The 57671-nt window shown below is 63.3% G+C and carries 52 protein-coding genes and 1 pseudogene (2 of these 53 cut by a window edge); 21 read left to right on the plus strand and 32 right to left on the minus strand.

Annotation, left to right across the window (positions count from 1 at the left end; genetic code table 11):
- Together KDG50_06375 and KDG50_06380 are read right to left on the minus strand one after the other, a co-directional pair.
- Nucleotides 1-3878: the 5' portion of a DEAD/DEAH box helicase gene (locus tag KDG50_06375; protein MCB1865038.1), read on the minus strand. The gene continues 1402 nt to the left of window position 1, outside the view; the window shows 3878 of its 5280 coding nt (coding positions 1-3878); its start codon is at nt 3876-3878; its stop codon lies beyond the left edge, outside the window.
- Nucleotides 3879-3880: 2 nt separating this feature from the next.
- Nucleotides 3881-4099 carry a helix-turn-helix domain-containing protein gene (locus tag KDG50_06380; GenBank protein MCB1865039.1) on the minus strand — a complete coding sequence of 73 codons (219 nt, stop codon included), beginning with the start codon at nt 4097-4099 and terminating at the stop codon, nt 3881-3883.
- Nucleotides 4100-4336: 237 nt separating this feature from the next.
- Here KDG50_06380 and KDG50_06385 point away from each other — a divergent pair, with 237 nt between their 5' ends.
- The gene (locus tag KDG50_06385; GenBank protein ID MCB1865040.1) at nt 4337-4609 is read left to right on the plus strand and encodes a hypothetical protein; all 273 of its coding nucleotides are present in this window, start codon (nt 4337-4339) and stop codon (nt 4607-4609) included.
- A 14-nt stretch (nt 4610-4623) separates the two neighbouring features.
- Here KDG50_06385 and KDG50_06390 read toward each other — a convergent pair.
- The 6 genes and pseudogenes from KDG50_06390 to KDG50_06415 form a co-directional block, all read right to left on the minus strand.
- A pseudogene (locus KDG50_06390) lies at nt 4624-4959 on the minus strand (conjugal transfer protein TraG N-terminal domain-containing protein).
- 359 nt (nt 4960-5318) lie between these two features.
- Complete coding sequence (locus KDG50_06395) at nt 5319-5717, minus strand: hypothetical protein (protein ID MCB1865041.1); 399 nt, start codon at nt 5715-5717, stop codon at nt 5319-5321.
- Nucleotides 5718-5733: 16 nt separating this feature from the next.
- On the minus strand, nt 5734-7557 hold the full coding sequence (locus KDG50_06400) for a tyrosine-type recombinase/integrase (protein MCB1865042.1): 1824 nt from the start codon (nt 7555-7557) through the stop codon (nt 5734-5736).
- A 56-nt stretch (nt 7558-7613) separates the two neighbouring features.
- The gene (locus tag KDG50_06405) at nt 7614-9065 is read right to left on the minus strand and encodes a hypothetical protein (GenBank protein MCB1865043.1); all 1452 of its coding nucleotides are present in this window, start codon (nt 9063-9065) and stop codon (nt 7614-7616) included.
- A 149-nt stretch (nt 9066-9214) separates the two neighbouring features.
- Nucleotides 9215-10147 (minus strand): tyrosine-type recombinase/integrase, encoded by a 933-nt coding sequence (locus KDG50_06410; GenBank protein MCB1865044.1) that lies wholly within the window; start codon nt 10145-10147, stop codon nt 9215-9217.
- Nucleotides 10148-10691: 544 nt separating this feature from the next.
- On the minus strand, nt 10692-11645 hold the full coding sequence (locus KDG50_06415; GenBank protein ID MCB1865045.1) for a hypothetical protein: 954 nt from the start codon (nt 11643-11645) through the stop codon (nt 10692-10694).
- A gap of 237 nt (nt 11646-11882) precedes the next feature.
- Between KDG50_06415 and KDG50_06420 the strand changes: the two genes are divergently transcribed.
- The gene (locus KDG50_06420) at nt 11883-13268 is read left to right on the plus strand and encodes a phenylacetate--CoA ligase family protein (GenBank protein MCB1865046.1); all 1386 of its coding nucleotides are present in this window, start codon (nt 11883-11885) and stop codon (nt 13266-13268) included.
- Nucleotides 13269-13517: 249 nt separating this feature from the next.
- On the opposite strand, the gene KDG50_06425 is transcribed toward KDG50_06420, so the two are convergent.
- Nucleotides 13518-14276, minus strand: a complete 759-nt coding sequence (locus tag KDG50_06425; GenBank protein MCB1865047.1) for a hypothetical protein — start codon at nt 14274-14276, stop codon at nt 13518-13520.
- A 15-nt stretch (nt 14277-14291) separates the two neighbouring features.
- Nucleotides 14292-15527, minus strand: coding sequence for a hypothetical protein (locus KDG50_06430; protein ID MCB1865048.1), 1236 nt, complete (start codon nt 15525-15527; stop codon nt 14292-14294).
- 102 nt (nt 15528-15629) lie between these two features.
- On the opposite strand from KDG50_06430, the gene KDG50_06435 reads away from it, so the two are divergent.
- The 3 genes from KDG50_06435 (at nt 15630) to KDG50_06445 (ending at nt 17767) form a co-directional block, all read left to right on the plus strand.
- Entirely contained in the window at nt 15630-15902 is a 273-nt protein-coding gene (locus KDG50_06435; GenBank protein MCB1865049.1) for a hypothetical protein, read from the plus strand.
- 47 nt (nt 15903-15949) lie between these two features.
- Nucleotides 15950-16789 (plus strand): glycosyltransferase family 2 protein, encoded by an 840-nt coding sequence (locus KDG50_06440; GenBank protein MCB1865050.1) that lies wholly within the window; start codon nt 15950-15952, stop codon nt 16787-16789.
- Between the two features lie 99 nt (nt 16790-16888).
- Nucleotides 16889-17767: a sulfotransferase gene (locus KDG50_06445; protein MCB1865051.1), complete on the plus strand. Its 879-nt coding sequence runs from the start codon at nt 16889-16891 to the stop codon at nt 17765-17767.
- 88 nt (nt 17768-17855) lie between these two features.
- Here the strand turns inward: KDG50_06445 and KDG50_06450 are convergent, their stop codons facing one another.
- The 4 genes from KDG50_06450 to KDG50_06465 all read right to left on the minus strand — a co-directional run bounded on the left by KDG50_06450 (nt 17856) and on the right by KDG50_06465 (nt 20799).
- A complete protein-coding gene (locus KDG50_06450; protein ID MCB1865052.1) occupies nt 17856-18818 on the minus strand; it encodes an outer membrane lipoprotein-sorting protein in 963 nt (320 codons plus the stop codon).
- 1 nt (nt 18819) lies between these two features.
- Nucleotides 18820-19245, minus strand: coding sequence for a hypothetical protein (locus KDG50_06455; GenBank protein MCB1865053.1), 426 nt, complete (start codon nt 19243-19245; stop codon nt 18820-18822).
- Between the two features lie 187 nt (nt 19246-19432).
- A complete protein-coding gene (locus KDG50_06460; protein ID MCB1865054.1) occupies nt 19433-19879 on the minus strand; it encodes an NfeD family protein in 447 nt (148 codons plus the stop codon).
- Nucleotides 19876-20799 carry an SPFH/Band 7/PHB domain protein gene (locus KDG50_06465; protein MCB1865055.1) on the minus strand — a complete coding sequence of 308 codons (924 nt, stop codon included), beginning with the start codon at nt 20797-20799 and terminating at the stop codon, nt 19876-19878. Before KDG50_06465 ends, KDG50_06460 begins: the two co-directional genes overlap by 4 nt.
- On the opposite strand from KDG50_06465, the gene KDG50_06470 reads away from it, so the two are divergent.
- The 4 genes from KDG50_06470 to KDG50_06485 all read left to right on the plus strand — a co-directional run bounded on the left by KDG50_06470 (nt 20798) and on the right by KDG50_06485 (nt 27559).
- Nucleotides 20798-21610 (plus strand): tRNA 2-thiocytidine biosynthesis protein TtcA, encoded by an 813-nt coding sequence (locus tag KDG50_06470; GenBank protein ID MCB1865056.1) that lies wholly within the window; start codon nt 20798-20800, stop codon nt 21608-21610. The genes KDG50_06465 and KDG50_06470 overlap by 2 nt on opposite strands.
- A gap of 793 nt (nt 21611-22403) precedes the next feature.
- Nucleotides 22404-23453, plus strand: coding sequence for an efflux RND transporter periplasmic adaptor subunit (locus KDG50_06475; protein ID MCB1865057.1), 1050 nt, complete (start codon nt 22404-22406; stop codon nt 23451-23453).
- Entirely contained in the window at nt 23446-26685 is a 3240-nt protein-coding gene (locus tag KDG50_06480) for an efflux RND transporter permease subunit (GenBank protein ID MCB1865058.1), read from the plus strand. Before KDG50_06475 ends, KDG50_06480 begins: the two co-directional genes overlap by 8 nt.
- Before the next feature lie 82 nt (nt 26686-26767).
- The gene (locus tag KDG50_06485; GenBank protein MCB1865059.1) at nt 26768-27559 is read left to right on the plus strand and encodes a sterol desaturase family protein; all 792 of its coding nucleotides are present in this window, start codon (nt 26768-26770) and stop codon (nt 27557-27559) included.
- An 84-nt stretch (nt 27560-27643) separates the two neighbouring features.
- Here the strand turns inward: KDG50_06485 and KDG50_06490 are convergent, their stop codons facing one another.
- Both KDG50_06490 and KDG50_06495 read right to left on the minus strand, forming a co-directional pair.
- Entirely contained in the window at nt 27644-28489 is an 846-nt protein-coding gene (locus tag KDG50_06490; protein MCB1865060.1) for a hypothetical protein, read from the minus strand.
- Nucleotides 28490-28540: 51 nt separating this feature from the next.
- Nucleotides 28541-28804, minus strand: coding sequence for a YcgL domain-containing protein (locus KDG50_06495; GenBank protein MCB1865061.1), 264 nt, complete (start codon nt 28802-28804; stop codon nt 28541-28543).
- Between the two features lie 472 nt (nt 28805-29276).
- Between KDG50_06495 and KDG50_06500 the strand changes: the two genes are divergently transcribed.
- A complete protein-coding gene (locus KDG50_06500; GenBank protein ID MCB1865062.1) occupies nt 29277-29867 on the plus strand; it encodes a TetR/AcrR family transcriptional regulator in 591 nt (196 codons plus the stop codon).
- 30 nt (nt 29868-29897) lie between these two features.
- Nucleotides 29898-30428, plus strand: a complete 531-nt coding sequence (locus KDG50_06505) for a hypothetical protein (protein ID MCB1865063.1) — start codon at nt 29898-29900, stop codon at nt 30426-30428.
- 391 nt (nt 30429-30819) lie between these two features.
- Here the strand turns inward: KDG50_06505 and KDG50_06510 are convergent, their stop codons facing one another.
- The 7 genes from KDG50_06510 to KDG50_06540 form a co-directional block, all read right to left on the minus strand.
- On the minus strand, nt 30820-31302 hold the full coding sequence (locus tag KDG50_06510; GenBank protein ID MCB1865064.1) for a Crp/Fnr family transcriptional regulator: 483 nt from the start codon (nt 31300-31302) through the stop codon (nt 30820-30822).
- A gap of 102 nt (nt 31303-31404) precedes the next feature.
- On the minus strand, nt 31405-31827 hold the full coding sequence (locus KDG50_06515; protein ID MCB1865065.1) for a hypothetical protein: 423 nt from the start codon (nt 31825-31827) through the stop codon (nt 31405-31407).
- The gene (locus KDG50_06520; protein MCB1865066.1) at nt 31824-32207 is read right to left on the minus strand and encodes a c-type cytochrome; all 384 of its coding nucleotides are present in this window, start codon (nt 32205-32207) and stop codon (nt 31824-31826) included. The genes KDG50_06515 and KDG50_06520 overlap by 4 nt, the downstream gene beginning before the upstream one ends.
- Before the next feature lie 4 nt (nt 32208-32211).
- Complete coding sequence (locus tag KDG50_06525; protein MCB1865067.1) at nt 32212-32808, minus strand: DUF3365 domain-containing protein; 597 nt, start codon at nt 32806-32808, stop codon at nt 32212-32214.
- Nucleotides 32809-32931: 123 nt separating this feature from the next.
- Nucleotides 32932-34350 (minus strand): cytochrome c3 family protein, encoded by a 1419-nt coding sequence (locus KDG50_06530; protein MCB1865068.1) that lies wholly within the window; start codon nt 34348-34350, stop codon nt 32932-32934.
- 9 nt (nt 34351-34359) lie between these two features.
- Nucleotides 34360-36336: an NAD(P)/FAD-dependent oxidoreductase gene (locus KDG50_06535; GenBank protein MCB1865069.1), complete on the minus strand. Its 1977-nt coding sequence runs from the start codon at nt 36334-36336 to the stop codon at nt 34360-34362.
- A 205-nt stretch (nt 36337-36541) separates the two neighbouring features.
- The gene (locus KDG50_06540) at nt 36542-37120 is read right to left on the minus strand and encodes an ANTAR domain-containing protein (GenBank protein MCB1865070.1); all 579 of its coding nucleotides are present in this window, start codon (nt 37118-37120) and stop codon (nt 36542-36544) included.
- A 356-nt stretch (nt 37121-37476) separates the two neighbouring features.
- Here KDG50_06540 and KDG50_06545 point away from each other — a divergent pair, with 356 nt between their 5' ends.
- The 3 genes from KDG50_06545 to mobA all read left to right on the plus strand — a co-directional run bounded on the left by KDG50_06545 (nt 37477) and on the right by mobA (nt 41348).
- On the plus strand, nt 37477-38949 hold the full coding sequence (locus tag KDG50_06545) for a NarK family nitrate/nitrite MFS transporter (protein MCB1865071.1): 1473 nt from the start codon (nt 37477-37479) through the stop codon (nt 38947-38949).
- A 138-nt stretch (nt 38950-39087) separates the two neighbouring features.
- Complete coding sequence (locus KDG50_06550) at nt 39088-40779, plus strand: bifunctional protein-serine/threonine kinase/phosphatase (GenBank protein MCB1865072.1); 1692 nt, start codon at nt 39088-39090, stop codon at nt 40777-40779.
- Nucleotides 40776-41348 (plus strand): molybdenum cofactor guanylyltransferase, encoded by a 573-nt coding sequence (gene mobA / locus KDG50_06555; GenBank protein MCB1865073.1) that lies wholly within the window; start codon nt 40776-40778, stop codon nt 41346-41348. Before KDG50_06550 ends, mobA begins: the two co-directional genes overlap by 4 nt.
- Here the strand turns inward: mobA and KDG50_06560 are convergent.
- The 5 genes from KDG50_06560 to dnaA form a co-directional block, all read right to left on the minus strand.
- Nucleotides 41320-42015, minus strand: a complete 696-nt coding sequence (locus tag KDG50_06560) for a hypothetical protein (protein MCB1865074.1) — start codon at nt 42013-42015, stop codon at nt 41320-41322. The two genes, mobA and KDG50_06560, sit on opposite strands and share 29 nt — an antisense overlap.
- Before the next feature lie 275 nt (nt 42016-42290).
- Complete coding sequence (gene gyrB, locus KDG50_06565) at nt 42291-44699, minus strand: DNA topoisomerase (ATP-hydrolyzing) subunit B (protein MCB1865075.1); 2409 nt, start codon at nt 44697-44699, stop codon at nt 42291-42293.
- A 76-nt stretch (nt 44700-44775) separates the two neighbouring features.
- Nucleotides 44776-45876: a DNA replication and repair protein RecF gene (gene recF / locus KDG50_06570; GenBank protein MCB1865076.1), complete on the minus strand. Its 1101-nt coding sequence runs from the start codon at nt 45874-45876 to the stop codon at nt 44776-44778.
- A complete protein-coding gene (dnaN, locus tag KDG50_06575; GenBank protein ID MCB1865077.1) occupies nt 45873-46973 on the minus strand; it encodes a DNA polymerase III subunit beta in 1101 nt (366 codons plus the stop codon). The genes recF and dnaN overlap by 4 nt, the downstream gene beginning before the upstream one ends.
- Nucleotides 46974-47182: 209 nt before the next feature.
- A complete protein-coding gene (gene dnaA, locus KDG50_06580; GenBank protein ID MCB1865078.1) occupies nt 47183-48544 on the minus strand; it encodes a chromosomal replication initiator protein DnaA in 1362 nt (453 codons plus the stop codon).
- Nucleotides 48545-48724: 180 nt separating this feature from the next.
- On the opposite strand from dnaA, the gene rpmH reads away from it, so the two are divergent.
- The 6 genes from rpmH (at nt 48725) to KDG50_06610 (ending at nt 53020) form a co-directional block, all read left to right on the plus strand.
- Nucleotides 48725-48859 (plus strand): 50S ribosomal protein L34, encoded by a 135-nt coding sequence (gene rpmH / locus KDG50_06585; protein ID MCB1865079.1) that lies wholly within the window; start codon nt 48725-48727, stop codon nt 48857-48859.
- Entirely contained in the window at nt 48856-49242 is a 387-nt protein-coding gene (gene rnpA, locus KDG50_06590) for a ribonuclease P protein component (protein ID MCB1865080.1), read from the plus strand. Before rpmH ends, rnpA begins: the two co-directional genes overlap by 4 nt.
- Nucleotides 49214-49459: a membrane protein insertion efficiency factor YidD gene (gene yidD, locus KDG50_06595; protein MCB1865081.1), complete on the plus strand. Its 246-nt coding sequence runs from the start codon at nt 49214-49216 to the stop codon at nt 49457-49459. Before rnpA ends, yidD begins: the two co-directional genes overlap by 29 nt.
- 20 nt (nt 49460-49479) lie before the next feature.
- On the plus strand, nt 49480-51144 hold the full coding sequence (yidC, locus tag KDG50_06600) for a membrane protein insertase YidC (protein ID MCB1865082.1): 1665 nt from the start codon (nt 49480-49482) through the stop codon (nt 51142-51144).
- Nucleotides 51145-51186: 42 nt separating this feature from the next.
- Nucleotides 51187-52530, plus strand: coding sequence for a tRNA uridine-5-carboxymethylaminomethyl(34) synthesis GTPase MnmE (mnmE, locus tag KDG50_06605; GenBank protein ID MCB1865083.1), 1344 nt, complete (start codon nt 51187-51189; stop codon nt 52528-52530).
- Nucleotides 52531-52747: 217 nt separating this feature from the next.
- Nucleotides 52748-53020: an RNA-binding protein gene (locus KDG50_06610; GenBank protein ID MCB1865084.1), complete on the plus strand. Its 273-nt coding sequence runs from the start codon at nt 52748-52750 to the stop codon at nt 53018-53020.
- 78 nt (nt 53021-53098) lie between these two features.
- On the opposite strand, the gene KDG50_06615 is transcribed toward KDG50_06610, so the two are convergent.
- From KDG50_06615 to KDG50_06630, 4 genes are read right to left on the minus strand one after another with little or no spacing between them, the layout of a single operon-like run.
- Nucleotides 53099-55081 carry a DUF3488 domain-containing transglutaminase family protein gene (locus tag KDG50_06615; GenBank protein MCB1865085.1) on the minus strand — a complete coding sequence of 661 codons (1983 nt, stop codon included), beginning with the start codon at nt 55079-55081 and terminating at the stop codon, nt 53099-53101.
- On the minus strand, nt 55071-56018 hold the full coding sequence (locus KDG50_06620; protein ID MCB1865086.1) for a DUF58 domain-containing protein: 948 nt from the start codon (nt 56016-56018) through the stop codon (nt 55071-55073). The genes KDG50_06615 and KDG50_06620 overlap by 11 nt, the downstream gene beginning before the upstream one ends.
- Nucleotide 56019: 1 nt before the next feature.
- The gene (locus tag KDG50_06625) at nt 56020-56967 is read right to left on the minus strand and encodes an AAA family ATPase (protein MCB1865087.1); all 948 of its coding nucleotides are present in this window, start codon (nt 56965-56967) and stop codon (nt 56020-56022) included.
- 2 nt (nt 56968-56969) lie between these two features.
- Nucleotides 56970-57440 (minus strand): paraquat-inducible protein A, encoded by a 471-nt coding sequence (locus KDG50_06630; GenBank protein MCB1865088.1) that lies wholly within the window; start codon nt 57438-57440, stop codon nt 56970-56972.
- A 129-nt stretch (nt 57441-57569) separates the two neighbouring features.
- On the opposite strand from KDG50_06630, the gene KDG50_06635 reads away from it, so the two are divergent.
- Nucleotides 57570-57671, plus strand: partial view of an HU family DNA-binding protein gene (locus tag KDG50_06635; GenBank protein ID MCB1865089.1) — the beginning only. 282 nt of this gene lie beyond the right edge of the window; only the first 102 of its 384 coding nucleotides appear in the window; its start codon is at nt 57570-57572; its stop codon lies off the right edge, out of view.

A 57671-nucleotide genomic window follows, 5' to 3' on the forward strand; every position in this document is an offset into this window, starting at 1 on the left:
CGAGAGACGAACTCGTCACGACCCCGCCGCTGACGGCGACCGGGCACATATGCGGAGAGCGGCAAACGGGGGAAGTTGTAACCAGGCAGGAAGCCTTCAGTCGCGAAATAGCGATACGAGTAGAAATCTCCCTCGTAGATCCCCTCGGCTTCTGTCAGCAGCCGAATCTGGCTCTCGGCTTGTGCTCGTAGCCGACGCGAATGATTTCGCTCGAGTTCGGGCCGGGAGTGATCTCCGATAATCGTGTGGTGCAGCTCGCGCTGCCGAACGGCCGCCCTGTACAAGCTCCGCCAGCGATCACAGGCGGATTCGAAGCTGCGCTCCACCTGCTCAAGGATTTCATCGAGCCAGTTCTCATGAAACCATGAGGCGGTATCGAGCTCCTCCTTGATGCTTCGTACCAAGGCGCTGGCCTTTTGACGGGCCGCTGCTCGATGAACAGGGTTACGTAGTTCCTGGAGTAATCCGTCCTTGACGGACAGCGGCAATCGTCCGTCGGTTGGCGTGAGATCGAGCACTGTAGTCAACGTGCGACCGAGGTCAGGTTTCGCCACCTCCATCCAAACGGCATAGATATGGGACCGTACGAGGTCCCTATTTCGGAGGTCGATGCGGGGTGGCGCCACGGTACCGGCCACCATTCTTGTCGGCTCCCGATAGAAGTATTGATCGTGCGGGCTGCGCCCAGCGCAGTACGTGAAGACAAGCGCCGGTTGGCCGCCACGCCCAGCACGGCCGCTGCGCTGGGCATAGTTCGCTGGGGTCGGTGGAACGTTGCGCAGATTCACCAAGTTGAGCTGGGCGATGTCGACACCCAACTCCATCGTGGGCGAACAGAACAACAGTGGCAGGTCACCCGCTCTGAAACGTTCTTCCCGCTCTTCCCGGTCCTCCGAGGTGACCTGGGCAGTATGTTCGCGGGCTTCGAGTACGCATTTCAGGTCGACGAAGCCCTTGTAGCAATCCACAAAGTAGCGGTTGACCTCCGGGGGGATTTCCCCGGCATCCAAAAGACGCGTGCGATCTACTGGCCGAACCTCGCCGTGACCCGGTAGCCACCGTAGCGCGTCCGCATTGAGCTGATAGCCCGGGTCGTCGTTATCCCGGCCGCTACGAACCTGCTCGATAATTCCGTAGCGTTTCAAAGCCAGCAGCAAGAACCGAATAATCTCGTCGATCTCCGCGCGTCCGAGCGCGTGATCAGGAGGGACCACTTGGCTGAGAGTACGTTTGACGTAGCGCCCGTAGGCACCGTAAGAGGAAACAAAGAAGCCGCTCCTATCCTGCCGACTTCGAGGCCTCGGATAGGCAACAACGGCACGTGTCAGTTCACGCTCATCCTCCAGATACCAAACGGTACCTTCAAGCAATCTCGGCTTGGTTTGCTCTACGAGCTCGTGCTGCTTTTGCGGATCCAGCACATCGACTTTGACGGCAAGCGAGCGCCGCATCACGTCCAGCAAGGTACGAAGCAACTCCTCGCGGATTTCCGCAGGGGCCAGCTGCAACGCCGCCGGAGCTTCTACGAACCGTTGCGCGGCCCGCCCTTCGCGCATGGAGAAGCCCGCTTCCCATAGTTCAGCCTCGGTGAGCAGGCTCTCTTCCCCCAAGAGTCCCTCGTACTCGAAGCGAAGGAGTCCACAGTCTTCCAGATTCGGAGCAGTGACTCGCCAGCCTCTTTCCAGATCTCGATACAGGAAATATTCAATTACGCGCCGCAGGGCGTCGTGCGTTGCCTGCCTGGCTGGGCCGCGGACATCCGGATCTGCCGCGTACTCTGCAAATTCGAGCTCCATCGCCTCGAAGACAGATCGTGAAAGAACGCCGTGGCGAAGGCCGACTGTATGCGTCTTCTCCGTTGCACGGTGGAGTGCCGAGCGCAACAGCGCGACCTGGACGAAGTCGTTGAAGTGCCCCGCCTGCAGAGATGCGTCCTGTCGGTTGTCTGTGAAGCTAAGTAGCTTGCGAGCTTCTGGGCGCAGGTCCCGGTCACCCTGCAGCTCGATGAGGGACCGAACGGCCAGAATCGTGGTCGCCGTGCTTCTGTTGTCCACACCGAGCGTAGCCAGCTTGTTGCGCTCAGATCTCTGGCTCTTGGTATAAGCGACACCGCATGACGGTTCGAGACAGAAAAGGAAGTTGCGATGGATCAGCGCCGCGTCGATGCCATTGCCTTCGGCGGTGAGCCTGCCCGACGCGTCGACGAATACAGCTTCAGGGACGTCCTTGCGCGCATCGGGTCGGATGCGTTCGATTCCCTGTGCCGTCGTCTCCTTGAGATAGTCCGGCACACGCGCCGGGCGGGCCTGCTCATCGCCACGTGGCCAGGGAGATTCCTGGGAGACATACAGATAGGCGTCCGTACTACCGTCGTCATCCTCCTCACGCCGATCCTCTCTGGGAAACAAGAGCTGGCCATGCTCGTCTTCCACAATTCGCACGCGGTAGTAGGCCGTTCCGCAATGGCGACAGAACACCAACGGGTATAGCGGCTTCTCGGGCTCGCCGGGCTTTGCGGCTTTCTTGGCAATCTCCAAATGCCGTTGGGCTTCAGGCTCAATTGAAGCCCAGACCGTATCGCCGCGCGTGAAGAACTGATGAAGCCGAAAGGCAAAGATCGGGAAGCGGCTTGACTCACTACGGCGAAGCGACGAGCCATGAAGCAGCCATTTCCGCAGAACGTCGGCGCAGTCTTCCGGCGCCACACCGGTGAGGGCCGCGAGTTCGTCCGAGGCGCTCTCCTGCCCATCAATGTGCTCGCCCTTTAGCCTTCGGGGAAGTTGCCTCAGGAGGCGGCATGTACCGACCTCCTCCCGTACGCCAAACGTTGATTCGATCCATGACGCGAGCGCGTGTATGCGGAAGGATTCGTAGTCTGTAGGCGGCTCCTCCTTTGCCTCCATTGTGTTCCTGATCGTCTCGACCACAGACTCGGAAAGCTCGATCTCCGGCGTGGCTCGTTCGAGCGTCTCGCCGATAATCTGCTCTGGATCAAACGGCACGCCAAACAGCGACTGCGCGACCTTTGCAACCTCGCGCTGCTGCTCATCACTTGTGCCACCACTGGCCATCGTGGCAGAAGTGCCAATGCACGTAATATCGTGCCCACCGAATGCCTCGCGACAGCGCCGAATGAGTAGTGCTACATCAGCACCCTGGCGCCCACGATAGGTATGTAGCTCATCAAAGACGAGAAACTGAAGCCCCTGTGCTGCACGCACGAGTTCCCGGTCTTCTGCCCGCGTAAGGAGAAGCTCGAGCATCATGTAGTTCGTGAGCAGGATGTCCGGAGGATTGCTACGAATCGCCTCGCGCGCGTCGCCCTTCTCCTGGCCCGTATATCGCGCAAAACGAACCGGCGATTGACCCTCTGCATAACCTTTGTCGAGGAATTTCTTGAGTTCCTCGTCCTGGCTATTCGCCAATGCGTTCATCGGATAGACGATGATCGCCTTTATACCGCCGCCGGACCTTTTGCGTAGGATATGGTCAACGATGGGGACGATGTAGGTCAGGCTCTTACCTGAACCCGTACCGCTGGTCAAAACGTATGACTGGCCCTGGTTGGCCTTGAGGATTGCCTCGCGTTGGTGTTCATGGAGCAGCAGCTGCTTTCCGACGTGATCCGTATCCGATTTGTCGATTCGGAAGATTCGGGAACATTCCTTATGCAGAACTCCCTGCTCGACCAGCTCATCTATCGTGCCACCGGGATGGAACGTCGGGTTGAGTTGAAGAAGCGGCTCAGGCCAAAAGCCCTCTTTGTTCAGAACGTTGTCAACGAAGTCACTGACGCGCGTATCGCGAATCTTGATAAAGCTTCGCGTGTAGCTCTGGTAGTCCGATACCAAGCGGTCCCTAAGGTCAAAGACGTCCACCTTCAGCCCCCCCGCTCATCGGCAGATTCACCGCTCGTTCTCGAATTGCCACTTCCGCCGCCGCGGACCCATTGATCGACTTCGTCCTTTCTGAATTTCCACAGCCGCCCAACCTTGTGGGCAGGCATGTTCTTGCGGTCGATCCACTTGTACACGGTGTCCCGCTTGATCCCGAGGTACAGGGCAATCTCGTCGACCGAGAGCCATCGGTCTTCAACCATCTACTTGTTTCCCCTGACGCAAACCCGGCAGGCCTTTGCCGCTGGACCAGGCTCGAAACCCATAAAGGAGCGAATTGTCCAATTGGTACGGCTACACTAGGCCTCATGCTAGTAGAAGTGGGCGGGTTGAACCAGCCAAAATTGAGGAAATCGTCGGGTTGGCGCGAAGAAATGACGGAAGTTCAGTAGGTTGGACGCAGGTATTCCTGAAACGGGGCCCGGCGTAGACTGTCACTGATGACAAGCGCCCGTGCCGGCCCGGACCGGTTCACCAGTCAGGAAGCGAATGCGGTGAAGAGAGTATTGAAAGCAAGCGGCAGGCTCACGATCGCGACGATCGGCGCGGGCGTCGGAGCGCTGTTGGCTGCGGTCCGCTTTCTGGCCGGCGCCGCCGAGACGACGCCGGCGGACGACGAGCTCAGCAGCTCCGTCCGGGGCGGCCTCCTCAACTACAGGACTGGCAAGTTCGACGACGGAACCGATCCGGCCGGTATCTACAAGCCTGATTAGGCTCCCCCGACTCTCTATTTCCGGATTCCTTTCGACAGGGCAGCCTTACCGATGGCCCCGCCCTGACGGCCGGCGTCCTGAGCGGGATTCCGCATCGCGCTGGTCGCGACCTCGAGGGACCGCCCCACCTTCAGGCCCGCCCAGCCCATCATGCCCGTCCAAAGCAGGGGCAACCCCAGGTAGAGGCTGGTCGTGATCATGTTGAGCAGCATGCGTTTAGCGTCGTGCTCGCCGGGGTTGGCGAAGATCTGCAGGAACACGTTCACGTCCGGGTACATGGACAGGATCAGGTTCTGGTCCACCCACATGGCCAGGTACCAGAGCACGCTCCAGAACTTGACTGTGAAGATTTCTTAATCCGCCGTAGCTCCACAAGCCTTCATTACTCTTTTCTTGCTGTCTTTTCCACAACGTCATAGAGGGTCAGCACCTCCGTACGCCGCGGGAAACTCAGAATTTTCAGAGATTCCCAGAAGCCTCGAAGCGATGGCCACCCACCAAGTGACGCGATCGGTGAAAACACCAGCAAAAATCCTCAATGGTAAGTTCGCGAGTCCTTTGGGTGGACACTGACCCGCAGTGCTGAAAACATCGCGCCACACGGAAAAAAACAAGGTATTGCCGTAAATCTTGACTCATCGTGTGCCCGCCATATCCTTGCAGCTACCGGTAAGGTCCAGCATTGTTGTCGTGCTCCGGCAATTCCGAGCTAGTTATACTTTCCGGTTGCAACCCCGCCACCAGTCATGACAGCCCTCAAACGCCGAATCTCCAGTTCCAAGGTTCGGTTGATCGACGCCAAGGACGCTGCGTCATTATTCGAATCGCGCAACTCCTTCCGGAGTCTCACTATTGTAGCGCGCGCCACCCTAAGCTGTTCGTTCTTCTGATCCCTTAGGGCTCGACTGGTCCGGCCTTGGGCCGCCCGGATTTTCTCCGCCACCTCCGGATATCGATTGTGGATCGTCGCAGTTGAAACCTCGGCCTCACGCGCCACATTGGCGAACGTCAGCTTGGCATCGCCCTTCACGATTCGGCCCCGGCCGCGCTGGATCCGGTATAGAGCCATCTCCAGCCGGTGCTGAGTTCGATTTCGTTCAATCGTCATGAGCAGGGCCGAGAACCTACTCAATGACGCTCAACACGCCCAGATCCGTTAACACCTGCTCGCAACGCCGCAAATCTCGCTCGACTCGTCGTCGCGCCGCATCCCCTATGTCGTTGATCTGACGCAGTTCGAGCTGCTGCTGATATACCCCACGCCAATAGGGTATTTTTTTGTCATCTATCACGGCATTTGAGCATCCACCACAGAGCGTACGCTCTACTGCGCCTCGGCCTCCGCAGCCACCATCGTCCGCCGTGCACCATGCAGCCCCCGTCGCTCTAAGGTAAACACTTTCGGAGATCGTCTTCGCCATTTCTCGGCGAGTGTGGTAGACACGCAACTTGTCGTCCTTTGATCGAAACGCACGAATGTTACCCGCGGCCCCACCCGAGAGCAGGGTCTCCTCGTCGAGCCAATGCGCGATGACTTCTATTGAGTGATCCGCTATTGCCAAGTCAATTTCGGCAAACAACTCTGGATCCTGTTTGCTATTGCGCGCATAGATCCAAGTCATATCCATAGACCAGTGCTGCATGTGGTCGCGCAAGTATCGGAGATCACCCAGCTTTGACCGCGCAACGTATACGGCAAACGTGCGACGAAACTGATGCGGCGCGAAGTCCCAATTGATCCCGCGTCTGGCGGCGAACCGTCTGATCGCGTATTGCATGGTGTACTCATGCACTGCGGCGACAGTGTTTCCAGCTCCAGTATTGTTTGCCAAAAAAAGGCGGTCCACGTCCGCGCGAATGTTAAGTGCATCGAGACAGCAAGGATCTTCCAATTCTTCTAACTTACTTGACAACCTTTCTTGAAGCGGCTGAGCTACCCGCTGCGCTACATCCAGTGCCGTTGTAACTATTTCAGGAATCATCCATTCAGTTTCGCCGATTCCCGTTTTATCGGATCGTGAGCGCATCCAGTAATATACACCGTCGTCGCGGATTTCACGACGCCACGCGTTGTTTCGCAGGTTGCGCAGTTCATGCGCGCGAATCCCTGATAGCGATAGAATCACTATTATCGCCGCATCTCGCAACTCCCCGCGGGCTTGGCCAAGATCGCGCACGGATCCCTCGAATCCGGCCTCTGATAGGAACCGGCACACTGCCCCCCGAATACTAGTGGAATTGAACCCGCGTTCGCGCCAATCCGCTCGCAGGTCCTCAACTTGTTGCATCAATTCCAACAGGTAGCTCGCAATCTCTAGCCGTTCGCGCGCCGCCTGAAACAACTTCCTCCAAGCATAGTCGGGAATTACGGCAGTGCCGGCTTCGAGTCCACCCTTCCACGACATACCGGCAAGATAACAAGCTGTTGCGTCTGGCCAAGGGTGCGGGAACGCAAAGGGAGTACCCGCGGCATGCTTCTGAAGCTTTTCCACAGCGCCAAACAATAGTGCCAAATACCGGGGTTTCCGTGGCTGTCCCCTGTTTTTTCCCCCGGAAACTGGAAGCGATTTGCAATGGTTCACATAACTCAGACAGTGAATTGGCGTAGTGTCGGCCAAGTTCGTGATCCCTAGCGACGACAGATACTCCAGAAATTGCGCCATGGACCGGTGCATCCCAAAAAGGGATTGGCCCTGAGGCTTATCGCTACGCAGGTACCGCCAGAATAGCTCCTTGAAGGAATCCTTAAGCGCCTCCGGCGTGCCGACAAACGAGATCCTACGTTGAGGTTCGCTGAATTTATCGAAGCTCCCGGCCTTGGGCCATTCCCAGACGTCGTCGCCGTATCGACTGATTACCCGGTATTCGCCTTCTTCCCCCAAGTGCCAGGTAACCGGCAGCAGCCTAACCGTATCGGTCGATAGCGCCCCAAACTCTACCTGTCGCATCTCATGTTGGTCCGCCACCGGCACTCGGTCGGAAGCTAAGTGGGGCCGCAAAGCACTCACGGCACGGCTTCCAGTTGCTCGCGGCTTCGCCAAAACGGGTGCGGATTGACTTTGGCTCGTTCCTTGGCTGCCTGGACGGCTACCGGGCTAAACTGCGGCTCGATATCCCGGTCGATCAGTCTTATGACGGCGGCGTAGTAGCGGGACCACCGCCTCGCGCCAAGTCTTGCGCGCTCCCGCACTAGAAGCCAATAAAAACTGTAGAGTCGATACAGATCATCTACTGTGATCACGAAAGACTTACATCGGACGCAACTCATGAAGTCGTCGCAATATTGTGTGCTGCTCAGGCCTAGGTTGTGGCGACACCGCGCGACGGGTGTCTGGGCTGTGCTGGTCGAAAGCACATGTTCACCCGCGAGATCCGCGGCCAACACCTGTCCGAGGAGCCTGAAGTTCTGCTCGGCCACTGGCGGTGCCTCCAAGTAGTGGTCGTTGCTGATCCTGGCGGAGTGATTTCCCAGGCGCGCTGTAACGATTGGATCTCCATCGGACAAAACCCAAACTCTATTGATGTAGGTTTTTCGCAGCCGCATAAAATTCAACGCTAAGAAGCGTCCAGAGTCGTCCAGCAAACTATGTCGAGCGACAAACGCAGGGATAATTTTTGCAATCGTCGTATATGAGATTACTTTTTTTTCTCCGAGCATACCGCGCTTTCTTGACTCGCATACGAACAATTGATTCGCAAGTCGAGCGTCCGCGCGCAGATGTGCGTTGCGGGCGATGATCATTTCGATAATAGTCACTACATCCGGCAAAATCGTCTTGGATGTTTCGACAGACTCGCAATACCGCAGAGCCTGAACCTGCGGACCGCCACCCCTGCGTTTTACACTAACCAGCAGTCGGCGACTGGTTTTCAGTGGATGCGCCCGAATGCAGTCGGTAGAAAGCTCGATCAGGGAGGTTGGATTTAGGCCGCTCCGCAGGCTGATCGCAAGCATACACACAACAAGGTCATCAGCGTTCAGCGCTCCTTCGCGTTTTTGAATCTCGACCAAATCCTCCTTTAAGCATTGAGTCAGCCGTCTGCGCTCAGCGTCTGAGAGCGGCGTTGCACCCTTTTCGGCGCGTCTCGCGCCCGGAAACGGATTGTCGGGAAAGAGACCCTCTCGGCGGATCCACCCGTTGGCGGCCATACGCTCGAGAACGGTTTTAGTGGATGAATAGCGCTTTCTCAACGCAGAAGGTTTATAAGCCGTATTGCGGAGAGCGGCCACGTAAGAGTCGATCAGGTCGCAGTTTATGTCGACTAGTGTCAAAGGGTGCCCGAGCAAGGATGACCACATCTGACAGAACGGCAGAAACGACTTCAGGCCAACCGCCCAATAACTCGCTACGGTAGTGGCTTGTAAAGTGGTTTCGTTAAGCATCGCGTGGATGATTTGCTGACACGCCCTCGTAACATCATCAATGTGGCCGTCATACCAGGCGGCAAATGACAATTGGCGAATACGGCACGTTCGATTTTCGATAGTTATGACCGTATCCCGTGGGTTGTCCTGCCACCGAATAGGACGCGTAGCAGATGATGCGAAGTCGGTTCCTCGAGCGGATTCCCCCAGAGCTACGTCAAATCGTTTTCGTTTCGACATCAGAGCCGGTCTATCTCTTCCTGAAACGCCGCTAGAACTCGATCCTCAATCATGTCGACATAGTGCAGATAAATTTCGGTGGTCGTTACACTAGCATGCCCCAACCTATCGCGGAGGTACATCAACGCGTTCCCGACATCCATGTGTTGCTTCATACTGATCAATGTGTAGGTCGCGTAGGAGTGGCGCAACATGTGCTGGTATACAAAACCTAGATGCCTCTTTATTTGCGCGTTGATTGACTGCGAGTTGACACTGTAGGGGTGGCCGAATCTAGTAATGAACAGCGGTTTACATTCCATGGTTCCGCTCTGATCGAGTCTTGCCTGACGTTCGTGCAGTTTGTATTGCCAGAGACGATCCATCAGCGACCAAGGCACGTCGATTCGGCGCGCTCTGTCTCCTTTGACCGACATTTCTCGCGGATTTAATTCGACGGGGATTAATGTCCTGCGGTCGTGCGCTGGATTGATCACAGAAGAGGCGGGGAAACTAAGCGCCTCCTCTTTTCGGAGACCGGTCTGTATCTCCAGCCGCAAGATAAGATTCAGGGTAGGGTGATGCATCGTGCCTTCCATTAGGCTTCGAATCTGGTCCATCGATAGGAGCCTGAGCAACGGACGCGTCTCACGCATTAGGACGCTCGGTGTTCCTCGGGTCGGAGCGGACTTGCGGAAATGGGCATAGAAATCTTTGCGTCGAGGGACTATAACCTCGTCAATATCGTAAGGTACTCGCGATACCCACCCCACCTGGAATGCGTATCGATAGAACTGCAGGATCAATCGGAGGCGGTAATTTACGGTAGTGGGTGACAGGCCTTGGCGAATTGACCAGTCCCGATAGGTAGCGACGATGGAATGATTGTTGTCGTAGAGGCAGTCGCGATAGTCCAGGTTACGAGCTTCCAGAAAGCCAAAATAGTCGTACATCGCTTGACCATAGGGCCGCCACGACTTCTCGGATTGGACTCGGCCGCGACTCAGGCAATGGTAGATCAAAAAATCGCAGGCCGACTCTACCGAACGCATGTCCCGGTCGAGCAGGATTGGAAACCCCGGATACGACAATCCGCCGACTCGGAAATCGTCGGTGGCCCAAACCAGTCTCACCCTGAAACCCACGACCGAACAGCACGGTGTTGTTGGCTGACTTGAGCCAACGGGACTAGATCAAGATTCCGACTCGACCGCTGCGCACCTAGCGTCCGCCGATCCGCCGCGCACCAAGCACGAGTTTGTCGATGGATTAGCGTGTCTGCCGGTGCGACCCGCTGACCGGGATACCCCCGGCATCGGTGGCCCCAAACAAACCGCCTACGAGGGCTCGCCGTAATTGACTGCATTTCGCCTACGTAACCTCTCTGGCCCACCCAGGAACATCCCGAGCAGCACCGGCACTCGGATTACCATAGGCTAGGAGGCCATCATCTATTTGTCTACCTATCTAATTGATTTAATTAAGTAGATATAGGTATCAAACAACAGAAGCAAAACAACCCTCGACACGTACGAAGATGGCGCGGTCCGCGGCGTCCTTGGGCATGCTTTCCTCGGTCGACGACTCGACCTGTTCGATCGTGCCGTTGTCGTTCACGCGCAGGTTGATCGCTCGCTGCGTGTAGCCGCCCTTGTAGGTCCAGGTCTGCACGCGCGTGGGGATGATGGTCGTCACGAACGCACGGGCGTTGAGGTAGTAACGGCCGGGGCGGATCGGCTCGGCCCAAACGCCGATGCAGCCCTTCGGCACGATCGGTGTCGCAACGCGCGTGTCAGTACCGCTGCCGACGTCGTCCGGCGCCGGGCAGTCCGCCGTGGTCTGCACGTTCGAGCGCACGACCGCGACATGGCCGGTCGGCACATCGAGCGCGTCCTGGAACTGCACGTCGAACAGATAGCGGTTCAGGCGGTAGCGGCCCGGTCGCAGCACCGTGAGCTGCGGGCCTTTCTGACCACGACCCTCACTGAGAAAATGCTCGGCATCGAGCATCTTTTCGACCTGATCCTCGGGCCAGGGATCGGCCAGGAACTGCGACTCGCGCAGTGGCTGTCCGTCGCGCGCGAGCAGCAGCGCGTACTGCCCTTCCTTGACCTCGACGACCGAGGCGAATTCCACGTCATAGAGCACGCGCACCAGCGGGATGAAATGGAAGCCGGGCGGTAGCAGGCGCGCCTGCGGGCCCTTCTCGCCACGCAGGGCGATGATGCGTCCGGGCGGGAGATCGCTGCCAAAATAAACGAGATTCAGATGGCCAGCCTCGTTCGCGCCGACGTACACGAACGAACGCGACGCCAAAAGCGCGATGCCAACCACGATCAGCGCATAGCGCAGCCGATAGGCGAGCCGCCATAGCCGGCCCGTGGCCGAGCGATGGCTGAAGGCGTAGACGCCCGCGATCGCGGACAGCAGGCCGAGGATCAGAAACAGCATGAGACCTCCTTCATTCCCATTGGCCGCCAGCATCGAAACAGGTCGCCGAACCAGCGACGGGCGCTGAACGTCGCAGCCCGATCAGACGGCGCTGCGCCATGGTAGCGCGTCGGCCGCCGTGATGACGCGCAAGGGTTCGACCTTCGAAGTGATGCAGGCAGCGGCGAGACCATGGACAGGGCCGCCCGGCCCTGCCGGACTGCGTCGGGCAGTGGTTCTGGAATACCCTTGCCGGCCATGGCCGCGAAGAAACCACTGCGCGCACTCTCCCCGTTCCTGGCCTGGCCGCCGGCCATCGCGCGCCAGCCCGCAGGGCTGCGCAAGCTCGTCGACGGTCTGGTGGACTCGCAGTGGTGGTCGCGCGACGAGATCGAAACCGGCTGGGCGGCGCAGCTGCAACTGCTGCTCGGCTGGGCGACCGCGAATGTCGAGTTCTACAAGTCCGACCCGCGATGGCTCGATGGCCTGAAGCGGTTACAAGGTCCGAAGGCGGATTTCTGGTCGACGTGGCGCTCGCTGCCGTTGCTGACCAAGCCGGACCTGCACCAGCACCGCGATCGCCTGCGCACGGCACGGCTGCCGCCGCATCACGCCCCGGCGCAGCCCGTCAGGACGTCCGGCTCCACCGGCATCCCCGTCGAGACGCTGAGCACCGCCGTCACCGGCCGCAACTGGGGCGCGCTAACGATTCGCGATCATCTCGCCTGGAAGCGCGATTTCTCCAAACGCATGGGCGCGATTCGCTTCCTGCCGCCCGAGGGCCGTGACCCGAACGGCGTGGCGATGCGCGACTGGGGCTGGCCGGTCAAGGCGCTGTACACCTCGTCACCGGGCAGCGCGATTCACATGGCGCATCCGCCCGAAGTGCTGGCCCGCTGGCTGCACCGCGTGGACCCCGTCTACCTGCTGACCTACCCGAGCATCGCGGCGGCACTGCTGGACGCGATGGGTGCGACGGGTCGACCGCGGTCGCTGCGCGAAATCCGCTTCATGTCCGAACCGCTGGATGCCGAACTCGAACAACGGCTGCAAGGGGCGTGGAACATCCGTTGCGCGGACATGTATTCGGCCAACGAAACCGGGCATATCGCGCAGGACTGCCCGGAGCACGGCCGCCTGCACGTGCAGGCCGAAACGGTCTGCGTGGAGATCATTCGCGACGACGGCGAACCGTGCGCCGCGGGCGAAACCGGCCGCGTCGTTCTCAGCTCGCTGCACAACCTCGCGATGCCGCTGCTGCGCTACGACCTCGGTGACTACGCAACCGTCGGCGAACCCTGCGCGTGCGGGCGTGGCGCGCCGGTGATCGCCAGGGTCATGGGCCGCGTGCGCAACTACGCGCGCACGCCGGACGGGCACCGCTTCTGGCCCGGCTCGCTGGGCAAGCTCTCGGCGATCGAGGCGATCGTTCAGTTTCAGTATGTACAGACGGCTTTGGACAGCATCGAGCTGCGCGTGGTCACCTCGCGACCACTCAGTGCAGAAGAAAGCACCAGCGCAGCCGAACTTGTACAGGCCGCACTCGGATATCCGTATCAGGTACAGATCAAGACCGTCGAGCAGATCGAACGCGGCCCGACCGGCAAGTACGAGGAGTTTCTGTCGCTGATCAATGACAACTGACCGCGAGCTTGCTCGCCGTGGCTCGAACCGCGGATCACCCTGCTGCAGAACGCAGCCGGCCCTTCGCGAGCAATCGCCGCGCCGGCAGGCGACCCAATGAACAGACAGTCCAATCGAATGTCCGCGGGTGCTCACGCGGGCGTTGTCGGCCGTTGACACACCATCCCGCTCACAACGCGGCCGAACACTTTCCTCGCTGAACAATCGCAGGCCACCCGGGCCGCCGCGCAGGCTGACAGGGGCCTGCGCCTACGGCGGGCGTTCCGCCGTCTCCAGCAACACCGCGCCGTCGATGAACGCACGCACGCCCGGGGTGGGGGTGCGCGCATTTCGCAGTTCAATCAGCAGCGGACCGGGATAGTCGAAGCTGCCCTCGAACTCGAACACGAGCGCGCGCAGCTCGCGTGCCTTGAGTGTCTGCGGGTCGGCGCCGGCATCCGCCCACGGCCCCGGATCGTGGATTGCGAGCCGGCCGTCGCGGTAGCCGACCGCCACGACCCAGTGCCCGCCGATCCGCCGGTAGTAGCCCGGCGAGGGGCTGCGATACCAGCCGACGTTCAGCCACACGGCGCGGCGTGGACCGAGCCCCGCGACGATCCAGTCCAGACCTAGGACCGCCCTCGATCGATGGCGCGTGGCGACCGGCCGGAAACCGGCGTACTCCAGACGTGCGATGGGGGTGCCGACTTCGCGCAGATGACGCTCCACGCCCGCCACCAGCCCGGCCGGCGGCGTGCCGGCGTGCGGACTCGTGCCCATGAGGTCGGCCAGCCGGCGGGCCAGCGCGATCTGGCGCGCGCGGTCGGTATCGCCGGCCAGCCAGGCGAGGGAATCGGAAACCGCGACCGGCGCGCACAGGTTTTCCGCTCGGGCGGCGTCGCCGAGCGCCGGGTCATGCTGGGAGAGATCGGGCACTCCGTCCAATCGTATCTCGACCGCCGGCGGCGGGCGACCGCACCCTGCGGCCAGCGCAAGGCCTGCGGACAGCGCGGCCGGCGCGAACCTCACGCGCTTGCCGCCGTTTCAGTGTTCGGCGAGTCGGAACACCAGGTCATCGGCGACGAACTGCCAGTAGTGACGTGCCGTGAGGGTCAGACGGTCGATACCGCGCAGTTCGGCCTCGAACTGCACCGGGCCGAGGTAGGAAAGCCTGAGCGCGTGCCGGGCGACCAGCGCGCCATCGCGCCATGCCTCGACATCCAGCCATTCGCCGTGCGCCTGCGGCCAGGCAACGGCGAAGAATCCGCGCACGAAATCGAATTTTTCGCCGGGGCGGGCGCTGACCGTGACCGGATGTCCAGAGCTGTTGTAGCCGACCACATGGCCGCTCATCAGGCCGTTCACGTAGCCCGGACCGCGGTAGTACTGGTTGTCGACCGCGATGAGGTAGTCCCAGTCGAGCCCCAGATGCCGGTTCGGCAGCTTGTCGATGATCGAACGGGTGAGCCACTCGAAGTCCTCGGTGACGACCCGTGGCAGCGCGGCCGGCGGATCGGTTGCAAAGCGCATGGGTGCCAGTTCGACCGGCGCCTCGCCGACGCTGAATTCGCGCTCATCGGCCGCGCCGGTCGTGCCCTGCACGGCGCGCAAGCGCCAGCGGCCCGGCACGGCCGGCAGGCGCAGCGTGCCGTCCGGCCGCACGGCCAGGGCCTGGGTCTGGTCGTCAGGCCCGCTGGCCTCGACGCGGATCTGTGCCAGGTCGCCCGCCGCGGGGTCGACCTGCCAGCGGATCTCCAGGTCGGCCGCCAGCCCCACCCACTGCGGCGGCGGAGCGGCGATCAGGCCGGTCGGCGCGCCGGGCATTTCGCGGAAGTGGATGCGCTGCTCGGCATTGCCGGAGGTGGCCGACCAACCGGGCGGCACCGCCACGCGCCACAGGTAGTCGCGGTCGGCATCGTGGATGGCACGCTGCGGGTCGTCTCGATGCATCTCGAAGTTCGCGTAGCCATTGATGTTCGACTGTGTGGCAAGCGTCGGGTCCGTGCCACCCTGGGGCAGCAGATCCACGTCGATCATGGCCATGGGCAGGTCGCCGGTGTCGTAGACGCCGTCGCGATTGCGGTCGCGGAACGTGAACAGCGAGATGTTCAGCGCCTCGCGGACCGGCTGCTCCCAGTCGCGTGGCGCATAGCGGTTGGCGCTGGCGGGCGTGCCGGCCGTTGGTCCGGAGGGCGCCGGGGCGTGCTCGCCGAACACCCACCAGAGCAGCGCGGCCGAGGCGGCGAGCAGGACGAAGGCGGCGAGGTTCTGTCGATTCATCGTGAAATCCAGCGCAGGCAATTCGGGGCGGCCGCAAGCGGCGCGGCGCGGTCGGGGCAGCACGGTATCATGCCGGCTGTTGATCGACCCCACAGCGCACACATGCTTGGCTTTCGCCCGCTATTGATCCTTGCAGCCGCGCTCCCGCTCTGCGGCTGCGCGCCGTCGGCTGGACTCGGCGAGGCACGCTGCGACGCGGTGGCCGCGCACATCGTCGGTCTGCGCGAAGCGGCTGGCCAGACCAGTGCGTTCGCGCCGCAACCGCGCACGCTCAGCGTGGTGTGTCAGCAGTCCATGGGCGAAACACAGGCCGCATGCATCCTGGGTGCCACGCACTACGCGGACATCCAGGCCTGCAGCAGCGCAGGCGGCTGAATGTCGGGCGGTTTGCGCGTGATCGCCCCCGCACGAACGAGGCGTCCATGAAACTCGTGATGACCCTGCTGGTTCGCGACGAAGCCGACATCATTCGGGAGAACATCCTCTATCACCTGAATCGGGGCGTCGATTTCATCGTCGCGACCGACAACCTCTCCGTGGACGGCACCCTCGACGTGCTGATGGACTTCCAGTCCAGGGGCCTTCTGTACGTCATTCGCGAAACCGACGACAACTACGCCCAGGCGCGCTGGGTCACGCGCATGGCCCGCCTCGCATGCACCGAGTTTGCCGCCGACTGGGTGATCAACAGCGATGCCGACGAATTCTGGTGGCCGCCGGCCGGCAATCTCAAGGACATGCTTGCGAGCGTACCGCCGGAGATTGGCTCGATCGCGGCCTGGCGCGGGGATTTCCTGCCGCGGCCGGAGTCCGAAGGCAGCGTTTTCGAACGCATGATCTACCGGGAAACACGGTCAACCAATTCGCTTGGCCAGCCCCTGCCGCCGAAGGTCATGCACCGCGCAATGGCCGATGTCGAAGTGGGCCAGGGCAATCATTTTCTTGTGGCGCCGCGCGGTGTGAACACGGCCGGCGTACAGGGCCTCGGGATTCTGCACTTCCCGATGCGTTCGTATGGGCAGTTTTCGAACAAGATCGAAAAAGGCGGGGCCGCCTACGCACGCAACACCGAACTGCCGGCAAGCATGGGGGCAACCTGGCGGAAGCTCTATGCAGATCAGCAGGATGGACGGTTGACGGCCTACTACGAGTCGAAGCTACTCGCGCACGAGGACATCGAGCGCGGTATCGGCGAAGGACGTTTCGTGATCGATACCCGGCTCAGGGACTTCCTGCGGCAACAAGCAGCCGCATCACCCTGACCAGCACCGACCCATGGCTGCAGAACCCACCCCCATGACCCGTTGCATGCGCGGCTTTCGACCGAGCCGGGCCCTTTTGGCGAGTCCGCACCATTGACCGTGGAAGGCCAACAACCGGACGACCTGCCCGTGCCGTTCATTGTCGGCGCCGGGCGCTCGGGCACGACGCTGCTGCGGCTGATGCTCGACGCGCATCCCGAGCTTGCGATCCCGCCCGAGACGCACTGTCTGCACAAGCTGATCGCGCTCAGGCCTGCCGATCCGCAGGCCTTCGTCGACATCGTCGCGGGCCTGCACACCTGGCCCGACCTGCATTTCGATGCGGCGGAACTCGGCGAACGACTCGCCGGCGTGCGCCCGTTCACTCTGCGCGGCGCGGTGGAAACGTTCTTTCTGACCTATGCACAGCGCATGGGCAAGCGCCGCTGGGGCGACAAATCGCCGTCGCATGTGCTCAGCATGACCGCGATCCAGCAGCTGCTGCCGCAGGTGCGCTTCATCCAGCTCGTCCGCGACGGACGCGACGTCGCGTTGTCATATCGCGACAAGTCGTTCGGCCCCGGCGCCGACATCGCGGCCGCGGCGCGATTCTGGCGCGAGCGAATCGAAGTTGCGCGCCAGCACGCCGCCCGCCTTGTGCCCGGCACCTATCTGGAGATCCGCTACGAGGATCTGGTCACCGATACGCGCCGGATGCTGGAACGCATTGCGGGTTTTCTGGTGCTCCCGTTCGACGAGGCGATGCTCGACTACCACCGCAACGCGGCACGCAGGCTCGAAGAACTCGAAGAAATCAGAGGCGGCGACGGCCGGGTACTGGTGCCCCGGGACCAACGCCGTTCGATCCATGCGGTCACGCATCGACCGCCCGACCCCAGCCAGATCGGCAAATGGCGCGCGGTCTACGACGCCGAGGTGCTGGCGCGCTTCAACGCCGTGGCCGGGGACCTGCTTCGTGAGTTCGGTTATGACGACTGACCGGCGCGTCGGTCGCTGCCGGCGCCGGCACGAGGCACAGGGTCAGGCCTGAACCGCCCGCCGCGCTGCGGCGGCGGGCCGCAGGCGCTTACTGACTCAGACGCCGCAGCGTGGATTCCGTCCAGAACGAGTTGGACTTGTTGGTATCGAACTCGATGATGTTCTGCGGAACGATCGCCCAGCTTTCGCGATTGTTCACGAGGTCCGCGCCGTACCAGGTCTTCCAGAACAGGGCGCGCGGATCGTTCTTGCCGGAATGGCTCACCACGCCCCAGTCGCGATCGATGACCTTGATCATCTCGCCGTTCTTGAAATAGACCGTGCGGTAGTCCGCAAAGCTCTCCGTATCGACAAAGCTGATGCGGTAGTCATACCACCAGTTCTCGAACTTCGTCGTACTTTTCAGACCGTAGACTTCCTTACCGACGTGCCGACAGCTGCGCTGCGGGGTTTCGCCAACATAGATATGGCGCTGGCTTTCGATCTCGGTGATCACGCCGAGACAGGAGCGGAACTTCTTTTTGCCAATCAGCTCATGGGTTTCATCCTTCGGTTCACGCAGCGACACGTCGCCGAAGGTGAACACGCTGCCGCCCCAGGCATCGTCGTGCGCGGGCTCGGCAAAGCGGCGGATCTTGCGCAGTGCCGGCAGCCAGATCATGTAGTCCTGCGATTTGTGGTCGTCGGCATAGTCCGTCACCAGCATGCCGGTTCCGCGCAGACGCCCGGACAGAAACACCGCCAGGTCGCGTGCGACCACGGAATCGTCATCGTCGTAGTTGTTGTTCAGATACCGCTCGACGGCCGTGCGCGTGTAGTCACCGGTTTCGTCGCGGGTGATCAGGATGGCCGAGGTGCCGGTCGTCTTCGGAATGGAGAAGTTCCGGAACGCGTAAAAATGATTGGTGTAATACACCTGTCGGGCGATTTCATCGGCCGTCGGCACGCCGTTGGGATAGGCAAGACGCTTGTCGTTGCCGGCCATCGATGCGGCGCTGACACCAAGGGCGAACGCGATGACGCCTCGCGAGATCATGCGATGGGTATTCATGTCAGTAGTTCGAGGGAAGGTTGCGGATGATCGTCGATCGGCGCGAACGTCCGCGCTCGCCGAACGCCTTGAATACGCTGTCGCGCACCTTGCCGAGATCGCCGTTGGCCAAGTAGTCGCGGAAGATCTGTTCCTTCTGCCCCGGTTCCAGGCGCTTGTACAGGATGAAGGTGCCGGGCAGCTGCACGCGCAGATACTCGGAAAACTGGTCTTCGCTGATCGACTCCGTGCTGGTGCCGGCGCTGCTGACCTCCGGCTCCGGCGCCCAGGCCGCCGAGTTCGAGGGGACGACGAACGAGCCGGAATTGAATTCGCGAATCTCGGCTTTCAGAACCTCGACATAGGCCGGGTCGATGTCCGCTCGCGCACTGCACAGGGCAAGGCCCGCGGCCACGGCCGCGAGCATGCTGAACACGCCTCTCCTCATCACTGCACCCTTGGTTGGAATTTATCGTTGGTATTGCGGGCGGGCGCCCGGCCTCACGGTCCGGTGCGACCTGCGAGACCCGATAGGCAATAGCACGGGGCAGCCGCCGGGTCAATGTCCGCGACGGCGAAAGGACGGAATTGGTGACCCGTGGCAGGATCGCGGCCTGCCGCCGCGCAGCCGGTGACTATTCGGTACCGACAACCACCAGCACGGCGCCGTCCACGCCTGCGACCTGCACGCGCGTGCCGGCGGCGAGGTCCGGGCCCGCGATGCGCCAGACGGTGTCGTCAAGCTTCAGGGTGCCGCGCCCGTTGGCAATGGGTTCGGCGAGCACGGCTGTGCGGCCGATGTACTGCTCGCCGCGACGGTTCAGAGCCGGTCGATCGGTCTGGATCGGACGCCGGCGCAGGTATGCGCGCCAGGCCACGACCGAGGCCAGGGTAAGCACCGCAAACAGCACGAGTTGCGCCTGCCAGGGGAATGCGGGCACCAGCCAGACGACGAGCCCGACCACCCCGGCGGCGATGCCGAGCCACAGGAAGAACGTGCCCGGAGCGAGGAGTTCGACGACCAGCAGGGCGGCGCCGACGATCCACCAGCCCCAGAAGTCGAGCGGCCAGAGGGTCATCATTTGGCGTCGGTGGAGCGACGCTCCAGCGCGCTTTTCGCCAGCTCGCCGATGCCGGCCAGCGAGCCGATCAGGCTGGATGCCTCGATCGGGATCAGCACGACCTTCTGGTTCGGCGCGGTGCCGATCTCCTTGAGCGCCTGGGTGTAGCCCTGCGCGACGAAGTAGTTCACGGCGTTGACGTCGCCCTTGGCGATCGCCTGCGAGACCATCAGCGTGGCCTTCGCCTCGGCCTCGGCCAGTCGTTCGCGCGCCTCGGCGTCACGGAACGCGGCCTCCTTGCGGCCCTCGGCTTCGAGGATCGCCGACTGCTTCTGACCCTCGGCCTCGAGGATCTCCGACTGGCGCAGGCCCTCGGCCTCGAGGATGCGCGCACGCTTGTCGCGCTCGGCCTTCATCTGCCGCGCCATGGCATCGACCAGATCGCGCGGCGGCGTGATGTCCTTGATCTCGATGCGGGTGACCTTCACGCCCCAGGGCGAGGTCGCGTCGTCGACGACCGACAGCAGCTGCGCGTTGATCTTGTCACGCTGCGAGAGCAGCTCGTCGAGGTCCATCGAACCCATTACGGTACGGATGTTCGTCATGGTCAGGTTCAGGATCGCGTGCTCCAGGTTCGTGACCTCGTAGGCCGCACGCGCGGCATCCAGCACCTGGTAGAACACCACGCCGTCGACCGAGACCATGGCGTTGTCGCGGGTGATGACGTCCTGGGTCGGCACGTCGAGCACCTGCTCCATCATGTTGAGCTTGCGGCCGATGCGATCGACGACCGGCACGATCAGCTGCAGGCCCGGACGCAGCGAACGGGTGTAGCGTCCGAAGCGCTCGACGGTCCATTCCTCGCCCTGCGGGATCGATTTCACGCCCATCAGGACGATGACAATCAGCAGCACGACGATCACAATCACGAATATGTCCATGGCCGAAGACCCTTCCGATCAGGTGAAAACGCGGGAAGCGCAGAGTATACGACGCGACCCGCAGGCCGTCAGTGAACGGCCGGCGGCCGCGCGCCCGCCGAAATCCCTGCTGCGCGCGGCGGGCCGGGCGATTGCCGACTTTCGCATGATCAACGCCGGCGACCGCATCCTGCTGGGCGTGTCCGGCGGCAAGGATTCGCTCTCGCTCCTGCAGGTGCTGCTGCATCTGCAACGGCATGCGCCGGTGCGGTTCGATCTGGGCGTGATCACCGTCGACCCGATGGTCGAGGGTTTCGACCCGTCACCATTGCGGGCCTATTACGGCGGGCTGGGGCTCGAATATTTCTACGAGCGTCAGCCCATCGTTGAGGCGGCGCAAGCGGGGCTGAAAGGGGATTCGTTCTGCGCGTATTGCGCGCGCATGAAGCGCGGCATCATCTACCGCGTGGCGCGCGAAAACGGCTACGGCGTGGTCGCGCTCGCGCAGCATCTGGATGATCTGGCCGAGAGCTTCCTGATGTCCGCGTTCCATGGCGGACAACTCCGCACCATGAAGGCGAACTACACGATCAACGCCGGCGACCTGCGCGTGATCCGGCCACTGGTGTATGCGCGTGAACGACAGACCGCGGCGTTTGCGGTCGAAGCCGGCCTGCCGGTCGTGCCGGATTCGTGCCCGGCGTGTTTTCGCGCGCCGACCCAGCGCGAGTATTTCAAGGCGCTGCTTGCACGCGAGGAGGCCGAGAACCCGCATCTGTTCGCGAACCTGCTGCATGCCATGGAGCCGCTGATTGCACGGGACTCGGGGTGAACTCGCCGAGGGTGCGCTACTCGCATCGGAGCCAGCCGCCAGCTAATCGGCAGGCGCGGGATTTCGATCGAGATTCCGCGCACCGTGTTCAATGATCGCGTGCCGGAAATGGTGCGTGGTACGCACCCTACATGTGTGCGGTGTGCGGGTGCGCATGGCGCACCGGTGCCAGCGGCCGGTCAACCACAGAGGCGCAGAGGTCGCAGAGATTTTCAGGGAGCAAGGGTGCCCACGGCGCACCGTGTTCCATGATCACACGCCGGAAATGGTGCGTTTTTCGCACCCTACATGTGCGGTGTGAGGGTGCGCACGGCGCACCGGTGCCAGCGGCCGGTTAACCACAGAGACACAGAGATTTTCAGGGAGCAAGTGTGCCCGCGGCGCACCGTGTTCTAAAGATCACGCGCCGGAACTGGTGCGTGGTACGCACCCTACATGTGTGCGGTGTGCGTAGGGTGCGCACCGCGCACCGGAAGGCGCTTGAAATGCAGTAGGCGGTGCGTGTTGCGCACCTGCGGAGCTGCAACGAAGTTCCTCTGCGTGCTCCGCGTCTCCGCGGTTCAGAGTCAGCCGCAGAGGGGGCGTGTTGCGCAACCGATCGGGGGTCACGGAATCCGGCGACGTGCCGTCAGGCCGAATAGGCCGAACAGGCCGAGGCCCAGCCGTGGCGCGCGGCCGTGGAGCAGGTCCCGGGCAACGTTGACAATTATCATTCGCCGTCTGGCGATAAACGCCTAGAATGGGTGCATTGAATCTCAGGATGAATGCGATGAAAGCAATCCCACTGGCTTTGATGCTGGCCGGGGCGGCGGTCGCCGCCCTTGCCAATGACCGTGATTCCGCGCCGTCACCGGCCGCCGCCGGGCTCGAAACCGCGGTCGCGACCGTCGAGGTCGTTGCGCGCGAGCGCCGGCTCGACGGCGTGGTCGAGGCCGTGCACGAAGCGACAATATCGGCGCAGACCGCGGGACAGGTCGCCGAGGTGCTGTATGACGTGCAGGACGTCGTCGAAAAGGACGCCATCGTCGTGCGGCTGCGCGACACCGAGCAGCGCGCGGCGCTGAACAAGGCAGAGGCCGACCTCGCCGAAGCGCAGGCGGTGTTGCGCGAGCAACAAGCCAACTACAAGCGGGTCGCCGAACTCAAGCAGCGCGACGTGGTGTCGCAGGCCGAATTCGACAAGGTCGCCGCTGGGCTGAAGACCGCCGAGGCACGCGCGAAGGCCGCCGAGGCCGGCGTCAAGCGCGCCCGCGAGCAGGTCGAGTACACGGTGGTGCGCGCGCCGTACACCGGCATCGTCACCAAGCGACATGTGAACGTCGGCGAAAGCGTGAACCCGGGCACGCCGATCATGGCCGGCTTTTCGCTGGAGAAGCTGCGCGTGCGCGCCGAGGTGCCGCAACGGCTGATCGAACCGGTGCGGGCGCTGAAGCAGGCGCGGGTGCTGACCGATGGCGGACGCAGCCTGGCGGTGTCGAAACTGACGATCTTTCCGTACGCGACCGAAGGCTCGAACAGCTTCGTCGTGCGGCTCGATCTCGACGAGGCCGACGGCGAGCTGTTCCCGGGCATGTTCGTGAAGGTCGCGTTCGTGGTCGGCATCGAGGAGCGGCTGGTCGTGCCCAGGAGCGCGCTGACCTATCGCGGCGAGGTCACCGGCGTGTATGTACAGGGCAACGACGGCGCGCTGGCGCTGCGCCAGGTGCGCCCGGGCCGGCAGATCACCGAGGAGCGCATCGAGGTGCTCGGCGGCCTGCTGTCGGGCGAGCGCGTCGCGACCGACCCGATCCGCGCCGGCGTGCAGCTTCGCGAACAACTGAAGGCGGCGAAACGCGATGGCTGAAACGCCCATGGGACTGTCCGGGCGCATCGCCCGGCAGTTCCTGACCACCCAGATCACGCCCCTGCTGGCCCTGGTCGGGCTGTTGCTTGGGGCGTTTGCCATTGCGATCACCCCGCGCGAGGAAGAGCCGCAGATCAACGTCACCTTCGCGAACATCTTCGTGCCGTTCCCCGGCGCCAGCGCGAAGGAGGTCGAGGAACTGCTGGCCACGCCCGGCGAACAGGTGCTCTCGGAGATCAAGGGCATCGAGCACGTGTTTTCGACCTCGCGCGCCGGGCTGGTCGTGTTCACGGTGCAGTTCAAGGTCGGCGAGGACCGCACCTCGGCGCTGGTCCGGCTCTACAACAAGATCGTCTCGAACCAGGACTGGCTGCCGCAGGGGCTCGGCGTCGGCGAACCGTTGATCAAGCCCAAGGGCATCGACGACGTGCCCATGATCACGGCCACGCTGTGGACGCGCGATGCGACGCGCGGCAACCGCGACCTGCTGGCGGTCGCCCATGCGCTGGAGGCCGAACTCAAGCGCGTGCCCGGCACGCGCGATATCTACACCATCGGCGGGCCGCCGCGGGTCATCCAGGTCGCGCTCGATCCGGCGCGCCTGGCCGGCTACGGCATCGCCGTCAATGACCTGCGCAATGCGCTGGCCGGCGCGAACTTCTCGGTCGACACCACCTCGGTCACGGTCGCCGACCACGAAATCCTGATCAAGGCCGGCGAGCTGATCTCCTCGGTCGACGAGGTCGCCGCTCTAGTGGTCGGCGTGTTCGAGGGACGGCCGGTGTTTCTCGAAGACGTCGCGACCGTGCACGAGGGGACCGACGATCCGAACGCCTACGTGCGATTCGGCACGGGTCCGGCGTCCGAACTGTTCGGCATTCCGGCCGATGTCGGCACGCAGCCGGCCGTGACGCTGGTCGTCGCGAAGAAGGAGGGCGAGAACGCCGTCAAGGTCGCCAAACGCATCATCGACCGAATCGAACAGCTCGAGGGCCTGTTCATCCCCGAGGGCATCGAGGTCACGATCACGCGCGACTACGGCGCCACCGCCGACTACAAGGCCAGCAAGCTCATCCAGAAGCTGAGCTTCGCGACGCTGTCGGTCGTGCTGCTGGTGCTGTTCGCGATGGGCTGGCGCGAGGCGATCGTGGTTGGGTTTGCGATCATCGTCACGCTGGCCGCGACGCTGTTCGCCTCCTGGGCGTGGGGCTTCACGCTGAACCGCGTGTCGCTGTTCGCGCTGATCTTCTCGATCGGCATCCTCGTCGACGACGCGATCGTCGTCGTCGAGAACGTGCATCGGCACCTGGCGCTGGGTGCGCGCAATCTCGTGGAGATGATTCCGCGCGCGGTCGACGAGGTTGGCGGACCGACCATTCTCGCCACGTTCACGGTCATCGCGGCCCTGCTGCCGATGGCGTTCGTCACCGGGCTCATGGGCCCGTACATGAGCCCGATCCCGATCAACGCCTCGATGGGCATGCTGCTTTCCCTGGCCGTGGCGTTCGTCATCACGCCATGGCTTGCGAACCGGCTGATCAAGGCCGGCGGGCATGGCGGGCATGCGCATGAAGAGGAGGCCGCGCCGGCCTGGCTCGTGCGGCTGTTCGAGAAACGTGTCGGACCCTTCCTCGATCCGGATCACGGTCAGAAGCGCCGCCGCAAGCTGTTCATGGTCATTGTCGTGCTGATCATCGCGGCGAGTTCGCTCGCCCTGGTCAAGCTGGTGATCCTCAAGATGCTGCCATTCGACAACAAGTCCGAGGTGCAGATCGTTTTCGACATGCCCGAGGGCGCCAGTCTGGAGACCACCGCGCGACTACAGGACGCGGTCAGTGCGGAACTGCGACAGATCCGCGAGGTCGCGCACTTCCAGATCTATACCGGCACGGCCTCGCCGATCGGCTTCAACGGTCTGGTGCGCCAGTACTATTTGCGCCGCGGTGCGAACGTCGGCGACATCCAGGTCACGCTGGTCGACAAGCATGATCGCGACCGCACCTCGCACGAGATCGCGCGCGAGATCCGCGAACGCGTCACCCCGCTCGCCGTCGACGGCGCCAGCATCAAGGTCGTGGAGGTTCCGCCCGGGCCACCGGTGATGGCGCCGCTGGTCGCCGAGATCTACGGCCTGGACTACGACGGCCAGATGCAGGTCGCCGGAATCGTTCGCGGCGTGTTCGAACAGACACCGGACATCGTCGACGTCGATGACAGCATCGAGGCACCGCAGCCGCGCGGCGTGGTCATCGTCGACCGCGAACGCGCCGCACGTCTGGGTGTGACGCAGACCCAGATCGCGCGCGCGGTGCAGACCGTGCTCGGCGGCGAGGACATCGGCTTCCTGCACGGCGAGAACATCAAGTACGCGGTGCCGATCCGGCTCGCGTTCTCGATCGAGGACAAGGCCAGCATGGATACCTTCCTCGCGCTGAAGGTGCGCGCGAACGACGGTTCGCTGGTGCCCCTGTCGGAGGTCGTGACCGTGCGTCGGTCCATCCGCGAGCAGTCCATCCACCACAAGGACGGCCTGCCCGTGGTGTATGTGACAGGCGACATGTCCGGCGAGACCGACAGTCCGCTGTATGGGATGTTCGAGATCTTCTCGAAGCTGCGCCAGACACCGGTGCAGACCGGCGCGCCGCTCGAGCAGTCGTTCTTCGGTCAGCCGGCGAATCCGTATCGCTATGGCATGAAGTGGGACGGCGAGTGGCAGGTCACCTATGAGACCTTCCGCGACATGGGCATCGCCTATGCGGTCGGCATGCTGCTGATCTATCTCCTCGTCGTCGCGCAGTTCCGGTCCTATCTCGTGCCCGTGATCATCATGGTGCCGATTCCGCTGACGGTCATCGGTGTCATGCCTGCGCACGCGCTGCTCGGTGCGCAGTTCACGGCGACCTCGATGATCGGCATGATCGGGCTCGCCGGCATCATCGTGCGCAACTCGATCCTGCTGGTGGATTTCATCAACGAACAGGTGCGCGCCGGCGTCGCGTTCGAGAAGGCCGTGCTGCGTTCAGGCATCGTGCGCACAAAACCGATCGTGCTGACCGGCGCCGCGGCGATGCTCGGCGCGTTTTTCATTCTCGACGACCCGATCTTCCAGGGCCTTGCGATTTCGCTGATCTCGGGCATCTTCGTTTCGACGATCCTGACGCTGGTCGTGATCCCGGTCATGTACTACGCGTTCATGCGCAACCAGGTCGAACGCATCCGCAACGCGGCCTGAGGCGGGCGGACCCGTGGCGGAGTTCATCGCCGAGCACGAAAAGGCCATCCGGCTCGCGGCGTTCGCCGGCATCCTGCTCGCGATGATGGCCTGGGAATGGTTTGCGCCCCGACGCGCGCTCACGCTCTCGCGCTGGCGGCGCTGGCCGTCTAACCTCGGCATCGTGGTGCTGAACACGCTGGTCCTTCGGCTGCTGTTTCCGGCCGCGGCGGTTGGTGTGGCGGCGTTCGCGGCAAGTCAGTCGTGGGGCGTGCTGAATCACTTCGGCGTTTCCGGATGGATGGCCGTCCTCGTGAGCGTCGTGGCGCTGGATTTCGTGGTCTGGCTGCAACATGTGATGGTGCATGCGATTCCGGCGCTGTGGCGGCTGCACCGGGTCCATCATGCGGACCTCGACTACGACGTGACCACGGGCGGACGATTTCATCCGTTCGAGATCATCGTTTCGATGCTGATCAAGTTCGCCGCGATCCTGGTCATCGGGCCACCCGTGGTCGCCGTCGTGATCTTCGAGGTCGTTCTGAACGCGACCTCGATGTTCAATCACGGCAACGTGCGCCTACCGGCTGGTGTGGATCGCTGGCTGCGCTGGCTGGTCGTCACACCCGACATGCACCGCGTGCACCATTCGGTCGACGACGACGAGACGAATTCGAACTTCGGTTTCAACCTGCCGTGGTGGGACCGGCTGTTCGGCACCTATCGGGCGCAGCCGCGCGGCGGCCATGACGGCATGCAGATCGGACTCAATGGCCTGCGCGATCCGCGTTCGGTCGATCGTCTGGACGGCATGCTGCTGCTGCCGTTCACCGCACCGGTCTCTGACTACGTGATCAACCGCCGCAGCTTCGGCAATCCGCCCGGAGATCGCTGACCGGTTGTTTGAGTGAACTCGTCAACAGCCCGCCATCGCCTTCGTTCCCCCGCCGTGCACGCAGTTCGATAACTGGGTCGGGCGTCAGTCGTCCGGCCGCGGCGGCAGGACAAGGGGTTTCGGCGGGCGGCGATCGAGATGCGCCTGGACTTCCCGGAACAGGTTCTTTGCGGCGCCCGGGGTGCGTTCACGGCCGAGGTAGCGGCACACGAAACGCATGCATTCGTAGGGGCACAGCAGCTGCACGGCCATGCGCCCGAGGCAGGAGAGGTCCACGACCACCCCTCGGTGTTCGCGAAAGCGCATGCGCGAGGCCCGCGGGGCATCGATCCAGATCGTCTCCCAGTGGCCTTCTCGCTGTCGGACCAGCACGTTGCGCCACTTGATGTCGTGGTGAAAGAACCCGCCTGCGTGTGCGGTTCGAAGCTGTTTCGCCAAACCGTCGGACAACTCACGAGCGATGGCCCGGCGCTCGACGCGTGGCAGCGGGTACCAATGCTCAAGCGCGAATTCGCTCAGGTCGATGGTATCTGCGATTCCTCGCGTGACGACGAAGGTCGCGATCAACATCCCGAAGATGCGACGTTCGCCGAACGCGATGACCTCCAGCGACGGCACGCCAAGTCCTTGCAGACGGTCATAGGCCCAGGCCTCGACCGCGGCCTTGCCGGCGCGCATCCAGAACTCGAGCCAGAACTTGCGCGGGTAGACATAGCGCTTGAAGTAGACGACCTCACCATCGGCCAGCGTGGTTCGGAAACAGCGGGTCGCCGGGGATTGCGATACCAGCTGGTCGCCCTCGACGGTCGCCCAGTCCGTGCCCGGACCAATCCCGGCGTCCGCGAGGCGTGCCGACCACTCGGGCGCGATCCACAGCCGCTCGCCGTGGAAGGCTGCGGGCCGGCGCTGGAATCGCGGCGGTGTGCTCATGTCTTGGAGGCCAGCCGCGGCAGGGCGGGCCCCAGGTCGCACGCGCGCGGTTCAGGCAGGCGACGTCGGATCATCGTGCACGTCGTCGCGCGGCGGAAGCTGGATGTGAAAGCCGTGGTCTGCGAGATTCTCCCGCACACGTTCGATGTCCTCGCGCGCCAGCTTCCGGCCCGGCGACAGCTCCAGCTCCATGGCGAGTTCGAGCGAGCCGACATACCCCCGTAACTCCGCCGGCATCGCGCCGAACCCCTCGGGCTCGGCAAGGTAGACGTACAGCCCGGGCTTCGGGCGGCTGCGGTAGATCCAGCATTTCATGGTCAGGGTCGGTACGCAGCTAGGAAAGAGTGAATACGTTCAAGGCTTGTGTGCATCAGATGCCCACGCAGATACAACTGCCACGCCGGCATTCAGCCCACGCCCCAATGGCTCGATTTTTGGTGTCCACATTTGCAGGTAAAAGAACTGGGGGTCTTCGGCTTGAAATAGCCACACTCACAATTGGGCTCAACGCAGTGTGTTCCGCCGAATGAGTCCGTTGTCGTTTCGCCTGATCGCTGGTCGTCAGATGGCGGCGTCTTATCCCTGTTGTTCATTTCGGGTTGCGTCTCCAGGTCGCTGATCAAATTAGGATCGCCCTATGGTAGCCAATTCTTCCTGCGGCCCTTTTGCCCACGCGTGGCGGTAGATGCGTGCCGGTCATTCGCGGTCTTGTGGGCGAATAGGTGCCTCGCACGGTGATTGTAGATTGCCTCTTGACGAATCGAACGTTCGTACTATTATTAGCAACATGAACAAGGGCGAACAAACGCGCAGTGCGATCGTGGCCACGGCCGTGGATCTGGCCAGCGTCCAGGGTCTGGACGGGCTTTCGATCGGCCAGTTGGCAGCCCGGACCGGGATGTCCAAAAGCGGCCTGTTCGCGCATTTCGGCTCGAAACAGGCCCTGCAGCTCGCGGTGCTTGAAGATGTCGCGGAGCAGTTCGTCGCTGAAGTCCTGCGACCGGCGCTAAAGGTGCCGGCCGGACTTGGACGGCTGCAGGCGTTGTTCGACCGCTGGCTCGACTGGGCCACGGCTGAGGCCTTCCCGGGCGGCTGCCCGCTGGTTGGCGCGACGATGGAGCTGGATGATCGCCCGGGTCCGCTACGCGATTATCTGGCCGCGGCCCAAGGTACTTGGCTCGGATCGATTGCACGCGTGGTCCAGGGCTGCGTGGACCGGGGTGAGTTCGCTGCCGATGTCGACCCCGACCAGTTCGCCTTCGAGCTGAACGGCATTTACTTGGCCCATCATTTTTCCAAACGTCTGTTGCGGGAATCTGGCGTCGCCACCCGCGCGCGCGCCGCGTTCGACCACCTCGTGGCGCGTTCACGCGCCTGAACCCGACCCACCCCTGAAAGGAGCACCGCCATGTTGTACTCGGCCTTTTTGATGCATCGTAATAGCACGATCGTTCGTTTACAGAAGGACCACATCACACGCCGAAACCGGACCCGGGCTTCGGCCTGGACCTTGAAACCGAGCGGCAGTCACTTCGGCCTCGACACGCCGGTCGACTGGGCCGGCACACTAGCGGTTGCGATCGGATTTTCGCTCGCACTGGTCTTGTTCGGCGCCGGACTGGCACCGGACTGGCTGGATCATCGGACGCTGGCGGCCATTGCCGGGACCACCGCCCTGCTCTACCTGGGACTTGCGCTGAACGCGACCCGCTTGCGCGATGCCGCGATCGGGCTGGCCACAACGGCACTGAGCTTTACGCTCGCGGTGATATCGCTGGATGCCGCGACCGGCTGGTTGGCCGCGGCCTGGGCCGTGCACGGGTTCGGCGCTACCGCCATGCGGGTCAGCAGCGTTGCCCCCGGCATGCCCGGTCGCCACCTCGCGCCGGCCTGGGCCGCGCTTTCAATCACGCTGGCCGCGACCCTGGTACTGGGTTGAACGCGGCGCGACTGCGGAGCGCAAACACCCGGCGGAGCAACCGTGCGTGGTGTGAGTAGGGTGCGCACCGCGCACCTTGTCAATTGATCACGCGCCGGAAATGGTGCGTGGTACGCACCCTACATGTGCAGTGCGAGTGCGCACGGCGCACCGTTGAGCGGGTTGCCGCCCCCATGGTGCGCATTGCGCACCGTGAGCCGGGGATCGAGTTCGGCGCAGGTGCGCACGTCGCACCGGAAGGCTTGAAATGCCGCATGCGGTGCGTGGTACGCACCCTACATCTGCGGTGTGAGTAGGGTGCGGTCCGCGCACCGTATGGGGTGATCGCGCGCCGGAAAAGGTGCGCCTTCAAATCGCCGCAGTTCCGGAAAGCGCGCGGTGGACCCTGTTCTCAGTGACGACCGCCGGTGCGCGCGATGTAATTGGCGAGGTGGTGCGACTCGATGTTCATGCGCATGAGGTTCTCGTGCGCAATCCGGAACAGGCTGCGCATGACCTTGTAGACGACCATCGGATGGGACATGACCAGCCCCTCGAAAGAGGCGGGCTGCATGGTGTAGACCATCGCCGCACCCAGCGCACGCAGCGTCGCGCGCCGCGGGGCCTGATCCACGAACGCGCGCGTGCCGGCCACCTCGCCGGGTTTCATCCGGTACACCACGCTCTCGCGGCCATCGTCATCGCTGACGACCGCGAGCCGACCGGCGGCCAGCAGAAACAGGCTGCTGTCGCGCTCGCCCTGCCTGACCAGCACCTCGCCATCCGTGAGCGCGCGGACCTGCATCGCGCCGGCCAGCGCCTCACATTCGTCGCGGTTGAGCTCGCGCCCGAGGTCGGAGCGCGCCAGTAGATCGCAGTCGGGTTCAGTGCTCATCGTTGGACATTCGTGCGGGCGCGACGCGCCGCTTCAACATCCGAAATTGTACACACTGGCGGCGCCCGGGCATCCCACCTCCGGGCGTCGCCGGCACCGCCCTCAGGCGGCCTTCTGCGCGGCGGCGGCCGCGTCCTTCATGGTCGTGGCGAGCACACCGTAGGCCGTGGCCCAGGCCTGCTCGACCTCGGCCGTGAACGCCGGACCGAGTCCCTGCGCAAGGGTCCACAGCAGCGCCGCACCCACGGTGTCGTAGTGTTCGTCGGTGACGCCGTAGTCCACATGCCGACGGCCGAGATCCTGCACCGCCGGGACAATCGCATCAAGATTGTCGAGCCCGAGCACGGCGGTATTGATCATCTTCATGAGCTTCGCGCCCTGCATGCGCATATCGCCCTTGAACATGGGCTTCAGCGACGGGTCGAGTTCAAAAAGCTTGCCGTAGAACAGAGCGGCGGCCTTGTCCGCGATCGGCAGCACGGGCGACCAGGTGCTCTGGACGAGTTTGATCTGTTGGGGAGTCATGGTTGTTTCTCCAGTTCGTACAAGTAAAGACGCGCCAGTGCCGCCATGTAGTCTACGGCGGCAATGACTTCGGGGTCGCTCAGATCGGGGTTCCCGCCACGGGGCGGCATGTAGGCATCGTCACTGCCGAAGAACCCTTCGATCGCATGCGCGTGCAACATGCCGAGCGGTTTTTCCAATCGCGCACGCCATTGCCCGGGCCTGCGTGGATTCGGCGCGCCCGCCACGCCGAAGGCGTGGCAGGTCGCGCAGTGGTCCAGCCAGATTCCACGACCGTATTGAAGGTGCGGATCCTCGAACCGGGCAAAATCTTCTTCCGCGTGGAGCGGAACGCACGCAAGCATTGCCAAGCCCACGCAGAGCGTTCCCGCGGCACGCACGTTGTCAGCCTTCCACAGGAATGCGGATGACCACGCCGCCCATCACGTCGCCGATCTTGAAGTCGTCCCTCGGCGTATCCGGGTGGGCGTTGTGGCAGGCGGAGCACACGGGCGCGACCGCGGTGTCGGCGTACACGGCGGTGAAGTACTTCACGCCACCGAGTTCCTCGGTCGTGTAGTAGTTCTTGCCCTTGTTTTCGGCCACGAACTTCAGTCCGACCTTTTCGGCGTCGGTCTTTGGGGAGTTCTGCTTGTTGATCGGCCACAGCGACTGCAGCGAGTAGCTGAACTTCACGTCCGGCATATCCTTGGCCTTTTCCATCGCGTGCTCTGAGCCGAAGCGGAACATCTGTGCCGGCAGCGGCAGCGACTTGTCGTCCTCGAAATGCTCGGTGGCCTTGATGACCTTCTCCTGCTTGACCAGCCGGTTGACGACCTTGCGCGTGTAGACGGTGCGGTCGGAGTCCATCACCAGATGCAGCGCGTCGGCCATGGCCTTCACCGACACCATCGCTTCTCCCGCGGCGGTGGCGACAAAGCCGGTCGCCAGTGTTCCGGTTGCGGCAAGCGTCACGAGACGCATCGTGCGTTTCACATTCATTTCAGTTACCTCGCGTTTCACGTAAAGATGCAGAACTGCCGGATGACCCGGCAGGTGTCGACGACGGCACAGCGACCGTGTCGCAACGGGTCGATTCGATGGCCTTGCAATTCGCCCGCCATCTCAGAACCCGAACATTTCCCCATCGTCTCCACCAGCGGCAGCCTTGGCGTCTGCGCGTTCCTTCTCGGCACGCGCCAGTCGCATCGTTTCGTGTACCCCCTGCGGACGTCCCTGAAAGTTATTGGTGATCAGTTTCCCGTCGGCCAGGGAACCGAGAGAAAATTCAAGTCCATGACAGTTCAGGCAGGCCGAACGCAACATCTTCGAGTTCGGCGAGAGGTTCGCACTCTGGTTGTGTTGCACCCCGACACGTGACATCCACTCGTTCACTGCGACATCCACCCGCGGCATGTGACAGGCGGCACAGGACACACCACTGCCGGACGGCCCGTCACCGGCGAGTTCGGCCTGCCACGATTCGAAGTGCTTCGATTTGCGGTAGGCGAGACTGTGCTCGTCGGCGTGACAGCCAAGACACGCCTCGACCTGCGCGTGACGCGTATCGAAGTCATGTGCGCCATGACAGGCGACACAATCGAGCTTGAGATCGGCCGCATCCGCCTGCATTGGCAGCCGCGCTGCGGTCGGCTTCATCGGATCGAGTCCGTGGGCAAGTCGCATGCCATGCTTGCCGGCACCGTGGCCGCCGATCTCAACCGCGTGACAGGCCTTGCAGCCGTTGCGATCCGGGCGTTCGTGCCAGACGGCCGCTTGATCCTGCGAAGGTGCGTAGACATGACATGCACTGCAGTTGACGCCGGCGTTCGCGTGAGATGAGGCAAGCCACTGTGCGCGCAGCGTTGCATCGCCGACGGATTCCGCCGGCGCATCCATCTCGGATTCGGTCAGCAGCCGCACCGGATATGCCTTGTGCGGATAGTCCGACAGCTCTGGCACCAGCGCCGCGAACTCGAGTGCGGGTCGCACCTGTTCATCGAGCATCGCGGGTTCGTCCAGGTGTTTGGTCAGAAAACGCGTGTAGAGATCGCGGTTGTCGTGAAAATTGTGGCAGCCCGAATCCTTGCAGGTCTCGAACCCGAGCCCTGCGTGGGACGGCCGGTCCTCGGCGATGTCCTCATGACAGGTCGCACAGACGTCGACTGGCCGCGTAAGACCGTCGCGCGCCGTGATCTCGGGTCGGTGTTCGACGTGACAGGTCGTGCAGTGCAGGGCGTCGATGCGCTCGAGCCGATCGGCATTGCGTGGGTCCTCGAACTTCGTGCGCGGATGGGAATCCTGTGGTTTCTTGCGATCCGCGCCATGGCAGTCGATGCAGGCCTGCTGCAAGACCTCGCCACCACCGAAACGCTCGGTATGGCAGAGATGACAGGCGTCCGCGAACTGGTGATGACCGTCGCTCAACGGGCCAGGCATGTAGGCGGTCTGCGCGGTCGGCTCGAGCATCGCATACGCCAGCCAGGCGGCCAGTGCCAGCGAGGCCAGGCCCCAGCCGCTCCACCACAGTGTCTTGCGCGACATCGCCATGGCTCAGAAGTAGTAGGCCTTGACGATATGCGCGGCGAGCAGCACGGGTACCGGCCACAGCACGAGCAGGTGCAGCCACACGGCCGAACGCCTCAAGGTGGTGGCCTGCCCGCGCGGCAGCCGATGCTCGGTCGCGATCACCAGCGCCGCGACCGCGCCGGCGAAAAGTGCCAGTGCGAATGCGGTGGCAAGCCAGCGATTGAGGTTTTCGCCGAAGCGGAAACCGGTGTGGGCGGCAAACACCGCAAGCACGCAAAGCCCGAGCACCGCATGCCAGACACGCCAGCCGGCGAACGCACCGAGAGACAGGCGCCGCACGCGTTTGCGAACAACGATTGCGCTCAGACCAACACCGAGCGCGAGCAGGGTGTAGCCGCTCAGCTGACGCCATAGCCCGTCGCGCCAGATCTCGTCCCAGGGCACCGCATGCTGCGCGGATTGCGCAAAAGGCAGTGCCGGTAGAAAGACCGCGAGTGCCAGAAGGATCAATGCCGTGAGCGCAAGCGCCCCCTGCGCCGCATGTCGTTCCGCGGGCGCGAGCTGTCCCTGACCGACGAGTTCAGCGAGCAGCGGCCGGCACGAGCCACAGACATTCGATGCGCCGGTCGCCTTGCGCAGGCCATCGACCGTTGTGTAACCCGCACGCATCGCGGCCGACAGTTCGCCACGACAGATGTTTCTGCAGTTGCACACCACCGACGCCGCGGGCCAGCGCGCCACGGCCGCGCTCTGCGCGCTCGCGTAGAGATCGCCGGTGCGGCGAAACCGCCAGAGCTGCCATGGCCATACGCGCCGGTTGCGCAAAACGGCCGCATGGATGCGCGCGCCCTGCTCCCATGGGCCATAGGCGATCACGCCGACGAGCCGGTCGCGGTGAATCACCAGGCGGCGATAGCTCTGGTCGTTCTTCCAGACGACGTCGCGCGCCAGACCGATTGCGGCGTCGGCCGCGACACGGCCGGCACTCAGCACGCTCTCGCCGACGACCTTGAGCTGCGTGCCGGGAACCGAGCCACGGTAACGGGCCTCGCCGCGCAACACGGTTTCCGCAGCGACGGCCGCCTGATCCAGGCCAGGCGCGACCAGCCCGTAGATCTTGCCATCGTGCTCGGCACACTCGCCGATCGCCCAGATGTGCGGATCGGACGTGCACATGCGGTCGTCCACCCGTACGCCCCTGCCGACCGACAGCCCGGCGTTGTGCGCGAGGTCGACATTCGGGCGTATGCCGGTGGAAAACACCACCGTATCGGTCTCGACCACGCGGCCGTCACGCAACCGTACCCACTCGACCCGCCCGCGGCCGCCGATTTCCTCGACCGCCTCGGACAGGCGCAGGTCCATGCCGAGGCTGCGCAGATAGGCGGCCAGCCGGGCACCGGAATCCTCGTCGAGCTGCGCCATCATCGGCCACGGTGAATGCTCGACGAGGCAAACCTCGGTGTGCAGCCGCTGCATGGCGCGGGCGGTCTCGATGCCGAGCAGGCCGGCGCCAACCACCACCACGCGACGCGCGCGCGTGCGCCGGGCGGCGAGCCGCTCGGCATCGGCGAGATCGCGAAACGTAAACACACCCGAGAGCTCGCGACCAGGAATCGCCGGCACGTAAGGCCGCGAACCGGTAGCAAGTACGAGCATGTTGTAGGTCCAGTGCGCACCGCCGGCATCGGTGACCGAATGCAGCCGACGATCGATCTCGGTGACCCAGCGTCCCGGCAGCAGCGTGACGTTGTCCGGCAACGTGCCGTCGGTCAGATCGCCGAGCGTGACCGCACCCGCGAGATAGCCCGACAGGCGCACGCGGTCGTACGGCAACACACTTTCTCCGGAAAACAGGCTGATCGCGAGGCTCGGCGCGCGCTTCGCAAGCCGGCGCGCGAACGCGATGCCGACCGGACCCGCGCCGATCACGGCAACGTCGGCGTGCCGTGTGGCGGGCGCGGCGGCGGTACGAGCAACGTGTTCTGCAAGGGCAGCCATGATTTCTCCAGGCACAAAAAAGGCGCTTGCGCGCCGGCTCTTCCGTTCAAGAGCCACGCACAAACGCCGTTGTTGGTTTGCAGCCCGGCAGCGGGCTGGCTTGTTCGGGCGCGCGCTGCATCGCGCACGCCCTCTCATTCAATTCAGCTTCGCCTCAGCGGCGGGCGCACGCTTCGGCTGGATCGTCTGCGCGCGCAGTCTCGGTTCAGCCCAGCAGCTCCGCGCTGTCGAGCAGTCCGCGGGCGATCGCCCCCATGCGCTGGTTTCGCTGCATCGCGAGCCTGCGCAACAGATGGTAGGCATCGTTTTCGGAAAGCCCGCGTCGGTTCATCAACATGCCCTTCGCGCGCTCAACCAGCTTGCGTTCGTCAAGCTGCGCCCGCGTCTCAGCGAGGTCGGTTCGCACCTGCGCGCATTCGGAAAACCGCGCATGCGCAATGCGAACGACCGCATCCAGCTGCAGGGCCGAAGTCTCATCGACCAGAAATGCGCCGACGCCGGAGTGCGCGAGCTGATCAACGGTGTCGCGGTCTACGTCATCCGCGATCAGCACCGTCGGCACATTGCGCGCGATCTGTACCTTGCCGAGCAGGGAAAAGAACTCCGCGTCCGGACGCCGGCGCCCGATCACCAGTACATCGGGCATCTCGTGCGACACCGTCGCCGCGAGGCCGTCGAAACCCGACAGCTGCGCGAGCACGCGATGTCCGTACTCGCGCAGGTCCGCGACCAGCGCATCGGCACGGGCTTCGTTGCGTTCGGCGACAACCACGCTCAGTGACATTGCGCAAAGGGCCAGCGCCCGGGTCGGTGACTCACGAACTGGACCAGAGCAAAGGGCGTGCCAGTCCATCACGGTGGCCCGACGTGGCCGTGAAAGAAGCGAGATATCAGGCGGTCGGGGCAAGCAAAACCCCGCTCCCGCACCTGAACAGTGCGCGCGGAAACGGTTCACGCGCCAGGAATGTGCGCGCTCCAGCACCGCAACGCGTGACGGGCGACGGGACTCCCGCCTGGCCGAACAATCGGACGGAATTGGTACGGAGGTTGCAGATGGGGATACGGCGCGGCACTGATGCCGCCCACATACGCCCGGGCAATGGCGCCCGTGCACTGGCAACGCAGACCGGAACCATCGCTATGTCCACGACCCGACTGAACCTGCTGTCGTTCACCGGCCCGGTGCGCACCCTGCACCTGACCTGGCTGGCGTTTTTCATTTCCTTCTTCGTGTGGTTCAACCACGCGCCGCTGCTCGCTTCGCTGCGCGAGACGTTCGGGCTGAACGACCAGCAGATCAAGACGCTGCTCATTCTGAATGTCGCGTTGACGATTCCCGCGCGCATCGTGGTCGGCATGCTGGTCGACCGGCTCGGGCCGAAGCTGATGTATTCGTTCCTGCTCGTGATCTCCGGCGGGCTCTGTCTGTTGTTCGCCAGTGCGGACGACTACACGCAGTTGGCGATGACACGCTTCGCACTCGGTTTCGTCGGCGCGGGCTTCGTCATCGGCATCCGCATGATCGGCGAATGGTTTCCGGCCCGACAGGTGGGACTGGCCGAAGGCATCTACGGCGGCTGGGGCAACTTTGGTTCGGCGGCCGCGGCGATGACGCTGCCGGCACTGGCGCTGTGGTACGGCGGCGAGGCCGACGGCTGGCGCTATGCGATCGGCACGACCGGCATCATCGCGCTCGTCTACGGCGTGATCTATTTCTTCTCGGTGCAGAACACGCCGAAGGGCTCGACGTATTTCCGCCCGAAACGCACCGGCGCAATGGAAGTCTCCAGCCGCGGTGACTTCGTGCTGTATCTGGTCATGAACATCCCGATGTATGCGGCGCTCGCGCTGCTGACCTGGAAGCTCGCCCCCGCGAATCTCGGACTGCTCAGTGATACCGCTGCGCTCAGCATCTACGTCTTGCTGGTTGTGGTCTATGCGCTGCAGGCGCTGCGCATCTATCAGATCAACGCACAGGTGTTCGCCGGCCCGGTTCCGGAGATCGATCGCTACCGGTTCAGCCAGGTCGCGGTGCTCGATCTCGCCTACCTCGTGACCTTTGGTTCCGAGCTGGCGGTGGTCTCCATGCTGCCGCTGTTCTTCCAGGATACCTTTGCGATCTCGCAGGTGCAGGCCGGACTGCTGGCTTCGGGCTTCGCGTTCATGAATCTGCTCGCGCGACCGGGCGGCGGACTGGTGTCGGACCGGTTCGGACGGCGCCGTTCGCTGATCGTTCTGCTGGTGGGCCTGATGGGCGGCTATGCAATGATGAGCCTGATCGACTCGAGCTGGAGCCTGTGGCTTGCGGTCGGGGTCACCATGGCCTGTTCGTTCTTTGTTCAGGCTGGCGAGGGCGCGGTGTTTGCCGTCGTTCCGCTGATCAAACGGCGCATGACCGGGCAGATTGCCGGCATGGCGGGCGCGTATGGCAACGTCGGCGCGGTGGTCTTTCTGACCGTGCTGTCGTTCGTCGAGCCTCCGGTGTTCTTCCTGACCATCGCCGGCGCGGCGCTCGTGGCGCTGGTGGCCGTCGCGCTGTTCCTGCGCGATCCGGCCGGGCACATGGTCGAGGTCCTGCCCGACGGCACGCTGGAACGCATCGCCGTGCATTGATCCGGGTAGCTGCGATCAATCCGTCCCGGAATGCGGAAGCACCGTCTTTCCGGCTTGCGCGTGGCGGTGTTCCGCGCTCTCATGGGTGTTTGCGTGCGCGGTTACCGCCACCGGCATTCCTGAATCGTCCGCAGGCGAATGGCACAAACACTCGAGTTTGAACACGCGCTGATCTCCGAGACCGGTCCGCGCGCGCTGAACGAAGATCGTGCCGCGGTTGGCGGACCGGTAATGCGCGGTGGCGCGCCCGTTGCGATCGCCGTGCTATCCGACGGCATTTCGGGCGGCGAGGGACAGGCCGCCAGCCGCGCCGCGGTGGACGGCTTCATCCAGGACTTTCTTTCGACGCCGGATTCCTGGACCGTGCGCAACAGCGGCGAGCGTGTGCTGACCGCGCTGAACCGCTGGCTGTATTCCCACGGGCAGATGCGGCGTGGAGCGGTCGGCTGCACGTTCAGCGCGGCGGTGCTGCGTGGCACCAGTGCGCACCTCTTCCACGTCGGCGACTCACGGATCTGGCTGTTGCGCGACGGCGAGTTGGAACAGCTTACCCACGATCACCGCATCGAGATCGGCCCGGAACGTACCCACCTTTCACGCGCGCTGGGTGTGGAGCCGGTCGCGGGCGTCGACTATCGTGAGCAGCCGCTGGAAGCCGGCGATCGATTGATCTTCACGAGCGATGGCGTTCACGACGCGATCGATTCAGCACGGTTTCGCGCCGCAGCCGTACTGCCGGGCACGGAAGAAGGCGCCCGCGCGATGGTCGAGGCCGCACTGGCCGCCGGCGGACGGGACAATGCGACCGCACTGATTCTCGACATCAGGACGCTGCCTGTCCGCTCCGCCGAAGAATATTTTCGTGATCTGACCAAGCTGCCATTTCCACCGCCACTCAATGTCGGTGACACTTTCGATGGCTATCGCATCGAACGCGCGCTCAGCGCATCGAAGCGCAGCGAGATCTTTCTCGCGCAGGACATTCAGACCAACACGCGGGTCGTGCTCAAGGCGCCGTCGGTCAACTACGACGACGACCCCGTGTATATCGAGCAGTTCGTGCTCGAGGAATGGGTCGGCTCGCGCGTGCGGCATCGCAACGTCGTGCGCTATCACGCACCGGCCGGACGCACACGCAGTTTTCTGTTTCACACCGCCGAGTTCATCGACGGTCAGACCCTGCGGTCATGGATGCAGGCCAATCCACAGCCACCGCTTTCGGCCGTGCAGAACATCGTGCGACAGATCGCAAGCGGACTGGACGCACTGCATCGCCTGGAGATGGTCCACCGCGATCTGAAGCCCGAGAACATCATGGTCGATGCAAAAGGCCGGGTGAAGATCATCGACCTCGGTTCGACGCTGATTCCGGGTGTGCTTGAAGTGCCCTCGCCCGTCGCGCGCGATCACCTCGTCGGCACCGAGAACTACACCGCGCCGGAGTTCCTGCGTGGCGCGAGCGGCAATGCCGCGGCGGATGTGTACTCGCTCGGCGTCATTGCGTATGAGCTTGCCTGCGGCAAGCTGCCTTACCGGCATCCGCCGCGCGGACCGAGTGACTGTCGCACGCAGTACCAGTCGCTGACCACACGGGTACCAACCATTCCGGTGTGGATGGATCGCGCGATCGAGCGCGCCGTGCGCTGCGCACCGCCCGCGCGCTACAGCACCGCAGCGGAATTTGCCGCCGATCTGGACAAGCCCAATCCGCAGTATCTGCGTCAGCCCACCGCGCCCCTGATGGAGCGCAATCCGCTGCGTTTCTGGCAGGGCATTGCCTTCATCGAGGTCGTCGTCATCATCGTGCTCGCTGCGTTGTTCGCGTCATGAGGGCACCGGCACGCGCTGACATCACGGGTGTGATCCTGGCCGGCGGTCGCGGCACCCGCATGGGCGGGCGCGACAAGGGTTGGGTCGAGTATCGGGGCCGGCCGCTCGTCGAGCACGTGCTGGAGCGGATTACTCCGCAGGTCGACAGCGTGATCATCAGCGCGAACCGGAACATTGAACGTTATGCCGCGCTCGGGCACGCCGTGGTGAACGACGGCGAGTTCGAATACCACGGACCACTGGCCGGAATTCTCTCCGCGGCGAAAGCCGCGGCAACAGACTGGATGTTTGTCGTGCCCGTGGATGCACCGCTGTTCTCGACAAATCTCGCGCAACAGCTGGCGCGGGGACTGGGCACGGCGCCGCTGGTTTGGGCCAACGACGGTGAGCGCGATCAGTATGCATTCTGTCTCGTGAAGCGCGAAAGCGCACTGTTCCTCAACGAGGAACTCACCGCAGGTCGTCTCGCCCTGCGGGAATGGCTGGCGAGATCAGGAGGACACGCCGTGGACGTGCCCGAACCGGAAATGTTCCGGTCGTTCAACCGCCTGATTGATACCCTGGACTAACCCTGACCAGCAGTCCGACACCGAGCAACATCAGGGCCAGCACCGACGGACTTGGCACCAGCTGAAGCACATAGGCATTCAGGGTCTGGTCATCGTCGTCCTGAAGACGGATGTTCTGGGTAGTGGCATCGGCGATAAAGGTACCGAAAATGCTGGTTGCGGATCCCTTCAGGAAGCTGGCGGAAAAGTTTCCGAGCCCGTCGGAAAACGCAATCACTTCCGCTAGTTCAGTAGAACGGCCGTCAAAATCGAAAAGCTGAATCCGGTATTCGCTGCCGATCATCAGACCCGTCAACGTAAGGGTCGCGAATGTGGCTGCCGAAGGGTTGTAATCGACGGCCCCGATGACCGCGTTCCAGTTCGCATCGCTCGAGCCGATGTTGGTCGTGTTGAATCCGGTAGCCGGAAAGATGTCGCCTCGTGGCGTGAAGGCAATATTCTTTGCCGCGTTATTCACGACCAGTACGCCCGGGTCCGCGTTGTTGAGGTTGATCAGGTTGACTGCTTCGACAAGAACGGCGGTGTTGTCGATGGCCTGCGCACCGTTTGGTCCCGCGAAATGCGGGCCAGTCGTCCAGGTGATCGGGCTTGCGACGACCTGTTGCGAAAAGATCGCGCCGACAAAGAGCAGTGCGACCAGAACCTGTTTGGTTACATTCGGTTTCATCTGCCCCTCCAAATTTCGATCGGGCCTTCGCTTGTGGCAATCCCGCCGCAGCCGAAACCCGGGTGCCGAACCTGCCGATCGGTTCGTTGACCGGCATTAAACCGCAATCCGGCTCGCAGTGATAGGGCAACGTCGAGGATTTGCGCTTAGTGCGCTTAGTGCGGTACGTATGGAACGAGTCGCCTGGCGCAAGATCCCGGCAGAGCGACTCAAGTGCCGATCTATATCAAGCCCAATGGGGGTGCGTAATGAGGGAAGTAGCGAAATAGCCTAGATCAGATATCCAGATTCTGCGCCGCGGCGGCGTTGCGTTCGATAAAGTCGCGGCGCGGTTCGACCTGGTCACCCATCAGGGTCGTGAAGACCTCGTCGGCGGCAACGGCGTCTTCGATTGTGACCTGCAACAGACGACGCGTTTCGGGATTCATGGTGGTTTCCCAGAGCTGGTCCGGGTTCATTTCACCAAGCCCCTTGTAGCGCTGGATCATCTGGCCTCGACGCGCATCGTCGTGCAGCCAGGACAGTGCCTCGCCAAACTTCTTCACTGGCTGACGGCGGTCTCCGCGGCTCACCACCGCGCCCGGCTGAATCAGCCCGTCGAGCTGCCGCCCCAGCGTGACCAGTGATGCGTATTCGCCGGAAGCGAAGAACTCCAGCGGCAGATGCCCCGGATGGCTCACGCCGTGGAAGAATCGGTCGTAGCTGATCTCCGGCGTGTCGTCATTCAACGCCGCCGTAAAGCTGAAGCGCGGGCCATTGCCACGATCTGCATTCAGGCGATCTTCCAGCGCTCGCAACCACTCGTCGACTCGCCCGGCGTCGGCGGCCAGCGCTTCGTCAAAGGCCGGATGATCGATCAGCGCTTCGAGCAGCGCCTGGTCGAACCGGTTCGAAAGACGTTCCACGGTCGCCCGCACGGCGAGGAAATCCCGCGCCAAGGTTTCGAGCGCCGTGTCGGAAAGCGGCGGGGCATCCTCGGCAACACGCAGATGTGCACCTTCGAGTGCGAGCTGATTCAGGTAGCCGTCGAGTTCCGGTTCGTCCTTCAGATAGCGCTCCTGCTTGCCCTTCTTGACCTTGTACAGCGGCGGCTGCGCGATGAACACGTGACCGCGCTCGATGAGTTCGTTCATCTGCCGGTAGAAAAACGTCAGCAGCAGGGTGCGGATGTGCGAGCCGTCGACATCGGCGTCCGTCATGATGATCAGGCGGTGATAGCGCAGCTTCTCGGCGTCGAATTCGTCCCGGCCGATGCCGGTGCCGAGCGCCGTGATCAGCGCGCCGATTTCGGCCGACGACAGCATCTTGTCGAAACGGGCCTTCTCGACGTTCAGGATCTTGCCCTTGAGCGGCAGGATCGCCTGGGTCCGGCGGTCGCGGCCCTGCTTGGCAGAGCCACCGGCCGAGTCACCCTCGACGATGAACAGTTCCGAGTGCGCCGGATCCTTTTCCTGACAGTCCGCGAGCTTGCCGGGCAGACCGGCGATATCCAGCGCACTCTTGCGCCGGGTCATCTCGCGGGCCTTGCGTGCGGCCTCGCGGGCACGCGCGGCGTCGATCATCTTGTTCGCGATCGAGCGGGCTTCTTGCGGGTTTTCGAGCAGAAATGCGCCGAAATGGTCGGCAAGTAGCGATTCTATGACCGGCTTTACTTCGGACGAAACGAGCTTGTCCTTGGTCTGCGAGGAGAACTTGGGATCCGGCACCTTGACCGAAACCACCGAGGTCAGCCCCTCACGGGCGTCATCGCCGGAGGTCGCGACCTTGTGCTTTTTGGCGAGGCCTTCGTTTTCGATGTAGCCATTCAGCGTGCGCGTAAGCGCGGCGCGGAATCCCGCCAAGTGCGTGCCGCCGTCACGCTGCGGGATGTTGTTCGTAAAGCAGAAGATGTTCTCCTGATACGAGTCGTTCCACTGCATGGCGACCTCGACGGAGACGCGATCGCGCTCCGCCTGGAAGTGGAAAACCTGTGGATGCAATGTGGATTTGTTGCGGTTGAGGTGTTCAACGAACGCGCGAATGCCGCCGTCGTACTGGAAGGTATCCTCGCGCCCGCTGCGCTCGTCGCCTAGGACGATCCGCACTCCGGAGTTCAGGAACGACAGCTCACGCAGGCGTTTGGCGAGCAGATCGTAATGAAATTGGATGTTCGTGAAGATCGCCGCACTGGGCTTGAAATGGACCTCCGTGCCGGTTCCGCTGCTTTCGCGGACCGCCGCGAGCGGCGCCTGCGGTACGCCATTTTCGTAACGCTGTTCCCACAACTGCCCTTCGCGACGGATGCGCAGACGCAGATCCACCGAGAGGGCGTTGACGACCGAAACGCCCACGCCATGCAGGCCGCCGGAGACCTTGTAGGAATTGTCGTCGAACTTTCCGCCGGCATGCAGCACGGTCATGATGACCTCAGCCGCCGAACGCCCCTCTTCCGGGTGCATATCGACCGGGATGCCGCGACCGTTATCCGTCACCGTGATCGACTCATCGGTGTGGATGGTGACGCGGATTTCCGTGCAGTAGCCAGCCAGCGCCTCGTCGATGGAGTTATCGACGACCTCAAACACCATGTGGTGCAGACCGGTACCGTCATCGGTATCGCCGATGTACATGCCAGGCCGCTTGCGGACGGCGTCCAGGCCCTTGAGAACCTTGATGTTCGAGGAAGTGTAGGTGCGGTCGTCCATCGTCATCGGGGCAGGTCCAATCGCGGTAAACGACTCATTATATATGGAAGCCCTGACGGGCTTCGCCGTTGGCGGATCAGGAAGATGCAGCCGGTTTCACCACACCATGTTCCACGTGGAACACCTCCGGGGCCGAACCGAGCATGGCCTCCAGTCTCCCCCTGGCCGTGGCGGTCAAAAATACCTGAGTGCCGCTGTTTTCGATCAACGAAACCACATTGCCGGCATGTGTGTCATCGAGCTCCGCCAACAGATCGTCTACCAATAAGATCGCCCCGCCCGCCCCACTCGCCGCCGCCATCGTCAACGCGGCGGCGATCAATTTCTGCTGCCCACGAGACACCCGTCCTTTGGCCTGCCCGGTCTCCACGCGAATCTTGAGATCCGCCCGATGTGGCCCCCAGCCTGTGAACCCGCGGCCGCGGTCTGTTTCCAGGTGCCGCACGAGCGTTTCTGCCAGCGAGTCTTCTTCGGACCATCCGGTATTGAGTCCAAGGGATACCGACAGCCTCGGAGACAGTGTCTCTAGGATCTGCTTGAACGGTTGGGTGATTGCAGAAACTGTGTCCGCTCGCCACCGTGTCAGGCGCTCACCCGATTCCACGAGGATCGCGTCCCATCCTTGGACTGACCTCCCTGGTGCGCCAGAGCCAAGGGCCGCGTTGCGCTGGGCCAGAGCCTTTCGAAACCTCCGATACTCCGGCCAGAAATCCTGTTCCACGTGGAACAATCTTCGGTCCAGGAATGCGCGCCGGACCTCGGGCGCGCCATCCACAAGTGAATGTGATTCAGGGGAAATAACTTCCAGCGGCAAGGCGGTCGCGAGTTCGGCCGGCGATGCCGCTGCGCCACGACAGCGTAAGCGTCGACCTGCGCCGCCCCACTCGAGCCCCTGGGTCCAGCGATCCGACGAGCCCGAACAAATGTCCAGCGCTACGGTGGAAGCGGGGCTCCCCTTCTGCCCGACCATCCCCAGCCGTCCGGTGCGAAACGACCGTGCACGACTCGCGAGGTAGATGGTTTCCAGCAGCGAGGTCTTTCCCGCGCCATTCCCTCCGCAGACCAAATTGATGCCGGGTCCCGGACGAATATCCAGAACAGCGAGATTTCGAACGCCCTTGGCGTAAATGCGCTCGATATGGACGCCCGCCGCATCGCGCGACGGCTTTTCGCTCACAGTCGCATGGGCATTACGACGTACAGGTAATCCGATCGTCCGGGCTCCCGCACCAGGCAGCTGCTGTTCGGATCGCTGAGCACCATCTCCACGGTCTCGCCGTCGATCGCCCCAAGTACCTCAAGAAAGTATCCGACGTTGAACCCGATCGCCATACCCGCGCCCTTGTAGTCCACCTCGATGCTTTCCTCCGCCTCTTCCTGTTCCGGATTGTGCGCGAATATCCGGATTGCTCCGCTCTGCAGCTCCAGCCCGATGCCGCGATACTTTTCGTTGGAAAGGATTGAAGCGCGCGCAAGCGCTTCGCGCAGACCGACGCGGTTCGCGCTCACGAGCTTATCTCCGCCCTGCGGCACCACGCGGCGGTAGTCCGGAAACCGCCCATCGATCAATTTCGATATGAGTCGTGCCCCATCGACCGAAAACTCGACGTGGCCCTGGCCGATCGCGATTGAGACATCATCATCCACATCAGAGACCATGCGGCCGATCTCGTTGATCCCCTTGCGCGGCACGATCACCTGGATCACCGAATCCACGTCCGTTGCGATCTCGTGTTCTGCCATCGCCAGGCGATGCCCATCCGTGGCTACCGACCGCACATGTTTGCCATCGACCTCCAGCAACATGCCGTTCAGATAGTACCTAACATCTTGATGAGCCATCGAAAATTGCGCTTTGTCCACAAGCCATTTCGCGACCTTCTGCGGCACCGCTAGCCGCGTGCGCACTTCGGTTCTTTCAATGCTCGGGAACTCATCCGCGCCCAGGGTCTGCAACCGAAACCGGCTGCGTCCGGCGCGAATCACCGCGTGACCACTGTCGAACTCGATGGTGATCTCAACCCCATCGGGCAGCGCGCGCACGATGTCCCCCAGCTTGCGCGCCGGAAGCGTTACCCGCCTCGGGCCGTCTGACTCCAGCTCGAGGCTTGCATGGAGTTCCACTTCCAGGTCCGTTGCCTTAAGGGTCGCTGAACCCTGCTCATCGATCTCGATCAGGACATTGGAAAGAATCGGCAGGGTATGGCGTCGTTCGATGACGCTCAGTACACGCTGAAGTGGGCCGAGGAGGGTGTCGCGAGAGACTTTTATCATTTTCTTTAAACTCTGATTGTCTATTTATAAGGCCCGGACCTTACGGTGGAAAAAACAGATTTGTCTTTTAAATTCATATTGTTATGTAGACAAATTCGGTTTGTAAGTCTGCCCATGACTGCCTGTACTGCGTGTGGGTCTACTGTGAAAGGACAGCCCACGGCATGCAAGGTTTGAAGTTATCCACAGAGAGTTTCACCATTCGTGCATCAATTGGTCAACATGCGCAGGAGATTCTGGTAGTCCTCCGTTACTCGCGGATCGCTTTCGCGTAACTCCTTGATCTTTCGATGTGCGTGCAGGACTGTCGTGTGATCCCGGCCACCGAAGGCCTCACCGATTTCCGGCAGGCTGTGGTTCGTCAGTTCCTTGGCCAGCGTCATGGCGATCTGTCTCGGCCTGGCAACCGAACGGCTGCGGCGGGCCGAAAGAAACACCTTAAGCGGGATCTTGAAATACTCGCTGCAGACCTTCTGGATGTTCTCGATGGTGACGAGTTTCTCCTGCACGGCCAGCAGGTCCGAGAGTGCCTTTTTGGTGAAATCCACCGTCACGGGGAGCCCAGTGAACAGGGACTCGGCCATGATCCGGCGCAGGGCGCCTTCGAGTTCCCGCACGTTCGAGCGCAGTCGCTGGCCAATGAAGAAGGCGACCTCATCGGGCAGCGAGATGCCCATCTGCTCCGCCTTGTTCTTCAGGATGGCCACGCGCGTTTCGAGTTCCGGCGGGTCGATCGCGGCGGTCAGCCCCCAGCCAAAGCGCGATTTGAGCCGCGTGTCGAGGTTTGTGATTTCTTTCGGATAACGATCGCTGGTGATGACGATCTGTTGCTTTCGCTCCAGGAGCTCGTTGAAGGTCTCGAAAAACACCTCCTGCGAGCGCTCTTTTCCGGCGAGGAACTGGATGTCGTCGATCAGCAGCGCGTCGACCTGGCGGTATTTGCGCTTGAACCCGTCAATCGTGTTGTGGGCGAAGGCGTTGACCATTTCCTCGACGAACTGTTCGGCGCGCACGTAAACGATGCGCTTGGAGCGATGCCGTTCGTACAGGGTGTTGCCCAGCCCGTGCATGAGATGCGTCTTGCCGAGCCCCGTGGCGCCGTACAGAAACAGCGGGTTGAACACACTGCCGGGGCGTTCGCAGACCTGCAGGACTGCGGCGCGGGCGAATCGGTTCGAAGGGCCTTCCACGAAGTTGTCCAGCCGGTACTCGCTCTGGACGTTCGGGGGCGCGGCCTTCGCTATCTCCGCTGGCGCGGCGGCGGTTACGGCCGGGGCCGGGCCGGGCTGGTCGGCGGAACCCAGCCGCACCGCGACCTTCAGGGTGTCGCCACCCAGACCGCGCGCAATTTCGCTGATCCGATCAAGAAAATTGTCCGCGATCCAGTCACATACGAAGCGGTTCGGCGCGAGCAGCACCAGGCTGTCGTCCGCCTGACGGGCGTGCAGCGGCCGTATCCAGGTGTTGAACTGTTGCTCGGTTAGTTCCGACTCGAGGCGGGTGAAGCAGTGGTCCCAGATGTTCACGTTTGGTGGTCGTGCGGCGGTTTCGTTGTACCTCAGCTCCGCCATGCGGCAGGGCTTGATGTCCTCGTCCCAACAACGCGCCTGCTGTTGGGAGCGTGAGTCTAAACCTGTGGTCGCGCTCGAATCCACCGCATCGGTCAAGCGGCGGCGCATTGACCATCGCGGCGAAACTCTGTAGGATTCCGCGTCCTTTTTACCCGTGCTCAGCGCTTCCCAGATCCGGCCATGAAACCTACATTCCAACCCAGTGTTCTCAAGCGCAAGCGCACCCACGGATTCCGCGCGCGCATGGCGACCCGGCACGGTCGCGCCGTACTAAACGCGCGCCGCCGCCACGGGCGCGCCCGCCTGACGCCCTGACGCCTGCGGTCGACAGCCCTCGCTACGGCTTCCCGCGCGCGCGCCGGCTCACCCGGCCGGCGGACTACAAGAACGTATTTGCGGACGCCCGCCGCAGCGCGGATTTCACCTTCACGGTGTTGTACCGCCGCTCGCAATCCGTGCCGCGTCTCGGGCTGGCCATCTCGCGAAAGCAGCTTCGCCGCGCGGTCGACCGCAACCGGATCAAGCGTATCGTGCGTGAATCATTTCGCCTGCATGCCGCAAGCCTGCCCGCAGTCGATATCGTCGTGCTTGCCCGGCAGCCGGCCGCGACGGCCGAGGCTCGCCAACTCACCCGCGCACTGAGCAAGCACTGGAACCGAATCCGAAACGATGCGACCGCTTCTGATACTGCTCATTAAGCTCTACCGCCTGCTGCTGAGCCCTTTTGTCGGCCAGCACTGCCGGTTCCACCCGACCTGCTCCCACTACGCCGAAGAGGCCGTGCATACCCACGGCGCCCTGCGCGGCACCTGGTTGGCGATCCGGCGCCTCGGCCGCTGCCATCCCTGGGCGGAAGGCGGCCTTGACCCCGTTCCACCCGGCACGGGTTCGGCCCGTTTCGGCGAACCGCACTGAAGTTTCCCGAGAAGGCCTCAATGGATACGCAACGTCTGATCCTGTTCATCGTCATCGGCTTCTCGGTGATGATGTTGTGGCAGTCTTGGGAGCACCGAAACGCCCAGCCGCTTCCCGCAACCGGCCAGTCCACGGCCTCCGTCCAGGGTGAAGCGCCGCCGTCGGCGGGCGAAAGCCTTACCAGCGTACCGCCGGCTGCGGGCGGTGATTCGGGTCCGGCGGTCGTCGCAACCTCGGGTGCGGTGCTCTCGAAGGGCGAACGGGTAAACGTACGAACCGATGTGCTCGACGTCGAAATCGACACCCGGGGTGCGGATCTGCGACGTATTCGTCTGCCTGCCTATCCGGTCGATATCGATCATCCGGATGAACCTTTCGTGCTGCTGAACGACGAACTGCCGAAGTTTTTCATCGCTCAGGCGCGTTTGGTCGCAAGCCCCGGTGCCGCCGCTGTCGCCGATCAGCCGATCTTCAAGACCGAGCACAAGCACTACGAACTCGCTGGCGACGCCGGTGAAATGACGGTTGTGTTGACCGCTGATGGCGGCAACGGCATCGCGATCGAACGGCGCTATCTATTCAAACGTGGTGACTACGCCATCGGCGTGCAGACCGTGGTGACCAATGCTTCCGGTGCCGAGTGGAAGGGCTACGAATACCGTCAGCTGCAACGCACCCAGGTGCCGGAAGGCAGCGGCAACGCATTCATCTACACCTACGACGGTGGTGTGATCTACAGCCCGGAGGAAAAGTACGAGAAGGTTTCGTTCGAGGATATGCTCGACAAGCGTCTCGAACGCAGCGTACAGGGTGGCTGGATCGCGATGATCCAGCATTACTTCGTCGGCGCATGGGTTCCAACTGCCGACCAGCGGCAGTTGTTCTATACCCGCACGGCGTCGAACTCGCGCTACATCCTCGGCATGACCACGCCGTCCGTCCGCATTGCGAACGGCGACCGGGCGACATTCGATTCGACCATCTTCGCGGGGCCAAAACTTCAGGATCGATTGGAAGAACTCGCGCCTGGTCTTGATCTGACCGTCGACTACGGCGCGCTCACGATCATTGCCAAACCGATCTTCTGGCTCATGCAGCAGATTCACAATCTGGTCGGCAACTGGGGTTGGACGATCATCCTGCTGACGATTCTGATCAAGCTCGTGTTCTACAAGCTTTCGGAAACCAGCTATCGTTCGATGGCGCACATGCGCCGCGTCGGTCCAAAGCTGCAACAGCTTCGCGAGCGCCACAAGGACGACAAGCAGAAACTCAACCAGGCGATGATGGATTTGTACAAGAAGGAAAAGATCAATCCACTCGGCGGTTGTCTGCCGATTGTGGTGCAGATCCCGGTGTTCATCGCCTTGTACTGGGTGCTGCTCGAGAGCGTGGAAATGCGCCAGGCACCGTGGGTGTTGTGGATTCGTGATCTTTCGCTCAAGGATCCGTATTTCGTGCTGCCCCTGATCATGGGTGCGACGATGTTCATTCAGCAGAAGCTGAATCCCGCGCCGCCCGATCCGATTCAGGCGAAGATCATGATGGCGCTGCCGGTGATCTTCACGGTGTTTTTCGCCTTCTTCCCGTCGGGCCTCGTGCTGTATTGGGCCGTGAACAATGCACTGTCGATCCTGCAGCAATGGACCATCACCAAACGCATCGAGGCGGCAGCCGCGCACTGAAGACCCGGGTGATGGTTCGCAGGCCGAATCGTCACAGCGACCATGTCGCCGCGTGACACGATCGCGGCGGTAGCGACCGCGAGCGGTCGCGGCGCCATCGCGATCGTCCGCGTTTCCGGCCCCGCAGTTTCGGGCATCGCCGGGCAGCTTTTCACGCAACCGATCCCAGTCGGACGATTTTCGCTCGCCACGGCGCGATCGGCCTCTGGCGAATCCATCGATCGCGGCCTCGCCCTGCTGTTCAGGGCGCCGCGCTCGTTTACCGGCGAAGATGTTCTCGAGTTTCACGGCCACGGCGGCAGTGTCGTCTGTGACGCGATCATCGAACGTGTGCTTGAACTGGGCGCGCGTCTCGCAGAGCCCGGTGAGTTCACGCTGCGCGCGTTCGAGAACGGCAAGCTCGATCTTGCACAGGCCGAGGCGGTCGCCGATCTGATCGATGCCGGCAGCCGCCGCGCCGCACGTGCGGCGATGCGTTCGCTGGACGGTGAATTCTCGCGCCGCATCCAGGCACTGGCCGACGAGCTGCTGAACCTGCGCGTGTGGATCGAGGCCGGGATCGACTTCAGCGAAGAAGACATTGATTTCATTGCGCGCGGTGAAGTTCAGGCGCGTGTGGTTGCCATCTCCACACAGATCGACGCGATACTCGTAACGGCTGGTACGGGGCGCGCCCTGCGCGAAGGGCTGAGCATCGTGCTTGCGGGTCGGCCGAACGCCGGCAAGTCCACACTGCTGAACACGCTTGCGGGTACCGATGCCGCGATCGTGACCGATACGCCCGGAACGACCCGCGACCTGCTGCGCGAGCAGATCGATCTGGACGGCGTGCCGCTCACCGTGATCGACACGGCAGGCCTGCGCGCGTCCGAGAACGGCATCGAACGAATCGGCGTGGAACGCGCATTGGCGGCCGTCGAACGGGCCGATTATCTGCTCTGGATCAGCGACGATTCAGACCCGGAGTCCGCCCCCGAAGCAGACCTGGAACGTTGGCGACTCGGCGCGGCCGCACGGGTGATTGTTCACAACAAGATCGATCGTAGTGGCCGGCAGTCCGGGCGGGTGCTATCGACGGACCCGGAGTTCGCGGTTTCGTGTTCGACGGGTGCTGGACTGGCTGCACTGCGGGCCGGCCTGCGTGAACTTGCCGGAGACACCGGCGAGGCTGGCGCGTTCATCGCACGTCGCCGGCATCTGGATGCGCTTCGGCGCGCGCAGTCCGAACTGGCCGCTGCCGCGAGCCATCTCACCGCGGGTGATGCCCCGGAACTTGCCGCCGAGGCGCTGCGATTGAGCCACGCTGCGCTGGGGGAGATTACGGGCCGGGTAAGCTCCGATCAGCTGCTCGGCGAGATCTTTTCCGGCTTTTGCATCGGAAAATAGGCAAATTTGCCCCTGGAAAGCCGAAAAATGTCGACTTTTCGCGGGTTTAGGTCTATTGTTTTGCGCGGCGTGACGCCCGGAACCGCCTGAGCTTCAGGCGACGCGGCGCACCCAGGCCTGTTGCGCGGCCTTGCCAAGCGCAATGTCTAACGACCGTATGCGACCCGGCGGTCGGGCGACCAAGTATTGACGGGTCATGAATGTGAGATCTGCCTGAATGAATATCTATGTGGGAAATCTGGCGTACGCCGTCACCAATGACGACCTCCGCGATGCGTTCGCGAAGTTCGGTTCGGTTAGCAACGCCACCGTCATCATGGACCGGGCAACCGGTCGCTCGAAGGGATTCGGGTTCGTGGAAATGCCGAACGACAACGAAGGTCGCGCGGCTTTGCAGGGGCTGAACGACCAACCGATCAAGGGCCGCAACATTCGCGTGAATGAAGCACGTCCGCGTCCCGCGCGCCCGCCGCGTCGCGCAGAATACTGATCGCTGCGCATCGGCAGGCTGTCTCATGACAGCCTGCCGATCCGGGGCCTAGCGCCCCGGTTTCCGCCAGAACAAGAATCAGTCGATTCGGCGCCGCAGCCCGCGGCGCAGGTCCTTGAGCGCAATTCGCATGCGCAGCAGTCCAGCGGACGGCTCTGCGTCGGCATAGCGCACCGCGTTGTACGCGGCTGCGAACCGGCGCGCGGCGTCGGCGCACCACGGTGCAGCGACTGCGGCCCGCTCCCCGAGCGTAGCCATCCCGTCACCACGCGCGGTGCTGACGCCGATTCGTGCCAGTATTCGCTCGAAGCGCTCGCGTTCCCGACTCAGACGTGACCGCGCGGCCCCTGGCCGGCGGGCAAACCACGCGAATACCGCCGTCGCAATGATCACCGCGACGATCGCCACGGCCGGCAGCCAGCGAATGCCGAGCCGGCCCAGTCCGAGGGCGCCGAGCATCTCACGTTGCCGGTCGCGGTCGTAGCCGATCACCCAGTGCGACCAGTGATGCTGTAGCGCGTCACCGAACTCACGCACGCCACGCCACAACGCGACCAGCCCGCCGAGGTCGCCGAGATCGAAACGCACGATATCCGCGCCGACCGAACTGCCGAGATCGATTGCGCGCTCCACGCGTTCGGGTGCGACGGCCGCGGTCGGATCGACCCGCAGCCAGCCGGCGTGGTCCAGGTAGACCTCGACCCAGGCGTGGGCGTCGGCCTGCCGCACTCTGAGGTATCCGCCGACGGCGTTGCGGACACCGCCCTGGTATCCGCCCACAACGCGGGCCGGAATCCCGGCGGCGCGCATCAGGACCGCGAACGCCGAGGCATAGTGTTCGCAGAACCCGCGCCGGGTCTCGAACAGGAAGGCCGCAGTCGGATCGCCGGTGATCCGTGGCGGATTCAGGGTGTAGAAAAACGCCTCGTCGCGGAAGTGGGCCAGACCCTGGATCACCAGGGCACGGTCGTCCGCGCCCGCTTGCGCCCGCCAGTCCTGCGCCAATGCCAAAACCGCGGGCTCAATCCTGCGCAACGCCAGGAGCCGTTCGCGTTCATTGCGATCGAGTGGCTCGGCTCGGATCACTTCCGCCGAGCGCATGCGATAGCGGCGTCGTTCCTCGATCGGTCGGCTGGCGCGCAGCTGGCCCCCGGCGATCAGTTCGGTTTCGGCCGGCGCCTCGAGCGGGCGGTCCAGCGCGAATACTTCGCGCTGGCGGGTCGGCTCCAGCGTCAGGGTGTATTCGATACTGCCACCGACCGGCACCGGCCGCGCCGGGGGCCCTGTCGCGGTCAGCCCGCGCGACCAGGCCAGCCCGTCAAATTCTGAAAATACGGGCCCCCGCCAGTAGAGGTTCTGCTGATCGGGCGGGGGACCATCGAACTCAACGCGAAACGCGGTCGATTCATCCAGCGCGAGCTCGGCGATCTGTCCGGGACGAATCTGCTCGCCGATCCCGGTCACGGCCTTCTCGCCCTGGATCTGCAGCGCCCAGAGCGGCGCCAGCCGTGGTACCAGCAAGAACAGCAGGGCTGCGACCGGCAGCGCCTGTGCCAGCATCACGAATGCCGTACGCGCGAGCTGGCGCGGCCCGGCAGGCGTCGCGCGCTCGTTTTGCAGCAGCGAGGCCACGAGCCCGGCCAGCACGGCCGCCGCCCAGAGCACATCGCCGAACCGCTGCGCGAACAGAAATTGTGTCGCGACGAGGAACACGCCCAGATACACCAGCATCAGTGCATCGCGTCGCGTGTCGAGCTCGAGCAGCTTCAGGCCGAACATGGTGACCAACAGGGCCGTGCCGGCGTCGCGTCCGAGCACCGAGCGATAGCTGACGAAAACGGTCGCGACTGCGACGACGACCAGCGTCCCGAGCACCCAGCGCGGCGGACGCAGCCCGGTCCAGCGTACGGCCAGTGCGCGCCAGCCAAGCGCGCCTGCGGCGATGCCGGCGACCGGCGGCTCCAGTCGCCACAGGTGCGGCGCGGCGGCCGCGGCCAGCAGCGCGCACAGCCACAGCACGAAGCCCGGCTGCAGGCGGCGCGCAGCGAGTTCAGATGCCATCGGGGTACAACGCCATGGCCCCCAGACAGCGGTCGCGATGGCGGTCACCGTGATCTGCCTCGACGTGCAGCGTGCCCAGTGCGAGCGCGTAGTCCTGGCCCGCGCGCTCGGCGTCGGTCAGCCATCGGGCCATCCGGCTCAGTCCGGCCTCGAGTTCCAGGTCTGCCGGCAGACTGATGGCAAGTCGGTTGGCCGAACCGCCGGCGAATGACTTGGTCTGCCAGGGGCCGCCCCGGGCGACCGCCTTCCAGTGCACCCGCCGGTGCGGATCGCCGTCGCGGTAGCCGCGCACGCCGTCGAATTCCTCGTCACCGCTGCCGCGACCGCTGAGTCGCAGGCCGTGGTCCGGCTCACCCGGGGGGGGTGGTACCGACCCGGTCTCGATGCGTGGATAGACCAGCGTGTGCGCGTCGCTGAGCACGCGGGTCCAGGCGCGCAGAAGGCCCAGCGGATAGCGCGACTCGATCAGGAGCTCGCCGGGCTGAAAGCGACCCCGACGCTGCGCATCGACCACGAGCGCGATATCGCAGACCTGATCGCGTTCCAGGTCAAGACAATGCACCGCGCCGCTCAGTGACAGGCACAGACCATTGCGCGCCCGGTGGCCGCCCTCGAGTCGCACCGGCTGCTCGAGCAATTCTCCGACATGCGCCGGAGTGGCGGCCCGCAGGCGCGCGCCCAGCCCGACCAGGTTGCGCTGGGTCTGCACCATGGCGTTCAGCCCTACGCCACACAGCACAAAGGTCAGCAGATAGGCGAGGTTGTTGCGGTAGTTCACCGCACCCGCGAACATCAGCGCGAGCAGCCCGGCGAACAGATACCCGTAGCGGGTCGGCAGGATGTAGACGTGCCGTCGGTCGACCGTCACGCCGGCGCCGGTGTCGTGCAGCGGTCGTGCGATCTGCGCCCAGCGCGCGCGCAGCCGGGCGAGAATCATCTCAGGGGATCGGCGTCGTTGTGACGATTTCGCCAACCCGCGCCGCCGTCTCCGCCCCGGCGTCGAGCCGGTGGGTGGCCACGGCCGGAAAGACCGCCTGCACATCTTCGGGCAGCACGTGACCGCGCGCTTCAACCAGCGCGTAGGCGCGCGCGGCACTCAGCAGGCCCTGGCCGGCGCGCGGCGATAGCCCGTGCCGGAACAGCCCCGGCGCCCGGCTTGCCGCGAGCAGCGCCTGGACATAGTCGAGCAGCGCTTCACTGACGCGTACCGCGGCCGCGGTGTGCTGAAGCGATCGAATGGTTGCCGCGTCCAGCACGGGCTCGTGCTCCAGCAGGGCCACCCGCCGGTCGCCCGATGCGAGCAGCCGGCGCTCGGTGGCCGCATCCGGCAGGCCGAGCGAGATCTGCATCAGGAACCGGTCGAGCTGTGATTCGGGCAGTGGATAAACGCCGATCTGCTCGGCCGGGTTACGGGTCGCGATCACAAAGAACGGCTTTGGCAATGCATGGGTTTCGCCATCGCTCGTGATCTGCCGTTCCTCCATCGCCTCGAGCAGGGCGCTCTGAGTCTTCGCGGTGGCGCGATTGATCTCGTCGGCCAGCACGACCTGCGCGAAGATCGGCCCGGGATGAAAGCGGAAAGCGCTGGCCGCCGACTCGTATACCGAGACCCCGATGATGTCGGTTGGCAGGAGGTCGGCCGTGAACTGCACGCGCCGATGGCTCAGACCGCTCAGATGCGCAAGCGTGTTCGCGAGTGTCGTCTTGCCGGTGCCCGGCAGGTCATCGACCAGCAGGTGCCCACCGGCAATCATGCACGCGGTGGCCAGCCGCAGCTCATGCGGTTTGCCGAGCACGATTTCGCCAGCGGCGCTCAGCAGCAGAGCCAGTCGCTCACCGGCCGCGTGCGCCGTCGCAATGCCCGTGTTCTCTGTTGCGGCCCGCATGTTCATTTCCTGTGTACCCGCGTTCCAAGCAAAAGCATGACCAGAACGGCCGCGCCGAATGCGTACAGTCCAGGCCGGGGTTCTACGCTCGCCAGCACGCCGGTCTTGGCGGACACCAGGATCACGGCAACGACAAAGACATCCAGCATCGACCACCGCCCGATACGTTCAGCGAGCGCCGATGCGCGACGCAGACTCGATTGCGGCGCTGACACCATCGCACCGCCAAGCGCGGCGAGCTTGAACACCGGCAGCGCGACGCTGAACAACGCGATCGCGACCGAAAGCATCTGTTCACCACCGATCCACAGATCGGCTATCGCACTGAACATGCTCACATCATCGTTGAACACCAACAGCTGCGAGACCCGTGCGAGCGGCAACAGGTAACCGGCGGCGAGCAACCCGGCGGCCACGAACCACAACAGTGTGTTGACTCGCGACGGTCCGGAAAGTGCCGGCTCAGCAATCAAGGTTGGTTCCGATTCCATGGGAATTCATTGCAAAAGCACGTGAATGTGCCAATTTTAGCTGCAAAAAACCGGGGAAATGTGTAAGCTTCGCGCCGGAATTTCCCAAACCACCCCCAATGGAGCGATACCATGGCGGCAAAGAAAAAATCCGCGGCCAAAAAAAAGGCGGCGGCCACCAAGGCGGCACCGGCCGCCAAAGCAATCACCCAGAAGATGACCCGTACGCAGATT

Source organism: Chromatiales bacterium (assembly GCA_020445605.1).
Classification (GTDB): Bacteria; Pseudomonadota; Gammaproteobacteria; order JAGRGH01; family JAGRGH01; genus JAGRGH01.

What these genes read in the sequence shown, in the direction of transcription:
- KDG50_06515 (MCB1865065.1), bottom strand. Translation starts at nt 31,827, where the DNA reads ATGACTCCCCAACAGATCAAACTCGTCCAGAGCACCTGGTCGCCCGTG.
- KDG50_06480 (MCB1865058.1), top strand. Translation starts at nt 23,446, where the DNA reads ATGGCTGAAACGCCCATGGGACTGTCCGGGCGCATCGCCCGGCAGTTC.
- KDG50_06540 (MCB1865070.1), bottom strand. Translation starts at nt 37,120, where the DNA reads ATGTCACTGAGCGTGGTTGTCGCCGAACGCAACGAAGCCCGTGCCGAT.
- KDG50_06450 (MCB1865052.1), bottom strand. Translation starts at nt 18,818, where the DNA reads ATGAATACCCATCGCATGATCTCGCGAGGCGTCATCGCGTTCGCCCTT.
- KDG50_06610 (MCB1865084.1), top strand. Translation starts at nt 52,748, where the DNA reads ATGAATATCTATGTGGGAAATCTGGCGTACGCCGTCACCAATGACGAC.
- KDG50_06440 (MCB1865050.1), top strand. Translation starts at nt 15,950, where the DNA reads ATGAAACTCGTGATGACCCTGCTGGTTCGCGACGAAGCCGACATCATT.
- dnaN (MCB1865077.1), bottom strand. Translation starts at nt 46,973, where the DNA reads ATGATAAAAGTCTCTCGCGACACCCTCCTCGGCCCACTTCAGCGTGTA.
- gyrB (MCB1865075.1), bottom strand. Translation starts at nt 44,699, where the DNA reads ATGGACGACCGCACCTACACTTCCTCGAACATCAAGGTTCTCAAGGGC.
- yidC (MCB1865082.1), top strand. Translation starts at nt 49,480, where the DNA reads ATGGATACGCAACGTCTGATCCTGTTCATCGTCATCGGCTTCTCGGTG.
- KDG50_06395 (MCB1865041.1), bottom strand. Translation starts at nt 5,717, where the DNA reads ATGACGATTGAACGAAATCGAACTCAGCACCGGCTGGAGATGGCTCTA.
- KDG50_06485 (MCB1865059.1), top strand. Translation starts at nt 26,768, where the DNA reads ATGATGGCCTGGGAATGGTTTGCGCCCCGACGCGCGCTCACGCTCTCG.
- KDG50_06525 (MCB1865067.1), bottom strand. Translation starts at nt 32,808, where the DNA reads ATGAATGTGAAACGCACGATGCGTCTCGTGACGCTTGCCGCAACCGGA.
- dnaA (MCB1865078.1), bottom strand. Translation starts at nt 48,544, where the DNA reads ATGGCGGAGCTGAGGTACAACGAAACCGCCGCACGACCACCAAACGTG.
- KDG50_06410 (MCB1865044.1), bottom strand. Translation starts at nt 10,147, where the DNA reads ATGTACGACTATTTTGGCTTTCTGGAAGCTCGTAACCTGGACTATCGC.
- KDG50_06510 (MCB1865064.1), bottom strand. Translation starts at nt 31,302, where the DNA reads ATGAGCACTGAACCCGACTGCGATCTACTGGCGCGCTCCGACCTCGGG.
- KDG50_06550 (MCB1865072.1), top strand. Translation starts at nt 39,088, where the DNA reads ATGGCACAAACACTCGAGTTTGAACACGCGCTGATCTCCGAGACCGGT.
- KDG50_06505 (MCB1865063.1), top strand. Translation starts at nt 29,898, where the DNA reads ATGTTGTACTCGGCCTTTTTGATGCATCGTAATAGCACGATCGTTCGT.
- KDG50_06500 (MCB1865062.1), top strand. Translation starts at nt 29,277, where the DNA reads ATGAACAAGGGCGAACAAACGCGCAGTGCGATCGTGGCCACGGCCGTG.
- rpmH (MCB1865079.1), top strand. Translation starts at nt 48,725, where the DNA reads ATGAAACCTACATTCCAACCCAGTGTTCTCAAGCGCAAGCGCACCCAC.
- KDG50_06490 (MCB1865060.1), bottom strand. Translation starts at nt 28,489, where the DNA reads ATGAGCACACCGCCGCGATTCCAGCGCCGGCCCGCAGCCTTCCACGGC.
- KDG50_06475 (MCB1865057.1), top strand. Translation starts at nt 22,404, where the DNA reads ATGCTGGCCGGGGCGGCGGTCGCCGCCCTTGCCAATGACCGTGATTCC.
- KDG50_06400 (MCB1865042.1), bottom strand. Translation starts at nt 7,557, where the DNA reads ATGCGACAGGTAGAGTTTGGGGCGCTATCGACCGATACGGTTAGGCTG.
- KDG50_06495 (MCB1865061.1), bottom strand. Translation starts at nt 28,804, where the DNA reads ATGAAATGCTGGATCTACCGCAGCCGCCCGAAGCCCGGGCTGTACGTC.
- KDG50_06620 (MCB1865086.1), bottom strand. Translation starts at nt 56,018, where the DNA reads ATGATTCTCGCCCGGCTGCGCGCGCGCTGGGCGCAGATCGCACGACCG.
- KDG50_06460 (MCB1865054.1), bottom strand. Translation starts at nt 19,879, where the DNA reads ATGATGACCCTCTGGCCGCTCGACTTCTGGGGCTGGTGGATCGTCGGC.
- KDG50_06530 (MCB1865068.1), bottom strand. Translation starts at nt 34,350, where the DNA reads ATGTCGCGCAAGACACTGTGGTGGAGCGGCTGGGGCCTGGCCTCGCTG.
- KDG50_06430 (MCB1865048.1), bottom strand. Translation starts at nt 15,527, where the DNA reads ATGAATCGACAGAACCTCGCCGCCTTCGTCCTGCTCGCCGCCTCGGCC.
- KDG50_06435 (MCB1865049.1), top strand. Translation starts at nt 15,630, where the DNA reads ATGCTTGGCTTTCGCCCGCTATTGATCCTTGCAGCCGCGCTCCCGCTC.
- KDG50_06420 (MCB1865046.1), top strand. Translation starts at nt 11,883, where the DNA reads ATGGCCGCGAAGAAACCACTGCGCGCACTCTCCCCGTTCCTGGCCTGG.
- yidD (MCB1865081.1), top strand. Translation starts at nt 49,214, where the DNA reads ATGCGACCGCTTCTGATACTGCTCATTAAGCTCTACCGCCTGCTGCTG.
- KDG50_06465 (MCB1865055.1), bottom strand. Translation starts at nt 20,799, where the DNA reads ATGGACATATTCGTGATTGTGATCGTCGTGCTGCTGATTGTCATCGTC.
- mobA (MCB1865073.1), top strand. Translation starts at nt 40,776, where the DNA reads ATGAGGGCACCGGCACGCGCTGACATCACGGGTGTGATCCTGGCCGGC.
- KDG50_06545 (MCB1865071.1), top strand. Translation starts at nt 37,477, where the DNA reads ATGTCCACGACCCGACTGAACCTGCTGTCGTTCACCGGCCCGGTGCGC.
- KDG50_06535 (MCB1865069.1), bottom strand. Translation starts at nt 36,336, where the DNA reads ATGGCTGCCCTTGCAGAACACGTTGCTCGTACCGCCGCCGCGCCCGCC.
- KDG50_06455 (MCB1865053.1), bottom strand. Translation starts at nt 19,245, where the DNA reads ATGAGGAGAGGCGTGTTCAGCATGCTCGCGGCCGTGGCCGCGGGCCTT.
- KDG50_06385 (MCB1865040.1), top strand. Translation starts at nt 4,337, where the DNA reads ATGACAAGCGCCCGTGCCGGCCCGGACCGGTTCACCAGTCAGGAAGCG.
- KDG50_06380 (MCB1865039.1), bottom strand. Translation starts at nt 4,099, where the DNA reads ATGGTTGAAGACCGATGGCTCTCGGTCGACGAGATTGCCCTGTACCTC.
- KDG50_06470 (MCB1865056.1), top strand. Translation starts at nt 20,798, where the DNA reads ATGGCCGAAGACCCTTCCGATCAGGTGAAAACGCGGGAAGCGCAGAGT.
- KDG50_06625 (MCB1865087.1), bottom strand. Translation starts at nt 56,967, where the DNA reads ATGCGGGCCGCAACAGAGAACACGGGCATTGCGACGGCGCACGCGGCC.
- KDG50_06415 (MCB1865045.1), bottom strand. Translation starts at nt 11,645, where the DNA reads ATGCTGTTTCTGATCCTCGGCCTGCTGTCCGCGATCGCGGGCGTCTAC.
- KDG50_06560 (MCB1865074.1), bottom strand. Translation starts at nt 42,015, where the DNA reads ATGAAACCGAATGTAACCAAACAGGTTCTGGTCGCACTGCTCTTTGTC.
- mnmE (MCB1865083.1), top strand. Translation starts at nt 51,187, where the DNA reads ATGTCGCCGCGTGACACGATCGCGGCGGTAGCGACCGCGAGCGGTCGC.
- KDG50_06615 (MCB1865085.1), bottom strand. Translation starts at nt 55,081, where the DNA reads ATGGCATCTGAACTCGCTGCGCGCCGCCTGCAGCCGGGCTTCGTGCTG.